Consider the following 56670-nt stretch of genomic DNA (forward strand, 5'->3'; position numbering starts at 1 on the left):
CCAGAGAATGCGACCAGTTAGAGGAAGAAAAACAATTCTTCAACCGTAAATTAGAAAGTGGGGAAGAAGCTTTAGAACAGCTTATCCGTAAAAAAACTGCTCAACGAAATCAATTAGAAGAAGATTTTTTAAGAGTAAGAAAGGCGGAAAATGAATGCCAAGAATCGACTACCAAGAATTAAAAGGGCTATCCGATGAACTAACCAGTCTTAGACAATCGATTGTCTCTTATTTAAAAGAATACAATCGTGCCAATGACCATTTTGTAGAAGAAAATGAACTTCAAGGGCAAGCGTGGTCTTCTGCTAAAAGCTATCATCGAAATTATAAAACCATTTCAGATAGTATTTTTAACGCTCTATATGACTTAGACGACACACTTAAAGCGTATCTTGCCACCTTTAAAAGCCTTGTGGGAGAAGCTGAAAATAGGCTAGATACCGATGAGTTACAGGATTTACAAAATCAATTAAGACAGCTTCAAACACAAAAATTAGACTTTATGGAAGAAATGGCGAAAGTCTTTAAAGATGTACCTGTTTTGAAAGATTTTTTCGGACAACAGAGCATGTACGGAAAAATGAAAGAGATTGAATTGTTAAAACGATACGAACAATTTGAACGGCAAACCCAAGGGAATTTTGATAACGTTCATGAAACTATCGGGGCAATTCTACAAGGGTTAGCGTACATAGGAGATAGCAAGAATTTCGAAAGTGGGGCGAATGGGTATCATGCCTTGAATCTGAATTCGCTAGATTGGTACCAAAAACTGAACACTTACAATCAAGCTAATAAAAAAGACCGTTACGAACTGAAAGAAGTTAAAAATCAATATGGCACGTTTTACCAAGTCTTGAAAAATGGTAAAGTAGATAAAGAGGCGACCGAAGCCTATAATGAAATGGTGCTCGAAGAGCAATGGAACGAGTTTAAAGATAAACTAGATACGACTCTTGATGTCATTGATGCGTGGTCCTATTTAATTGGAAATACAGTAAAAGTTGTCGGAGGTGGAGCGACGACGATTGTTGGAGTAGTTGGAATTACAGGTTGTTTTGCGGTTGTCGAATTGGCAAGCGGTGGAACGGCAACGGTTTTCTTACCGGGAGTTGCGACAGCAGGTGTGGCCGTAGCAGGAACAGGAACGGCGATAATGGTGGATGGGCTAAATAGTTTTCAAAATGGTTATGAAGGCAACGTGATGTTTTCAAATAATGGGAAGATTACGAGTAAGACGATTAGACCGGGTAAGCCAATTGAAGCTACTATAAAAGGAAGAAAGTTGAAAATACGAGTTGATGCAGAGCCAGATGGTAATAAAATTCAAATTCAAGCGGGTAGTGGGGAACTATCAAGCTTAGATGAGAGAATTTTAGTTAACAAAATCACTGATAAGGCGAGTATTAAAAGTCAGATACCTAAAAAAATAATAAGGGCTTTGAGTAAAGGACAACTTGAGGAATTGATAAATAGAATTTGGAAAGCATTTATCTGGCTAACAACTAAATAAGGAGATAAAAAATGAGAATTTATGTGCAAATTAACTTAGTGGAAATAGCTTTAAATTATCGGGAATTAGCAGAAAAAATGTGGTTCAGTTGTTATAATCATAAAAAATTAGAACTCTCTCATATGGGAAATACTGAAACTTTACAAGAAGATTTTTCACTTTCTCTGAAATGGGATAAATGGTTGAATGATGATAGATGGACTAGTAGACTTACAGCTTCAAACCATGAACATATCTCTGTTGATCCGATTAGAAATAATACTATGTTATATTTTGAAACAGATCATGTCAATATTCTAACCGTAGATAAACGAGCCTTATACATTATGGTATGCGAGCTTGCAAAAGAGGTTCAAGGAACGATTAGTGATGATAATGAAGAAAATTGGTTAACACTTGAAGAATTTAAAGAAAAGCATCAAGAAATTCTAAACTTAACATTCGAAGAAGCGAATGAAATTAGCTTAAAAGAAGTGGAGACCATGACCCCAATAGATGAGCCTGAAGAAAATGAAGTTGATTATTCATGAATGGCAAACAAAAAAATTCTAAACTTAACATTTGAAGAAGCGAATGAACTAAGTTTGAAAGAAGCAGATATTATCGAATTGATGGAAGAACCTGAAAATAGTGAAGTTGATTACTAAAAAAATAGCTTGATGATTTTCAGTTCTTCTGAATTTCATCAAGCTATTTTTATTTTTTTAGTAGAGTGTAAACTTATAGATGTCGCGCTAGAAGACTTTTAGTAATCTCGCTAATTTGTTCTTTTTCAGGAATATCAGGAAGATTATCAATACCCTTTAAAGCTTTACGTGTATATTTTTCAGCTAATTCCTGTGCTTGAGAGACACCACCAAGGGATAAAACAAGCTGATGAACGGCTTGGATATCTTCATGAGTCATCTCCGCTTTTTTTGAAAGGTAAGGAGCAAAAGCTTTAGGATTTTTACGAATGGCGAAAATCAATGGAGCGCTGTAAACACCTTGACGCACGTCTTCTAAAACAGGTTTGCCAAATACTTCTGCTGATTGAGAATAATCAAGAATATCATCCATAATTTGAAAGGCCATGCCAATATGGCTGCCTATATAATAGCAAGAACGAGCAAACTTTTCAGTAGAGCCACCTTCTAATGCGCCCGAAAAACAACTTAATGCAAAAAGTTGAGCTGTTTTACCAGATATTTGCGTTAAATACTGTCTCATCGTAATTTTTTGATTGTATCGTAAGTGCATTTGATCCAACTCGCCCATTAAAATACGTTCCATGCCTCTAGTATCGATTTGAATGCTTTCAATTGAACTTGAATATTTTGATAATAATTTAAAACAAACGGTAAATAAATAGTCACCTGCATAAACGGCAACGTCTTTGCGGTATTTAGCTTGAATGGTTGGTGCACCACGTCTAAGTGGGGAATCGTCAACAACATCATCGTGAATCAATGTCGCCATGTGTAAGATTTCTAGAGCAGCTGCTACAGCTTGAATTTTTTTAGGATCTTGCGTAGTTCCAAATTTTGAAAATAAAATCGTGTAAGCAGGTCGCAAAAGTTTACCACCTGAATGAATCAACTCAATAATTGTTTTTTCAATATCTTTATTTCGGATTGTGATGCTGTTTTCCATTAAGTTTACGGTCGCTTCTAATTCTGTTTTAAGTTCAGGGTAAGCTTCCCATAGTGGATGAATCTTCATTGGGATTCTCCTTTCATACGATGATCAGAAAGTGGGTGATACATTGCTTTGAAATCGCGTAATGTTTGGACATGTTCTAATAAATAATTGGCGGCAATGCCAATAGCAATACCAGATAAAATACCTAAAAAGGCCAACACAGGCAAATAGAGCATGACCGTCCAAGTTTGAGCAATCCAACTGGCGATCATCAGTTGACCCACGTTATGTAAAATGCCACCAGTCGCACTGATTCCAATAATACTGACGCGTTTTGGTCCCAATTGTTTTACTGCTAGCATGCCAACGTAACTCAATAAAGCACCTGCGCAACTATACATGAATGTTGATAAGGTTCCACCTAATAATGTGGTCAGTAAAAGTCGCATCCAGACAACCGTAAAGCTGTCTTTAACTGGCAATGTAAAAATAGAAATAATTGTAATTAAGTTTGCTAAGCCAAGCTTTGCTCCAGGAGCAAAAGCAAATGGGAAGGGAATGCTGCGTTCAATAAGCCCGATTACAACTCCTTGTGCGGCTAGTAAAGCAATATAAACAATCTTTTGATTTCGAGTCATCTCGCTTTTCCTCCTTTAATGAACAATCATCTTTTAGTTTATCAAATCGCTCGTGTGGTTTCCATCTGCAAAGTGCCAATAGATGGCATTCCTTTTCATGGGTTAATGAGTGGAAATAGAAAGGTCTTAGTTCCATAGTGGTGGTTTGTTTCAACGAAAAAAGAACAAGAGGCAAAAAAGAATATGATGGGAGGCTCTTTTTATAGTGTGAAAAAAAGTCTATTTCTTCTCTCTCTCCTATTTTTTTGAATTGATTTTGTAAAAAAAAGAATGGCTAAGGCAGCATTTTTCATCTGCCTTAAACCATTAATTAAATGACTTATTTTCCGTCGTAAAGAGATTTAGGTGTTCCATACCACCATTTTCCAGCGACTTTTTGAACCCAAGGGATGACATAGTAGTCTAAACCAAAGGCACGACCAGAACCATTCATTAATGCAATAGCGGCGAAAATAAACCAAATATTTACCCAGTAGAACATACCTGATAATGCGAAGCTGATTACTAAAGCAATTGTAGCAGCATTGCTTAACCAAGTGAATAGACCTGCAATAATAGCAAGTGCAATTAATAATTCAATGATTGTCATTGTTTTTTGGAAGAATAAAGCAACTTCAGGAGTTGGGATCATTTTTTCCATCATCCATTCAAACCATTTAGGAGCTTTGTCAAAGACCATCATAGGTTCTTCGCCATATGCATAACTAAAACCGAATACAGGTTTTGCAGTTTCAACAACAGCATCAGCAGCGCCAGCAGCGGCTTCAGATGCACCACTTGTTGCTTCTTGTAACCAAGCAAATGGAAGTTTTACAGAATCGCCAAACCATGATTCTCCACCAAACCAACCAAAGGTTTTCTTACCGGCTTCAAGGAGCCACATACTACCGTAGAACACTCGAAGTGGAACACTCCATAGCACATTCCCATAACGAGATAAGTGACCACGGAAGATATTGCGTTTGTCTTTAATGTGGAAGAACTCATGCATAATGTATTGGAATGCATAGTATCCTGAACGAATATCAAAGAAGTATTTCAAATTAACAATGTGTTTCATTAAAATAGCTAAGAAACCACTTAAGTGAATTTTTTCAAATAAACAAGCAACGCCATAACGGCTACCGATTGATACCATGAATCCTTGATAATTTCCTTTGTATTCATGTTTTTCAGTACCGTCAATTTCAGCAATGATGTTAGCAGCTGCAGTATGAGCTGTACATTCAGCGGCTTGAACGATTTGTGGTGTTGGAGTATTTTCAAACTCTTCAAAGTACACTAAATCGCCAATAACGTAAACGTCTTTTAAATCTTTTGCTTCCATATATTGATTGGCAACTAAACGTCCAGCGCGAGCTGCTTCCATACCAAATTCAGCAGTATCAGAGTTCGCTCTAACACCAGCAGTCCAAATCAATGTGTGAGTTGGGATGCTTTCGCCTGATTTTAATAAGATATGATCTTCTTTCACTTCAACGATTGGTGAATCAGTTAAAATTTTAATGCCTTTTTTAGTCATGTAACGTTCTGCTTTACCAGCGTCATTACGATCTAACATATTTAAAATGGTTGGTGCAGCTTCAACTACATATAATGTAATTTCTTCAGCAGAAATTTTATTGTCTTTTGCAAGGCGTTCTTTCCATTCTAACAATTCTCCGACCATTTCAATCCCAGTAAATCCAGAACCACAGACAGTGAAAGTTAACATCGCTTTACGTGTTGCTTCATCGCGGATTTTAGCAGCTTTGGCTACTGTTTCTTCGATATGAGTACGTAATTTCATTGCGTCTTCCCATGACCATAAAGTGAAACCGAAATCTTTAACACCAGGGGTACCAAAGTCATTAGGTTCGCCACCCATACCTAAAACTAGGTAGTCATAGCTGTATGAACCTTGTTCAGTAGTAACCACTTTTGTATCGTGATTAATGTCAGTAACATTATCTGTTACTAATTTAACATTTTTCAAACGACAAAATAGGCGTTGTAAGTCATATTGAACAGCATTAGGCTCAACACGAGCGCCTGCTATTTCATGTAATTCAGTCATCATAGTGTGGTATGAGTGACGGTCGATCAAGGTAATCGTAACATCTTTGTTCTTCTTGTACTTTTTCGCTAACTTTTTAGTAGCAGCTACTCCAGCATAACCTGCGCCGATAACAACAATATTCTTTTCGGGCATTTTTTCCACTCCTTTGAGATAGTTATTTTTAAGAAATAATAATAGCAACTATAAATTATAGTTAAATGGTTCACAACCTTACTAATTATACAAGATTTAGTAAATTAAGTCTATGATTATCTTGTTATAAAAAATAAAACTTTTGTTATTCAAAAAAGTTTGTGAACAATTGTTCAAATTTGAACGAAAAAAGAAGATTCTAATAAAACTCTAATTGAAAACGTGATGAAATAAATAGACAAAAAATAAAAAAGTGAGTATGATGTTAATAGGTACTTACGGATATTGTGAACAACATAACATATAGCGTTTACAATTAGCCTTAAGTAAACTAAAAAGGATAAGGTGGGAATTTTATTATGGAATTCAAAAAAGTAATGACAATTGGGTCATTGGTTTTAGCTTCAACTTTTGTTTTAGCAGCTTGTGGTGGCGGAAACGACACTAAAAAAGACAGCTCAGACGACAAAACAAGTGAAGTAGCTAAAGATTCTTCTAAAGAAGAGTCAAAAGAAATGGTTAAAACTGCTGGTGGCGAATTAAAAGACGGCACTTATACTCTTGAAGAAAAAAACTTTGACGACAAAGGTTGGAAAGTAAACTTCAGCATGACTGTTAAAGATGGTAAAATTACTAAATCTGATTACGATTATTTAGATAAAGATGGCAAGAAAAAATCTGAAGACAAAGCTTACCAAAAAGCAATGTCTGAAAAAACAAAAGAAAAAATTGGACCTGCTGACTACATCCCAGCATTAAACGAAGAATTAGTTAAAGCGCAAGATGCAGCATCAGTTGACGTTGTAAGTGGCGCAACTCACTCATCAGAAGCGTTCAGAAACTACGCACAACAATTAGTTCAAGCAGCTCAAGCTGGAAAAACTGATAAAATTGAAATCGACAACAATGCGGATCTTAAAGATGGCACGTATTCATTAGAAACTAAAAATGCTTCAAACGGCTGGACAGAAACATTTGAAATGGTCGTTGCTGATGGCAAAATCACTGAATCTAAATACGATGGTACAAACGATAAAGGTGAATTAAAATCAGAAAACAAAGAATATCAAGAAAATATGTCTAAAATTGCTAAAGTTGGACCAGCAGATTACTTCCCAGCTTTAAACAAAGGATTAGTTGAAAAACAAAATCCAGGTGAAGTGGAAGTCGTAAGTGGCGCAACTCATTCATCAGAAAGCTTCAAACTATGGGCAGCACAATTAATCAACGCTGCTGAAAAAGGAAGCCAAGACAAAATCGTTGTTGATAACATCGTAATGTCTGAAAAAAAATAAGTCTAACGACTAATTGAATGAAAGTTTAAGGTCTTAGAGGTTTAATCACTCTAAGGCCTTTTCTTATGAAAATAGCTAGGAGATAAACTTGTAAAATAAAAGCGCCACTACTATAATGAAAAAGACAAATAGAGACGGATAGATGAGGGGCAATTATGAAGATGAAAAACAAACACTTACTTTTAATGAGCTTTTTCTTCGTTTTAGTAATCGGATTAGCCGGTTGTGGAGACGCAAAAGAAGAAAAGAAAGCAGCTATTCTTAAAGATCCTTATTCAGATACACAATTTTTAATGGGAACAGTTGTTAACGTGAAAATATACAATGAAGGCAAGGAAGACGTGTTAGAAAAAGCGTTTAACCGTGTAAAAGAACTAGCCGCTAAAATCACAGTGAATGAAAAAGGCTCTGAAATTGATGAAATCAACAACCAAGCAGGAGTTGCTCCTGTAAAGGTAACAGATGACATCTACTACTTATTAAAAGAAGCTTATCATTATAGCAAGACATCCGAGGGTGGATTTGATATGACGATTGGTTCGTTAACGGATCTTTGGCGAATTGGGTTTCCAGATGCTAGAAAACCAGCCCAAAATGAAATTGATGCTGTCTTACCATTAATTGACTATAAAAAAGTTGATTTTAACGATAAAGACAAAACCGTGTATTTACCTGAAAAAGGCATGCAATTAGATTTAGGTGCGATTGCAAAAGGGTATATTACAGATGAAGTTGTAAAAGTTTTAAAGGCAAACGATGTTGACACTGCGATTGTCGATTTAGGCGGGAATATTTTTGTTCTAGGACACAGCCCAAGAAAAGCAGACGCAGACTGGAACGTTGGAATTCAAGATCCAAATGAAACGCGAGGCACGACAATCGGGACCATTCCAGAAAGCAATCGTTCAATTGTAACGTCAGGTATCTATGAACGTTTTTATGAAGATCCAACAGACGGTAAAAAATACGATCATTTAATGGATGGAACAACAGGTTATCCATTCGATAACGATATTGCAGGCGTTTCAATTGTTTCGAAAAAATCCATCGATGGTGACGGGCTATCGACAGCTGTCTTTTCAAAAGGCGTTAAAGGCGGTTTAGCATTTGTTGATAACTTAGATGGCGTTGAAGCTATTTTTGTGACAAAAGAAAATAAGATTTATCTTTCAAAAGGCTTAGATGGTGTATTTAAACTAACAAGTGATACGTACACTGTAGAAAAACGTAGCTCATTGAAATAAGAAACTAAAGGAACGGGAGAAAATCGATGTCCTTCAAAACATTTTTAAAATTAGTAGAAATTCAAACGAAATTAGCAAGTTTATTTCCATTTTTATTAGGAACGTTATTTGCTAGTGTGTATTTTAAGCAATTCAATCTAATTAATACATTGTTATTTTTTGCAGGAATGTTGATATTTGATATGACGACAACCGCAATTAATAATTTTATGGATTATCAAAAAGCAAAAAATGCAGGTTATAAAGACAACGTCAATGTCATTGGGCAAGAAAAGATACCAGAAAATCTAGTGCGCACGTTGATTTGGATAATGTTGCTGATTGCAGCAGGCTTAGGGATTATTTTGACATGGCGAACGGATATTTTAGTCCTATTGATGGGCGGAATATGTTTCTTTATCGGTGTGTTCTACACATTTGGCCCTGTTCCGTTATCAAGAATGCCTTTAGGAGAGCTGTTTTCAGGTGTGACAATGGGATTTGGCATCTTTTTCATTTCTGTCTACGTCAATCTAACAGAAGGCACGCTGTTGGCATTTAAGTTTTTACCGCACCACCAATTTATCTTAACTGGTAATTATTTGGAAATAGCAACAGTATTGCTAGTATCGTTGCCATCCGTATTTACCATCGCGAATATTATGCTAGCCAACAATATCTGCGACTTAGAAGAAGACATCTCAAACCATCGTTACACGTTGCCTTTTTATTTAGGAAGAAAGCTAGCAATTCAACTTTTTAATTTTTTAATTTATTTTTCTTACGTAGCGATTATGGTAGCAGTTGTTTTAGGTGTCTATCATCCTATTATGTTAGGCGCTTTAATCAGCTTTATTCCAGTTAAAAAGAATCTAGCTATTTTTAACAAAAAACAAGTGAAATCAGAAACCTTCGTCATTTCGATCAAGAATTTGATTCTAGTAAACGGATCGCAAGTGTTATTTTTAGCCGTTAGTTTGTTATTTTAAATAAAAATAATAAAAGTTGATTTGACACATTTTACAAGGAATGTTAAATTATAAGATGATAGGTATCGGTCATAAAGAAAGTATGGTGGAAAAAATGACTAGTAAGAAAACAGCATTAGCATGTTCAGTATGCGGTTCAAGAAATTACGCTAAAAAGGTAAATGAAGGCAATCGCACAGAACGTCTAGAAATCAAAAAGTTCTGTAAATATTGTAATCAACACACATTACATCGTGAAACAAAATAAACTATTTTTTAAATGAATCTAAAATGTTCGGAGGTATAAAGATGGGTAAATTATTCGGCTATTTCGGTAGCGTTAAGCGTGAAATGCATGAAGTAACTTGGCCAACAAAAAAAGAATTAAGAAAAGCAATGATGACCGTTATCGGCACTGTATTTTTCTTTGTAATCTTCTTTATGGTTGTTGACTATGGCATTACATCAATTTTAGATTTATTTCTAAAAAAATAATTAAATTACTAGCGAGTATGCTGTAGTAATGGTATACTGACTGTATAAACAAGCGATAAGAAACCTTCTTTAGAATATTGAAGGTTTTTTTGTATGAATTTAAAATGATCGGTATAACGCCATGTAGTTTAAAATAAAAAAATAGGAGTGTTCATCGTGGAAACAGTAGAATTAGAAAAAAATTGGTACGTCTTACACACGTATTCTGGTTACGAAAATAAAGTGAAAACAAACATCGAATCTCGTGCAACAAGCATGGGAATGAACGATTACATTTTCCGCGTAGTCGTCCCTGAAGAAGAAGAAACCGAAACAAAAAATGGGAAAGAAAAAATCAACATGAAAAAAACATTCCCTGGATATGTTCTTGTAGAGATGATTATGTCTGATGATTCATGGTATGTTGTTCGTAATACACCTGGAGTAACAGGGTTTGTTGGTTCCCACGGTGCCGGTAGTAAACCAGCTCCACTATTAAAAGAAGAAATTGAAGTTATTTTACGTCGTCTAGGCATCAGCACGCGTCATCAAGAAATCGACTTTGAAGTGGGCGATACAGTCACAATCATTGAAGGTGCATTTAGTGGATTGATGGGTAAAATTACTGAAATCGACATGGAACGCGCTAAATTAAAAGTAAACGTAGATATGTTTGGTCGTGAAACAAGTACCGAACTTGATTTTGAACAAATCGACAAATTATAAACGAATAAAGAAAGTTCCTTTTAAAAAGGGACTTTTTTTCTATCTACCTGTAATAAGGAGGGGTTTTATGAAAAAAATCAGCTTCATTCTGTTTGTATTTGTGATTTTAATCGGAAGCACTATTTTCTATTTAAAGTGGAGTGACACAACAGGACAACCTAGATTGCCCAAAAAGAATGAACTATCAAAAGTTGCAAAAAAAGAAACGGTATCCGAATCCATTCCCACCATCTTTGTTCATGGGTACAGTGGTACCAAAAATTCATTCGGTGGAATGATTAAGCGACTGACTAAAGAAAAAGTAGCAACGCCTTCCTTAATAGCAACAATCACAAGCGATGGGAACATCACTTATGAAGGGGAATTCAATAAAAAAGCAAAAAATCCAATGATTCAAGTTTTATTTGCGGACAATAAAAGTACAGAAGAAAATCAAAGTTGGTGGCTACAAGAATTAATGCAGTCCTTAAAAACAAAATATGGAATTGAAAAAGTGAACGCCGTGGGACATTCAATGGGTGGTGTGGCCTTAACTAATTATGTGACGGCAGTTGGGATAAACGACGCCTATCCTGAGGTAAAAAAACTCATTCTAATCGCAGCACCAATCAACGGTCTTGAAATTGGAGAAGATGGCATAACTAATTATGATCTGACAGAGAGCGGACCAAAAATGCAAACAGAACGCTTTGCCAATTTCGCTACATTAAAAGAAAGAATTCCATCGGAACTAGCCGTTTTAACGATAGCTGGCGATAAAGAAAATGGAACGAAAAGTGATGGTTCTGTTTCAGTTGCTAGCGCATTGTCAGCAAAATTCATTTATCAATCCCAAGTGACGGATTACCGAGAAATGGTATTTACAGGTATAAAAGCGAGTCACAGTCTGCTTCATGAAAATACAGGCGTTGACAAGGCAGTTGCCGAATTTTTGTGGTCAGAATAAACACTGCAAAAAAAATAATTTAAAGGTTGAAAAACACAAATGAATTTGATATAGTATGTAGGTACGTTTTGCGTATGTAAGAAAGTGGGAGGGGAAATATTAACCCCATTAACCACATCACGGACTCAATCAAGGAGGTATGTCTCGTGGCTAAAAAAGTTGTTAAATTAGTTAAATTGCAAATACCTGCAGGAAAAGCAAATCCAGCTCCACCGGTAGGACCTGCATTAGGTCAAGCACAAGTAAACATCATGGGATTCTGTAAAGAGTTCAATGCACGTACTGCTGATCAAGCTGGACTAATCATTCCAGTAGTAATTTCTGTATATGAAGATCGTTCATTTACATTTATTACAAAAACACCACCTGCTGCTGTTTTACTTAAAAAAGCTGCTGGTATTGAATCTGGTTCAGGCGAACCAAACACTAAAAAAGTTGCGACAGTTAAACGCGATAAAGTTAGAGAAATCGCTGAAACAAAAATGCCTGACTTAAACGCTGCAAATGTTGAATCTGCAATGCGTATGGTCGAAGGTACTGCAAGAAGCATGGGGATTACAATCGAAGATTAATCTTCATCAACCGCTTCTTACGTATCGACTCAATAGCTAATTCATTAGCTTTGAGGATTAAGTGGGAGGTAAAACCGTTATAACCACAATCAAGGAGGAAAAAGAACATGGCTAAAAAAAGCAAACAATATCAAACTGCCCTTAAGCAAGTTGATGTTTTAAAAGCTTATTCAGTAGAAGAAGCAGTTGCATTAGTAAAAGAAATCGATTTTGCTAAATTTGATGCAACAGTAGAAGTCGCTTATAGACTTGGTGTTGACCCTAAGAAAGCTGACCAACAAATTCGTGGGGCAGTTGTTCTTCCAAATGGAACAGGTAAAACACAACGCGTTTTAGTATTTGCTAAAGGCGAAAAAGCTAAAGAAGCAGAAGCAGCAGGCGCAGATTACGTAGGTGAATCTGATCTTGTTCAAAAAATCAGTGGCGGTTGGTTCGATTTCGACGTAATCGTTGCTACTCCAGATATGATGGGTGAAGTTGGTCGTCTAGGACGTGTTCTAGGACCTAAAGGATTAATGCCTAACCCTAAAACTGGTACTGTTACAATGGACGTTACAAAAGCAGTTAACGAAATCAAAGCTGGTAAAGTAACTTACCGCGTTGATAAAGCTGGTAATGTACAAGCTCCAATTGGTAAAGTATCGTTTAGTACTGACAAATTAATTGAGAACTTTAAAACAATCAACGATACAATGTTGAAAGTTAAACCTTCTTCAGCTAAAGGTCAATACATCAAAAACATTACTGTAACAACAACTTTTGGCCCTGGCGTAAAAGTTGACCAAAGCTCTTTATAATCAATAACTAAAATTTTACTTGACCTAGATGATTGTACTTGTTACAATCATCTAGGTTAATAAATATTTACCGAAGACAGTAGGTGACGCAAGTCTTAATTTCCTACCGAGGATCATACTATGTGCAAACATATAATAATCCCTCTATGTCTAAGGTGACATGGGGCTTTTTGCTTTTCATGACTACAAGAGCTTGTTCTGCAAGTCGGAGTAGACAAAGGAACGCAAAATGAGTCTTATAGAAGTGGTCTTATGACAGTTTTTATGATTCTTATTTTAAATCCCCAGACAATCTATCAGGAGGTGAAACTTACACATGAGTCAAGCAGCAATCGCTACAAAACAAGTAATCGTTGAAGACGTAACAAAGAAATTTGAAGCAGCAGCTTCAATCGTCATTGTTGACTATCGCGGATTAACTGTTGAAGAAGTTACAGAATTACGTAAACAATTACGTGACGCTGGTGTTGAGATGAAAGTTATTAAAAACTCTATTCTTAGCCGTTCAGCTGAAGCAGCTGGTTTATCTGGTTTAGGAGATATCTTTAAAGGTCCTACTGCTATCGCATTCAGTAATGAAGATGTTATTGCACCTGCAAAAATCATCAATGAATTTGCTGAAAAAGCTGAAGCATTAGAGATTAAAGCTGGCGTTATTGAAGGTAAAGTTTCTTCAAAAGAAGAAATCGAAGCTCTTGCAAAACTTCCAAATCGCGAAGGTTTGTTATCTATGTTACTTTCAGTACTACAAGCACCAGTCAGAAATACTGCACTTGCTTTCAAAGCAGTGGCAGATTCAAAAGAAGAAGTGGCTTAATTACGAGTTGCAATTTTTTTGAAACAAAACAAGCAATCTAAAAAATATACCCAATAATGGAGGAAATTAACAATGGCATTAAACATTGAACAAATCATTGCTGATGTGAAAGAAGCAACAGTATTAGAATTAAACGACTTAGTAAAAGCAATCGAAGAAGAATTTGGCGTTACTGCAGCTGCTCCTGTAGCAGCTGCTGGTGTTGCAGGTCCTGCAGCAGCAGAACAAACTGAATTTACAGTAGAATTAACTTCTGCTGGAGATCAAAAAATTAAAGTAATCAAAGTAGTTCGCGAAGCTACTGGCTTAGGTCTTAAAGAAGCTAAAGCATTAGTTGACGGAGCTCCTACAGCAATCAAAGAAGGCGTATCTAAAGATGACGCTGAAGCTATGAAATCTCAACTTGAAGAAGTTGGAGCTTCTGTAGAAGTTAAATAATCATTTTTAATGATGGGAGAAGACGCACAGTTTACTGTGTGTCTTTTTTTTGTGAATAAATAATAAATAGGAAGTTATCCAGTTGTGGAAAACTTTTTCCAACCTCGAACATGCCATTCATCCACAGTAAAGAAAAAAGAATGTTTTTTGTGGATAAGTCTGTCTTTTTTCGAATGTATGTTCTATAATGTGGGGAGTTACATAAAGAAAGTTGGGTGTGTATGAATCAAAAGAATCGTTTATCTGTAAGGAAATTGGTTGAGTTTGTATTAAAAAAAGGCAGTATTGACGAACGTTATACAGGTTCTTCGCATACTGCAATCGAAGGCACAAAGATTCATCAAAAAATTCAAAAAGAAGCTGGGGATAACTATCAAAAAGAAGTGTTCCTAAAAAAAGAGCTGTTAATAAATAAACGAGATTACTCCATCGAAGGACGAGCAGATGGCGTTGTAGAAGAAAAAACAGGAGAATATTGGATTGATGAAATCAAAACCTCTGAAATAGCCTTTGATTTGATTCCTGATAATACTCTAGATCTATTTTGGGGACAACTAATGTGTTACGGGTATTTATTAGCTGTGGAAAAAGAATTAACTGAAATTGAATTGCAGTTAACCTACTACGAAACATTGGAGGAAAAAATAACTCGATCTAGAAAAAAAGTAACCTTTACTGAATTAGCCTCTTTTTTTAATCACTTAATTGAACAATATGAAAAATGGGTGATTTTTAATGACAATTGGCGTATTCTACGCAATCAATCCATTAAACAACTTCCTTTCCCCTATGGCGATTATCGTTCAGGTCAAAGAGAATTGGCTGTTGCAGTATATAAAACGATTGTAACGGAACAAAATTTATACTGTGAAGCGCCAACTGGAATTGGCAAAACAATGTCTACTTTATTTCCAGCGGTGAAATCGATTGGGGAAGAGAAAGCTGAAAAATTATTTTATTTAACAGCTAAAACCATTACACGTCAAGTAGCAGAAGATGCAGTCGAACAAATGGAACGAAATGGAGCAAAACTAAAGAGTGTTACGTTAACGGCTAAAGATAAAATTTGTTTTTTAAATGAACGTAAATGTGATCCGGAACATTGTGTATTTGCACGAGGCTACTATGATCGATTGAATGAAGCACTATTTGAATTGCTTCAGCAAGAAAATCATTTTACAAGAGACATTGTGGAAAATTATGCTAGAAAATACACGCTATGTCCGTTTGAATTGTCTTTAGATATTAGTCTATGGTGTGATATTATTATTTGCGATTATAATTATTTGTTTGATCCGATTGTTTATTTGAAGCGTTTTTTTAACGAGGAAAAAAACGACTATGTTTTTTTGATTGATGAAGTCCATAATTTAGTTGATCGGTCACGGGAAATGTTCTCGGCAAGTTTATCAGAACAAAAAATAGCACTAGTATACAAGGAGTTGTTGAAAGAAGATCAGAAACAACGACGTGTGATGAACCGCCTGATAAAAGATTTTAAAAGTTTTAGAACAAACTGTGGAGAACGAGATTTTATGACTCAAAGCGAACCTGCGGATTTATTTTTAAAACATGTAACTAAATTTACTGAGGGCACTAAGGAATGGTTGTTGGCGAATCAACAATCTAGCAGTCATTCGAAAATGGTAGAGCTTTATTTTGAGGCGCTAACGTATTTAAAAATTTCAGAGCTTTATGACGAACGATACGTAACTTATGTTCATTTAGTAGGAGAGGATGTACTTATTAAACAATTTTGTTTAAATCCTTCTTTTCTAATCAATCAAACGTTGAAGCGTGGAAAAGCCTCTGTTTTATTTTCAGCAACCTTGTCTCCGATTAATTATTTTGCGCAATTGCTAGGAGGAGAGGAAAAGCCTTTGATGTATCAATTGCCTTCGCCTTTTAAGCAAGAACATCAATTTTTAGCAATTGCGAATTACATTGATACTCGTTACCAAGTGCGGCAGGATAGCTATCAACCAATTGCAAGTGCTTTAAATATAATGGTTAGTCAAAAAAAGGGGAATTACTTATTCTTTTTTCCGTCCTATCACTATTTAGAAGCGGTTTATCAAGTATTTATTGAAAACAATCCGACAATAGAGACTGTAGTTCAAGAAAGAGTCATGGATGAAGGGCAACGTGAATCGTTTTTAAAGAAGTTTAAAAATGCTCCGGAATCAAGTTTAGCTGGTTTTTGTGTACTGGGAGGGATTTTTTCAGAAGGGATTGACTTAAAAGGTGAACGCCTTATTGGTGTGGCTATAGTTGGCGTGGGGCTGGCACAGTTGAATGTAGAAGCTGACTTGGTACGAAAACATTATCAACTCGAAAACCAGGAGGGGTATCAATTTGCCTATCAAATCCCTGGTATGAATAAGGTTCTACAGGCTGCAGGTCGTGTAATTAGAAGTGAAATGGATCGTGGTGTTGTCTTATTATTGGACCAACGTTTTAATGCTAAGAGATACAGGGAGTTATTCCCAGAGCATTGGCAAAGAATGGAAATTAGTCGTAATGAAAGTCAGTTGAAGCAACAGGTAGGTGCATTTTGGGAACAAAAATAAAGATTGCTATGAAAGGATTTCTTTCATAGCAATCTTTTTTATTTACAAATTATACCTAGTGGGGTATAATTTGTTTTGGATACGGTAGGAGGTATTTTTAGTGTTCTCCTAAATGAATCGTAAAGACTGAAAGGATTGTGTATAACATGTTTTTCTTTAAAAAAATTCCCAGTATCACAACAAAAGAGTTAGAAGAAATGTTACCTAAGAAACCGATGATTGTTGATGTTCGTGAGCCACAAGAGTTTAGTGGTGGCCATATTTCTATTGCTAAAAATATTCCGTTAAAAAAGGTGCGTAACTATCAAACTAAAGCACCTGTTTACATTATTTGTCAGTCTGGTATGCGAAGCAAACAAGCGGTGAAGCTATTACGAGCGAAAGGGATAGATGCAGTCAACGTTAAGGGCGGAATGATGAGTTGGTCTGGCAAAGTTAGAGGAGGAAAATTATAATGAAATTTGTTATTATAGGTGGAGTAGCTGGTGGGATGTCAGCGGCTACTCGTTTAAGAAGATTGAACGAAGATGCGGAGATTATTGTGTTAGAAAAAGGACCCTATGTATCTTTTGCAAATTGTGGCTTGCCTTATTATGTTTCAGGAGAAATTCAGCAACGCCAAGAATTGCTAGTACAAACACCAGAACAATTAAAGGCACGTTTTCAACTAGATGTTCGACCATTTAGTGAAGCCATTTCAATTGATGCTGAAAATAAAGTGGTACAGGTTCGAAATGATGAAGGAGAGTATTCTTTGTCTTATGACAAGTTAATTTTATCGCCAGGAGCCAAACCGTTTATTCCGCCTATTAAAGGGTTGGATCAAGCAAGCAATGTCTTTACCCTTAGAAATGTACCGGATGTTGACCAAATTATGAAATTTACCATTAGTCAAAATCCGAAAAAAGCGATGGTTATCGGTGCTGGGTTTATCGGTTTGGAAATGGCCGAAAGTTTAGCAAAAAGAGGGATAGACGTAACCATTGTCGAAAAAGCGCCTCATGTACTGCCTCCTATTGATGAAGAAATGGCCGCTTTTGTTACCAAAGAATTAAAAGCCAATCAAGTAACGGTTTTGACAGGAACGTCAGCAACCGCCTTTACGAACAACGGTCGAAGTGTTTTGTTGGAAAATGGCGAAGAAATTGCAACAGATTTAATTATTTTATCAGTTGGCGTTCAACCTGAAAATACATTGGCTCTACAAGCTGGTATTGAAACAGGAATGCGTGGAGGAATTCTAGTAGATGAACACTATCAAACGAGTCAAAAGGATATTTATGCTGTTGGCGACGCTATTTTGGTGAAACAATTTACGAGCCAAGAAGATGCGTTGATTTCTCTAGCATCTCCTGCTAACCGACAAGGTCGACAAGTCGCAGATGTTTTATCAGGTATCCCCCGCAAAAATTTAGGAAGCTTAGGTACAGCAATTGTTCGCGTCTTTAGCCAAGCAGTTGCTTCAACCGGCTTAACAGAACGCCAATTAATGGCCCTTGGTCTAGAGTATAAGAGTGTCCACGTTCAAGGGAAAAGCCATGCTGGGTATTTTCCTCATGCAGAAGGAATTTTGCTGAAACTGTTATTTAATCCTACAACAGGGGAATTGTACGGCGCTCAGGCAATTGGGAAAGATGGCGTGGATAAACGCATTGATATTATTGCAACGGCGATTAAAGGTCGTTTGACTGTTGAGGATTTACCAGAATTGGAATTTAGCTATGCACCTCCATTTGGCTCTGCAAAAGATCCAGTGAATATGGCGGGTTATGCTGCATTAAACATTATGGAAGGTATTTCTGAGTCGATTCAGTGGTATGAATTAACAGAAAAACAAGCAGAAGGAGCCTTTTTATTAGATGTTCGAACAACCAATGAGGTAGCTCAAGGTAGTTTAAAAGGTGCGTATCACATTCCGTTAGATGATTTGAGATGCCGTCTTCATGAATTGCCAAAAGACAAAGAGATTATTGTAAGTTGTCAAAGTGGATTACGTAGCTATCTTGCAGAACGTATTTTAAAACAATCAGGTTATCAAGCGAAAAATTTAGACGGCGCATTTAACCTGTATTCAACTATAAAACCAGAGGAGATCGTAAAATAATGTATCAATCAATTACAATGCCAGAATTTGAACAATTAGTGAAACAAGGGGGAGTATCCATCCTAGACGTTCGTGAACCGAATGAATTTAGTGGAGGTCATATTAAAGAGGCTGTTTTAATGCCTTTAAATTCTATTCCAGAACAATTAGATCAATTAAATAAAGAAGAGACTTATTATGTTATTTGTCATTCTGGCATGCGTTCAGCATCAGCAAGTGCTTTTTTAGCAGGAGAGGGTTATAACGTTATCAATGTCATGGGTGGCATGTCTGCTTGGAAAGGAGAGACTCTTAGTGGAATGTGATAAAAAAATATTAAATCGTCTGAAACGTTCAGAAGGTCAAATTAGAGGCGTTTTGAAAATGATAGAAGAAGAGCGAGAATGCCAAGATGTTATCACGCAACTTTCAGCAGTCCGTTCAAGTATTGATAAAGTAATGGGGATTATGGTAGCTGAAAATCTTGTTCAGTGCATTGAAGAAAGTGACAATAGCAAAGAAGTCTATGAACAGCGCGTTAAGGAAGCAATTGATTTAATTGTAAAAGTAAAATAAAGAAAAAACGCTGTATCCATTGGATACAGCGTTTTTTTTTGATTAACTGAGATAGTAGGGTATCTTTTAGTATAGTTTTATTTTTTGAGGTTTTAAATAAGAATTAGTAATTTAAATTTATCGATTACTTAAAAAGAAGAGGGGTTACTTTTTAAGTTTGATTTTAACTTTAGTATTGTCTGTAAATTGTGCTTGTAATTGGAATTGTTTGTAATCTGAACCCGCATTTAATTTTTTAACAACGTGTTTTTCAATGTCTGATTGACTAGCAGAATTCAAATCGATACCAGTTAAAACAGCTTTTACTTTTTCTTCAGCTTTAGCGCCTTGGAAGTTTTCGTTTGTTAAGCCATTTTTGTATTGAGCTTTAATAGTTCCGTTAGAATTTACTTGATATTGTAATTGGATATCGCCTTTTTTATAATCAAGTTCGATTTGCAATTGACGGATATCTGAAGTTTGTTCAGCACTTTCTTCTTCACCAGCGTTTGATGAATCACCGGGTTTTTCAGTTTCTGGAGCTTCAACTTCTGGAACGGATTCATGAGATTGAACGCCTAATTCAGCTTTAGGGAAATTGTTTTTGATAACAATTACTTTAAAGTCTAAGTTCGCAACATTTGCAACTTTTTGTAAAAGAGCAAGTGATTGGCTAGCGTTTAATTTAACACGGTTTGCAATTAAAGTAGCTTCAGAAGCTTCATAACCAGCTTTTTCCCAAACTTTAGCATCTGTCAACGCTTTTTGGATAGCAGCAGCATTTTTAGTTGTTAGTTCAAGTCCAGTTAATTCTTTAATTTCAGCTTTCGTGAATAAAGTGATTGATTTGTACGCATTCGATTCAATTACAGTGCCTAATGGAGTTGATGTTTCTGGAACTTCAACTTCAGGTGTTTCTGTTCCTGGGTTACTTACTTCAGGTTTTTCAGTTTCTGGAGCAGATACGTAATTTTGAACGCCGATTTCAGCTTTTGGATAGTAGTTATTTTTTACAAGAGTCACTTTAAATTGTAAATTAGAAGTGTTTGCCATTTTCTTTAAAAGGTTTAAAGATTGGTTGTAGCTTAATTTAACACGGTTTGCAATCAAAGTAGCTTCAGAAGTTTCGTAACCCGCTTCTTCCCAAACAGCTACTTCAGATAAAGCTTTTTGGATAGCAGGTGCATTTTTAACAGTTACATTAAGACCTGTTAATGATTTGATTTCAGCTTTGCTAAATAATGTCACCGATTTGTATTGATTTGACTCAAGAACTGTTTCTGCGTGAGCTTTTGGGCTAACGGCTAACGTTGACATTGCGCCAACTGATAAAACTAGACCTGCAATTAATGTTGATTTTGTTAATTTGTTCATAATGTAGAACCTCCTAAGTTTTTTTCTACTATTTTTTGATTACTAGTTAATGAATAGTAGCTGACGTCAGTATACGAAGAAAAATTTAAAAATACAACCGTTTTGTTTTTTTAAAATTTCTCGAATTTGAGTAATAAATTGTAAAAAATTGATTTAACTGCTTTTGCGGAACTATTTATAGGTCAAAAAGTTTATAATATAGTTGGATTATTCATTTTTTTGGAAGGATTTAGTTGAAAAGTAGGAAGTTTTGCAAAAAAAGTGTAGAATATAGAAGAGATGAATGAACAACTGGTTCAGAGAGGAATTTAAAATGGCAGATCATTATTATACAAACAAACCCAAAACCGAATCGAAAGAGAGTGCTTGGACTTATCAATTAAAAGGCTTTGATTTTAAATTTGTTACCGATTTAGGAGTGTTTTCAAAAAAAACAGTGGATTTCGGCTCGCGCTTATTAATAGAAACAATTGATTTAAAGGATGTAGTCAGTGGTGATGTGTTAGATGTGGGTTGTGGATACGGTCCGATGGGCTTATCTTTTGCTAAAGCAGATCCAGATCGTCACGTTGAAATGGTTGACGTAAACGAGCGAGCGCTAGGACTAGCAAAACAAAATGCTTCGAATAATCGTATTTCAAATGTTTTAATTCACCCGTCAGATGTCTATGAACAAGTTGAGGGAAAAGAATTTGCACTGATTGTAAGCAATCCCCCGATTCGTGCAGGTAAAACAGTCGTTCATACCATTTTGACTGAGGCGTATTCATACTTGAAAAAAGATGGAAAGCTAGTTATTGTAATTCAAAAGAAACAAGGGGCACCAAGTGGAATGAAAAAAATGGAAGAAACCTTTGGAAATGCTGAAGTTATCGCTAAAGATAAAGGTTATTGGATTATCCAAAGCATTAAGAAAGACTAAATAAAAACGTCAAAAGAAAAGTGTTTGTTTTTCTTTTGATGTTTTTTTATTTTCTAGAAAAATGTTATTAAATCATTTCCATTCATTTTTACATAGTGTATACTAAAAAAATATACTGAATTAAGAAGGGGATTAGATAAGATGGAAGTAATTAAGTTAATAGGTATTTTGATTATTCTAGTTGGCTTTATTTTTAAGTTTGACACAATTGCTGTGGTATTGGTAGCAGCATTAGCAACAGCATTAGTTTCAGGGATTTCAATTCCAGATTTTTTAACGATGTTAGGAGAAGCGTTTGTTTCCAATCGTTTAGTTACGTTATTTTTACTAACATTACCTATGATCGGTTTATCTGAACGTTTTGGTTTACGTCAGCAAGCGGTTGTATTAATTGAAAAAATGAATGGGTTAACGCCAGGGCGTTTTTTAACAATCTATATGATTATTCGTGAATTAGCAGGTTTCTTTTCAATTCGTGTACAAGGCCATACACAATTCATTCGTCCAATCGTCAATCCGATGGCACAAGCTGCAGCATTGACTAAATATGGTGAAATTACGCCAGAAGATGAAGACAAAATCAAAGCAAAAGCAGCCGCGACCGAAAACTTTGGGAATTTCTTTGCTCAAAATACGTTTATTGCAGCTGCGGGAGTATTATTGATTGAAGCCACAATGAATTCCTTAGGTTATAAAGCAACAGCGGTAGCGATTGCACAAGCATCCATTCCAATCGCGTTGATTATGTTGTTATTAGTTGCAACTTCAAATGTTTTATTTGATAAAAAAATGGCTAAAAAATATGGCATGGAAAAAGTTGAAGAAATTAAAAGCAAAGGAGGACGTTCTTAATGGAAAGTTTAATCAATAATTTATTGGAGTTCTTCTATATTTTAATCGGTTTGTTGTTAATGACAACAGCTGCACGTGTATTTATGGATCAAACACATCCAACGAGAATAGGAACGTCTTTATTTTGGATGTTACTAGGAATTGTTTTTGCTTTTGGAAACTTTATTCCGTTTATGATTGATGGCATCATTATTTTAGTGATGGGTATTTTGACGTTGTTTAAACAAGTTCAAATCGGCAAATTAGCTGAATTAAATGAAGCAGAATCAGAAGCTGCTTCTAAAAGAATTGGTGCATGGATTTTTCTACCATGTATCTTACTAGCCGCTTTGGCAGTTGGAATTGCTCAACTAACACCATTAGGTGGTCAAGTTGGGATTGGGTTAGCTTCAATTGGTTCGTTACTTGTTGTTATTTTCATTACGAAAGCAAAACCTAAAACTGTCTTAGACGATTCAGATCGTATGATTCAACAAGTTGGAACAACCGGGATTTTACCTCAATTACTAGCTGCTTTAGGTGTGATTTTCACACAAGCTGGTGTTGGGACAGTGATTTCGAATGGTATCTCAACAGTAGTTCCAGAAGGGAACCGCTTAGCAGGTGTTATTGCCTATTGTCTAGGAATGGTTATTTTCACAATGATTATGGGAAATGGATTTGCAGCCTTTACAGTTATTACTGCTGGAATCGGTGTTCCTTTTGTGATGATGCAAGGAGCTGACCCAGTTGTGGCTGGAGCGCTTGCAATGACGGCAGGTTTTTGTGGAACGCTACTAACACCAATGGCAGCGAACTTCAATGCGTTGCCAGCAGCCTTATTAGAAATGAAAGATACAAACGGTGTTATCCGAGCGCAAGCGCCGTTAGCGATTTTAATGATTTTAATTCACATCGTCTTAATGTATTTCTGGGCGTTTTAAAAAATAAATTTTAAGGATAGAAAGGAAGTAAAGTATATGAAAATTTTAGTTACAGGATTCGATCCATTTGGTGGAGAACCAATTAACCCTGCTTTAGAAGCTGTTAAAGGATTAGCGGATACAATCAGTGGTGCAGAAATCATCAAGTTAGAAATTCCAACAGTATTTGGCAAATCGGCTGAAGTTGTAAAAGCCGCAATGGAAAAACATCATCCAGATGTTGTGTTAAACATCGGTCAAGCAGGCGGTCGTTTTGCAATTTCGCCAGAACGAGTAGCGATTAATATTGACGATGCGAGAATTCCAGATAACGAAGGCAATCAACCTGTTGATATCGCAATTCAAGAAGACGGAGCACCTGCCTACTTTACACAACTACCTATCAAAGCGATGGTGACTCAAATGAAAGCAGCAGGAATTCCTGCTAACGTGTCAAATACAGCAGGTACATTCGTCTGCAATCACATTATGTATCAAGTTCACTATTTGATTGAAAAGGAATATCCAGCAGTTAAAGGCGGATTTATTCATGTTCCTTATATTCCAGAGCAAGTCATTGAAAAAGCAGGTCAACCATTTATGAGTCTAACAGATATGACTAAAGGACTGACAGCAGCAATCGAAGCCATTGTTTTATATGATGGCAAAGAAGATTTAAAAGCTGTTGGAGGTGCCATTCATTAATGAAAGAAGCAGTACCCCGCCCCTTATTCACCTATGGTAGTTTGATGGAAAATCTTTTTAACTACGACTTGTATTTAGCTGGGAAAGTAACTGGCCCCCCTAAAAAAGCACGTATAAAAGGAGAACTCTATCATTTAGATTCTAAAGGCTATCCAGCATTGTTGCCAGGTGACGACTGGGTATATGGTGAAATTTTTGAGCTGAAAGAATTCTCAAAAGAAATCCTTCCGTTAGATAAAATGGAAAACTACTATGGAAAAGGCGCAAACAACAACGAATACGAACGTCAACTCGTTGAAGTAGAAGTTTTTAATGAAGCTACAGAAAAGTATGACCTTAAAGAAACGGTTTATTGTTATCTATATGTACCGGATCATGATAAAACCTTTGCGACTCAAAGCACCTACTTACCAAATGGGAATTGGCGTGTCTATTATCATCAAATTGCAGGTTAATCAAACACAGAGGGGCTCTTTCCCTCTGTGTTTTTATATATATCAGATGAGGTTTTAAAAATCTTGACAAGTGAGTCAATCAGTTATATAATGACTAAATGCGAATACTGTAGTCAGTAGCATAGAATTCACCCTGAAATATTGTCCAGAGTGAGTTTTTAAAGGGAAAACAAAAGAAATTGTGAATTTTATTAAAGAAAATGTCACGAATCTTTTGGTTTTTTTTTGCCAAAAAATGAAAAAAAAGCTAGTTTGTTACTTATATTTAACAAAAGTAACGAAAATGTAATATTCATTTTAAAGCTTGCTACGGTTGCATTAAATATGTTTTGAGGGGTGAATAGGTTGGCAGGCCACTTAGTAAATTACGGAAAACACCGTACACGAAGAAGTTTTGCACGAATCAGCGAGGTTTTAGAGTTACCAAACTTAATTGAAATCCAAACTGATTCATACCAATGGTTCCTAGATGAAGGATTGCGTGAAATGTTTAAAGATATCTCACCAATTGAAGACTTTGCAGGAAACCTATCATTAGAATTTATTGATTATCAATTACACAACCCAAAATACACAGTTGAAGAAGCGAGAAGCCATGATGCCAATTACTCAGCTCCGCTTCACGTGAAATTACGTTTAATCAACAAAGAAACTGGTGAAGTAAAAGACCAAGAAGTATTCTTTGGCGATTTCCCATTAATGACTGAAATGGGTACCTTTATTATCAACGGAGCAGAGCGTGTTATTGTATCACAATTAGTTCGTTCACCAGGGGTTTACTTCCATGGTAAAGTTGATAAAAATGGCAAACAAGGTTTTGGTTCTACCGTTATCCCTAACCGTGGAGCATGGTTAGAATATGAAACAGATGCAAAAGATCTTTCTTATGTAAGAATCGACCGCACACGTAAAATTCCACTTTCAGTATTAGTTCGTGCTTTAGGATTTGGATCAGATGATCAAATCTTAGAAATTTTTGGCGATAATGAAAGTCTACGTTTAACGTTAGAAAAAGATTTACACAAAAATTCTAGCGATTCTCGTACAGAGGAAGCCTTGAAAGATGTTTACGAACGTCTACGTCCAGGTGAGCCTAAAACTGCTGACAGCTCAAGAAGCTTGCTAAATGCTCGTTTCTTCGACCCAAAACGTTACGATTTAGCGAACGTTGGTCGTTACAAAGTCAACAAAAAGCTAAACCTTAAAACCCGTCTATTTAACCAAACTCTTGCTGAAACATTAGTTGATCCTGAAACTGGTGAAATTTTAGCAGAAAAAGGAACGTTCTTAGATCGTCCAATGATTGATAAACTGACACCATTCTTAGACGCAGGTCTAAACAGTGTGACTTTATATCCAACAGATGATGGTGTTGTACCAGAACCTGTAACGATTCAAGTAGTTCAAGTAATTTCACCAAAAGATGGCGAACGTGTTGTTAATGTGATTGGAAACGGCAACGTTTCAACTGACATCAAAAACATTACGCCAGCTGATATCTTAGCTTCAATGAGCTATTTCTTCAACTTACAAGAAAATATCGGCAACGTAGACGACATTGACCATTTAGGGAACCGTCGTATCCGTTCTGTTGGAGAATTATTACAAAATCAATTCCGTATTGGTTTGTCACGTATGGAACGTGTTGTTCGTGAACGTATGTCGATTCAAGATGTTGCAACCGTAACACCGCAACAATTAATCAACATTCGCCCTGTTGTAGCAGCAATCAAAGAATTCTTTGGTTCTTCTCAATTGTCACAGTTTATGGATCAAACAAATCCACTAGGTGAGTTGACTCACAAACGTCGTCTATCTGCCTTAGGGCCTGGTGGTTTGACAAGAGACCGTGCCGGATATGAAGTTCGAGATGTACATTATTCCCATTATGGTCGTATGTGTCCTATCGAAACACCTGAGGGTCCAAATATCGGGTTGATTAATAGTCTATCAAGTTATGCAAAAATTAATAAATTTGGTTTCATCGAAACACCATACCGTCGTGTGGATCGTGAAACTGGTAAAGTAACAAAACACATTGATTATTTAACAGCAGACGAGGAAGATCACTACGTTGTTGCCCAAGCAAACTCAGTATTGCTTGAAGATGGTAGCTTTGAAAGTGACATCGTGATGGCTCGTTTCATCAGTGAAAACTTAGAAGTTCCAATTAGCCGTGTCGATTACATGGACGTTTCACCAAAACAAGTAGTTGCTGTTGCGACAGCATGTATTCCGTTTTTGGAAAACGATGATAGTAACCGTGCGTTAATGGGAGCCAACATGCAACGTCAAGCTGTGCCGTTGATTCATCCACAAGCTCCACTAGTTGGAACGGGGATGGAATACAAATCAGCACACGATTCAGGAGCTGCATTAATTTGTAAAAATCCTGGTGTCGTTGAATATGTAGATGCTAAAGAAGTTCGTGTTCGTCAAGATAACGGCGCTTTAGACAAATACTCAATCACAAAATTCCGTCGTTCAAACTCTGGTACATGTTACAACCAACGTCCAATCGTTTCTAAAGGCGACCGTGTGGATGCTAGTGAAATCCTAGCTGATGGTTCTTCAATGGAAAACGGTGAGATGGCATTAGGACAAAACGTTTTAGTGGCCTTCATGACTTGGGAAGGGTACAACTATGAGGATGCGATTATCATGAGTGAACGTCTAGTGAAAGATGATGTTTACACTTCTGTCCATATTGAAGAATATGAATCAGAAGCTCGTGATACAAAACTTGGACCTGAAGAAATCACTCGTGAAATTCCAAATGTCGGAGAAGACGCATTAAAAGACTTAGACGAATTCGGAATTATCCGTATTGGGGCTGAAGTTCATGATGGCGATTTATTAGTTGGTAAAGTAACTCCTAAAGGGGTAACCGAATTATCTGCTGAAGAACGTCTATTACATGCGATTTTTGGTGAAAAAGCTCGTGAAGTTCGCGATACATCATTGAAAGTTCCACATGGTGGTGGCGGAATCGTTCACGACGTTAAAATCTTTACACGTGAAGCAGGAGACGAATTATCACCTGGTGTGAATATGTTAGTACGCGTTTATATCGTACAAAAACGTAAAATCAACGAAGGCGATAAAATGGCTGGACGTCACGGAAATAAAGGGGTCGTTTCTCGCATTATGCCAGAAGAAGACATGCCTTTCTTACCAGACGGCACCCCTGTTGATATCATGTTGAACCCTCTTGGGGTACCATCACGTATGAATATCGGACAAGTTCTTGAATTACACATCGGAATGGCCGCTCGTCAACTAGGAATCCATATTGCGACTCCTGTATTTGATGGAGCAAGCGAGGAAGATGTTTGGGAAACTGTACAAGAAGCAGGAATGGCAAATGATGCTAAAACTGTTTTATATGATGGACGTAGTGGTGAACCATTTGATAACCGCGTTTCAGTTGGTGTGATGTATATGATTAAATTAGCCCACATGGTTGATGATAAATTACACGCTCGTTCAACTGGACCTTACTCATTAGTGACACAACAACCACTTGGAGGTAAAGCTCAATTTGGTGGACAACGTTTTGGAGAGATGGAAGTTTGGGCACTTGAAGCGTATGGGGCAGCTTATACACTACAAGAAATCTTAACGTACAAATCAGATGACGTTGTTGGACGTGTGAAAACGTATGAAGCAATCGTTAAAGGTGAAAAAATTCCAAGACCAGGTGTTCCAGAATCATTCCGCGTATTAGTAAAAGAGTTACAAGCTTTAGGATTAGATATGAAAGTTCTAGATGCAAATGACGATGAAATCGAATTACGTGATTTAGATGATGATGACGATATCGTAAACATTGATGCACTTAGTAAATATGCAGAAGAACAAGAAAAAATTCGTGCAGATGCTCGTGAAAAAGAACGTTTAGAGCAAGAAGGCGCAGAATAATAGAAGTATCCTATTGAGACATCTAAAGTCGAATGCAGATTTGACTTTAGATGATCCCTCAATAGCAAATCGAGCAGGTAGGGCAGCTCAACCAATAATTAAAGGGAGGTAGGCCCCTTGATAGACGTTAATAATTTTGAAAACATGCAAATCGGTTTAGCATCTCCAGACAAGATTCGTAGTTGGTCTTATGGAGAAGTGAAAAAACCTGAAACCATTAACTACCGTACACTAAAACCAGAACGCGATGGCTTGTTCTGTGAACGCATTTTTGGCCCATCAAAAGACTGGGAATGTGCTTGTGGTAAGTACAAACGTATTCGCTATAAAGGAATTGTTTGTGATCGTTGTGGAGTTGAAGTAACAAGATCAAAAGTTCGTCGTGAACGTATGGGTCACATCGAATTAGCAGCACCTGTTTCACACATTTGGTATTTCAAAGGAATTCCAAGTAGAATGGGTCTTGTCTTAGATATGAGCCCACGTGCTCTTGAAGAAATCATTTATTTTGCTTCGTATGTTGTTACCGATGCAGGGGACACCTCTTTAGAACGCAAACAATTGTTAACTGAAAGAGAATATCGTGATAAACGTGAACAATACGGTCAAAACTTCCAAGCAGCAATGGGAGCAGAAGCAATTAAACAATTGCTAGACGATGTTCAATTAGAAAAAGAAGTGGCTGAATTAAAAGAAGAGTTGAAATCTGCTCAAGGGCAAAAAAGAACTCGTGCCATTCGCCGTTTAGATATTTTAGAAGCATTCCGTCATTCAGGAAATGAACCTAGTTGGATGGTTATGGACGTTGTTCCAATCATTCCTCCAGATTTACGCCCAATGGTTCAATTAGAAGGTGGACGTTTTGCAACGAGTGATTTAAATGACTTATACCGTCGTGTAATCAACCGTAACAACCGTCTAAAACGCTTGTTGGACTTAAATGCACCGAATATTATCGTGCAAAATGAAAAACGTATGCTTCAAGAAGCTGTTGATGCATTGATTGATAATGGTCGTCGTGGCCGTCCAGTTACTGGACCAGGTAACCGTCCATTGAAATCACTGTCACATATGCTTAAAGGGAAACAAGGTCGTTTCCGTCAAAACTTACTAGGAAAACGTGTCGATTATTCTGGTCGTTCCGTTATCGTAGTAGGTCCAAACTTGAAAATGTACCAATGTGGACTTCCAAAAGAAATGGCTATTGAACTATTCAAACCATTTGTAATGAAAGAACTAGTTGCACGTGATCTTGCAAGCAACATCAAAAATGCGAAACGTAAAATTGATCGTCAAGATGAAGGTATCTGGGATGTACTAGAAGACGTTATTCGTGAACATCCAGTATTGCTAAACCGAGCACCTACTCTTCATAGATTAGGAATCCAAGCCTTTGAACCAACTCTAGTTGAAGGGCGCGCAATTCGTCTTCACCCATTAGTATGTGAAGCCTACAATGCCGATTTCGATGGAGACCAAATGGCGGTTCACGTTCCACTTAGTGATGAAGCGCAAGCTGAAGCTCGTATGTTGATGCTAGCTGCCCAAAATATCTTAAATCCAAAAGATGGTAAACCAGTTGTAACTCCTTCACAAGATATGGTATTAGGTAACTACTACCTAACAATGGAAGAAGAACAACGCGAAGGCGAAGGGATGGTCTTTAAAGACTTAACCGAAGCGTTGATTGCCTATCAAAACGGATACGTTCATTTACATTCAAGAATTGGTGTTCAAACAACGTCCTTAAAAGACAAACCATTTACTGAATGGCAAAAAGAACGTACATTGATTACGACAGTAGGGAAATTACTTTTCAATGAAATCATGCCTGTAGAATTCCCTTACTTGAATGAACCAACTACTGAAAACTTAGAAGTTGCTATTTCAGATCGTTTCTTTGTAGAGCCAGGAACAGATATCCCAGCTCATATTAAAAAACAAGAAATCAATTTACCATTTAAAAAGAAAAATCTTGGAAATATCATTGCCGAAGTCTTCAAAAGATTCCATATCACTGAAACTTCTAAAATGTTAGATAGAATGAAAGACTTAGGTTACAAACATTCTACACGTGCTGGTATTACAGTAGGTATCGCTGATATCGTAGTACTACATGAAAAACAAGAAATTTTAGATGAAGCTCATAAACAAGTTGATAACGTAACAAAACAATTCCGTCGTGGTTTAATCACTGACGAGGAACGTTACGAACGCGTTATTGGCATTTGGAATTCAGCTAAAGACCGTATCCAAATTAAGTTAATGGAAAGTTTAGATGCGAAAAACCCAATCTTCATGATGAGTGACTCTGGAGCCCGTGGGAATATTTCCAACTTTACTCAGCTTGCTGGTATGCGTGGACTTATGGCCGCTCCTAATGGACAAATCATGGAATTGCCAATCACATCAAACTTCCGTGAAGGGTTAACCGTCTTAGAAATGTTTATCTCAACCCATGGAGCTCGTAAAGGTATGACCGATACAGCCCTTAAGACTGCCGATTCAGGTTACTTGACTCGTCGTCTAGTTGACGTAGCACAAGATGTTATCATTCGTGAAACAGACTGTGGTACTGATCGTGGCTTAGATATTTCAGCAATCAAAGAAGGAAACGAAGTCATTGAACCTCTTGAAGAGCGTTTACTTGGTCGTTACACTCGTAAAACTATTTTCCATCCAGAAAATGGTTCAGTTATCATGAAAGAAAACGAGATCATCACTGAAGATCTTGCAAAAGAAATCATGGACGCTGGAATCGAAGAAGTATCAATCCGTTCAGTATTTACATGTAACACGAAACATGGTGTATGTAAACATTGTTACGGTCGTAACCTTGCAACAGGTTCAGAAGTTGAAGTTGGGGAAGCAGTTGGTACAATTGCCGCTCAATCAATCGGAGAACCAGGTACCCAATTAACAATGCGTACTTTCCATACAGGTGGGGTTGCCGGAGACGATATTACTCAAGGTTTACCTCGTATCCAAGAGATTTTTGAAGCTCGTAATCCTAAAGGGCAAGCGGTTATCACTGAAGTTACTGGTGAAATCATTGCCATTTCAGAAAATGCTGCTGAACGCACTAAAGAAGTGACAATTAAAGGAACAACGGATACTCGTAGCTATCCAGTACCTTATACCGCTCGCTTGAAAGTTGCAGAAGGCGACACGATTCATCGTGGAGAAGCACTTACTGAAGGATCAATTGATCCAAAACAACTATTACGTGTTCGTGATGTATTATCTGTTGAAAATTACCTATTACGTGAAGTTCAAAAAACTTACCGTATGCAAGGGGTAGAAATCGGCGATAAACATATCGAAGTAATGGTTCGTCAAATGTTACGTAAAGTCCGCGTTATGGACCCAGGTTCAACAGAGATTTTACCAGGAACATTGATGGACATCAGCGAATTTACAGACAAAAACTACGAAACAATTATGGCAGGAAATGTACCAGCAACTGGTCGTCCTGTACTACTTGGAATCACAAAAGCTTCTCTTGAAACGAACAGTTTCTTATCAGCTGCATCCTTCCAAGAAACAACTCGTGTGTTAACAGATGCTGCAATTCGTGGAAAACGTGATCCGTTACTTGGTCTTAAAGAAAATGTTATCATTGGTAAGATCATTCCTGCAGGTACCGGTATGGCTAAATACCGTAACATGGAACCAAAAGGAATTGGTGTTGTGAGTGAAAATGTTTACAGTATCAACGATACAATTGAACCGAAAACAGATTTCTAAATCCATTCAAACTCCCAACTATTTAAGCAATTAAATAGTTGGGAGTTTTTTTGAAATAATTTTACATTAATAAAGGGTTATAATTGGAAAACTAAAAAAAGGAGGACTACAATAGACATGAGGAGTCAAAATGGTTTAAAAGATTGTTTGGTCTTAAATTAGTTATCAAACAAGGGAGCGGTAGACATGTTAGAAAAGCAATTTTTCAAAAAAGTATTACGACATTCTTTTTCTATTCCTGTTAAAGTGAATTTTTGGGACGGAACAACAGAAGTGTACGGGGTGGGGGAACCGAAAACAACTATTACATTTCACGAAAGTATTCCCGCAAAAGATATTCTTAGCAATGCTTCCATTGCATTAGGGGAAGCATACATGGATCAGAAAATTGAAGTAGAAGGTTCATTAGAAGCGTTAATCGCATCAGCTTATGAAAACGCAGAAAGTTTTATGAGGAAAAAAGATTTTCGCCAATACCTGCCTAAAATGTCTCATACAGAACAAAAAAGCAAACAAGATGTTCAAATGCATTACGATTTAGGAAACAATTTTTACAAGTTATGGTTAGATGAAACCATGACCTATTCATGTGCTTATTTCAAGAATTCTCAAGACACATTAGCAATTGCGCAACAAAATAAAGTAGAGCATATTTTAAATAAACTCGATTTAAAAAAACATGACACCTTATTGGACATCGGCTGTGGCTGGGGAACGCTAATTCTAACAGCTGCTCAAAAGTACAATGTCAAAGCAACAGGAATCACATTAAGCAAAGAACAGTACGACTATATCAATAATAAAATTAAAGAACAGCATTTAGAAAATCTTGTAACGGTAAAATTAGAAGATTACCGTGAATTGAAACATGAAAAATTTGATCATATTACAAGTGTGGGCATGGTCGAACATGTTGGACCGGAGAATTTAAGTATTTATTTTAAAGACATAGAAGCGTTACTGGTACCAAAAGGAACAGCTCTGATTCATGGGATTTCAAGGCAACAAGGAGGTGCGACAAACGGTTGGTTGAACAAATACATTTTTCCTGGTGGCTACGTTCCGGGGGTTGCTGAAATGGTCCGTCACATTACCGAAAATAAGCTACAAATTATTGACTTGGAAAGTCTGCGGCGCCATTATCAAAAAACAACAGAAATATGGGACGAAAACTTTAACAATCAATTGACAGAAATTCGCAAACTAAAAGATGAACGATTCATCCGTATGTGGGACCTCTATTTGCAAGCCTGTGCAGCTTCCTTTAAATCAGGGAATATTGATTTAATTCAATACCTCGTAACAAAAGGAAGCACGAATGATTTGCCAATGACTCGAGCATATATGTATGAATAATGAATGGCGAAAAGAAGCAACCGTATCATGGTTGCTTCTTTTTTATATACAAAAGACTAGCAAAGCGCCAATACTAATGAATGGAGCAAAAGGCAGTTTCCTGTTTAGTGAGTACGGATTTCTTTTGTTAATAATAAAAAATGCCATGATTGCTAATAAACAACTAATGATTATGGCTGTTAAAATACCTTGAAACCCCAAAATCCAAGTCAAAACAAAATAGAATTTAATATCTCCACCACCTATGCCTTCTTGAGTGATTAAAGCAATGCTAAGTAGCACGACAGCAATCAAAAGAGCGCTGAAAGCACTCGTTAAAAAATGAAAATTCATGCGATACCAACATTCTAAAAAGACAATAATAAAAAAAAGGAACATAAAAGAATTAGGCAATATCAAGTAGAAAAAATCTGTTAAACTAAAAAATACACTAAAAATAATTAATGTCCAAGCCAACAAAAGCTCCGAAGGTTGGTGTTTAAATAAAAGAAACGCTCCACCTACGAGACAGCCAGTTACAATCTCAACAACCAGATAATAAATGGGTATTTTTGTTTTGCAATAGCAACAGCGCCCTTGCTGAATAGCATAAGAGAAAATAGGAATCAGCGAATAGATAGGTAAAATCGTTTTGCATCGGAAGCAATGGGAACGAGGACTAACGATTGATTCTCCTGTAGGTATTCTTAAGCTAGCAACTAAAATAAATGAGCCAAAGCAACATCCAATTATAAAAAGAAACGCTAAAATCAACATAACAAGCACTCCAATCCTCTTAAATAGTCTAAAAATACTATCCGTAAAAAATACGGATTACCATTAAAAAAAGGTACATCAAGCCGATTTCAAAAAAAGTTTATATTTTTAATGAAATTGATTGACAAAAAAGCCTGAAACATGGTATGCTTTCTAAGGTGCTTTTGTAGACAGATTCCTGTGAATCAGTCGTTCTGACTGTTACAAGGGCCATCATTAAAACACTGATGGGAAAAGGTTGCAATTATAGCAATTATTTTTTTGCAAAAAAAGGAACCACCTGGATGTGTGGACTTAGAATGATAACATAGGGAAGGAGGAAACTAAAAATGCCTACTATTAATCAATTAGTACGTAAACCTCGTAAAGCAAAAATGGAAAAATCAGATTCTCCAGCTTTGAATAAAGGTTACAACAGCTTCAAAAAATCACAAACAAACACTAGCTCACCTCAAAAACGTGGTGTGTGTACTCGTGTAGGAACTATGACTCCTAAAAAACCTAACTCAGCGTTACGTAAATACGCGCGTGTACGTTTGTCAAACTTGCTTGAAGTAACAGCTTATATTCCAGGTATCGGACATAACTTACAAGAACACAGTGTGGTTCTTATTCGTGGTGGACGTGTAAAAGATTTACCAGGAGTTCGTTATCACGTTGTACGTGGTGCTTTAGATACTGCCGGTGTTACAGACCGTAAACAAAGCCGTTCTAAATATGGAGCTAAAAAACCAAAAGCTTAAACTAAAATTTATGAACTATAAAATGACTATTATCGAAAGGAGGAATTTGGATGCCTCGTAAAGGTCCTATTACTAAACGTGATGTGTTACCTGATCCAATGTATAATTCAAAATTAGTAACTCGTTTAATTAACCGTTTAATGGTTGATGGTAAACGTGGAAAAGCTGCTACTATTCTTTATAGCTCTTTTGATGTTATTAAAGAACAAACTGGCAATGATCCTATGGAAGTTTTCGAACAAGCAATGAAAAACATCATGCCTGTTCTTGAAGTTAAAGCTCGTCGTGTTGGGGGTTCTAACTATCAAGTCCCTGTCGAAGTTCGTAGCGATCGTCGTACTACTTTAGGTTTACGTTGGTTAGTAAACTACTCTCGCTTACGCGGAGAAGATACTATGGAACAACGTCTTGCTAAAGAAATCATGGATGCAGCTAACAATACTGGTGCTGCAGTTAAAAAACGTGAAGATACTCATAAAATGGCAGAAGCGAACAAAGCGTTTGCTCACTACCGTTGGTAAAATTTTCTCTTTAAAAGGTCTCTACTATTATAGTAGACGACCTTTGATTGGGAATTTTATAACATTATAGAGTCTTCCTTCTTATCAAGTTACTAAGATATAGAGAGGAGTTAAAAATAATTATGGCAAATAGAGAATTTTCTCTAGAAAAAACCCGTAATATCGGTATCATGGCTCACGTTGATGCAGGTAAAACTACAACGACAGAGCGTATTTTATACTATACTGGTAAAATCCATAAAATTGGTGAAACGCATGAAGGTGCATCACAAATGGACTGGATGGAACAAGAGCAAGAACGTGGTATTACAATTACATCTGCTGCAACAACAGCAGAATGGAAAAATTACCGTGTAAACATTATCGATACTCCTGGACACGTGGATTTCACAATTGAAGTTCAACGTTCTCTACGCGTATTAGATGGTGCTGTAACCGTTCTTGATTCACAATCAGGAGTTGAGCCTCAAACTGAAACAGTTTGGCGTCAAGCGACTGACTATAGAGTTCCACGTATTGTTTTCTGTAACAAGATGGATAAAATTGGTGCAGATTTCTTATATTCAGTAAATTCATTACACGAACGTTTACAAGCCAATGCACATCCAATTCAATTGCCAATCGGCGCTGAAGACGATTTCACTGGTATTATTGACTTAGTCAAAATGAAAGCTGAAATTTATACAAATGATTTAGGGACAGATATCCAAGAAACAGAAATCCCTGAAGAATATGTAGAAGCAGCTAACGAATGGCGTAAAAAACTAATCGAAGCAGTTGTTGAAACTGATGAAGACTTAATGATGAAATATCTTGACGGTGAAGAAATCACTGAAGAAGAATTAAAAGCGGGTATCCGCCAAGCAACGATTAACGTTGAATTCTTCCCAGTAATGGCTGGTTCTGCCTTTAAAAATAAAGGGGTTCAATTAATGCTTGATGCAGTTCTTGATTACCTACCATCACCACTTGATGTTGAAGCTATTAAAGGAACTGACGTTAAAACAGAAGAGGAAACAACTCGTCCTGCTGACGATTCAGCTCCATTTGCTTCATTAGCATTTAAAGTAATGACAGACCCATTTGTTGGTCGTCTAACTTTCTTCCGCGTGTACTCTGGTGTTCTTGAAAGTGGTTCATATGTTTTGAACGCTTCTAAAAACAAAAAAGAACGTGTTGGTCGTATTCTACAAATGCATGCAAATACACGTAAAGAAATCGATAAAGTTTATTCAGGAGATATCGCTGCTGCTGTTGGTCTTAAAGACACAACAACTGGTGATACATTATGTGCGTTAGAAGCGCCAGTTATTCTTGAATCTATCGAATTCCCAGAACCAGTTATCCAAGTCGCTGTTGAGCCTAAATCAAAAGCTGACCAAGATAAAATGGGTATTGCATTACAAAAACTTGCAGAAGAAGATCCTTCATTCCGCGTTGAAACAAACGCTGAAACAGGTGAAACTGTTATCTCGGGTATGGGTGAATTACATTTAGATGTATTAGTAGACCGTATGCGTCGTGAGTTTAATGTGGATGCTAGCGTAGGTGCTCCTCAAGTATCTTATCGTGAAACATTCCGTGGTTCTACAAAAGCAGAAGGTAAGTTCGTTCGTCAATCGGGTGGTAAAGGTCAATACGGTCACGTATGGATTGAATTTACACCGAATGAAGAAGGAGCAGGCTTTGAATTTGAAAACGCAATTGTCGGAGGGGTTGTTCCTCGTGAATACATTCCTGCTGTTAAAGCTGGTTTGGAAGGTTCATTAGACAATGGGGTTCTTGCTGGATATCCATTAGTAGATATTAAAGCGAAACTTTATGATGGTTCTTACCATGATGTCGATTCAAATGAAACTGCCTTTAAAGTTGCCGCATCAATGGCCTTAAAAGCAGCTGCTAAAAAAGCAAATCCTGTAATTCTTGAACCAATGATGAAAGTAATTGTTACAGTACCAGAAGATTACCTAGGTGATATTATGGGACACATTACTGCTCGTCGTGGACGTGTTGAAGGTATGGAAGCTCATGGTAACTCACAAATCGTTAATGCGATTGTTCCTTTAGCTAACATGTTTGGATATGCGACAACATTGCGTTCATCAACACAAGGACGTGGAACATTCATGATGGTATTTGATCATTATGAAGATCTACCAAAATCAATTCAAGAAGAAATCATCAGCAAAAACGGTGGCAACTAAGCTCAGCTTAGTCTTTCGTTTCTAACGGTTGATTTTCTTTGAAACAACCTATATAATTTCTTATAAACAGTGAAAAGAGTTTGCTCTATTTGTTGTTTATAACAAAAATAAAAATCTATAACTCAATATGAGGAGGAAATATTAAAATGGCAAAAGAAACCTTTGATCGCTCAAAAGCCCATGTTAACATCGGTACTATCGGACACGTTGACCATGGTAAAACAACTTTAACAGCTGCAATTGCAACTGTATTATCAAAACACGGTGGCGGTGCAGCACAAAACTATGCTGATATCGATAACGCTCCTGAAGAAAAAGAACGTGGTATTACAATTAATACTTCACACATCGAGTATGAAACTGAAACTCGTCACTACGCACACGTAGATTGCCCAGGACACGCGGATTATGTTAAAAACATGATCACTGGTGCTGCACAAATGGATGGAGCTATCTTAGTAGTATCTGCTGCTGATGGTCCAATGCCACAAACTCGTGAGCACATCTTACTTTCTCGTCAAGTTGGTGTTCCATACATCGTTGTTTTCTTAAACAAAGTTGACATGGTTGATGACGAAGAATTATTAGAATTAGTAGAAATGGAAGTTCGTGACTTATTAACAGAATACGATTTCCCAGGTGACGACACTCCAGTTATCGCTGGTTCTGCTCTTAAAGCTCTAGAAGGCGACGCTTCATACGAAGAAAAAGTTCTAGAATTAATGGCTGCTGTTGATGAGTATATCCCTACTCCACAACGTGATACTGAAAAACCATTCATGATGCCAGTTGAGGATGTATTCTCAATCACTGGACGTGGTACTGTTGCTACAGGCCGTGTTGAACGTGGTGAAGTACGTGTTGGTGAAGAAGTTGAAATCGTTGGTATCACTGAAGCACCTACTAAAACAACTGTTACAGGTGTTGAAATGTTCCGTAAATTATTAGATTACGCACAAGCTGGAGATAACATTGGCGCATTACTACGTGGTGTTGCTCGTGAAGATATCGAACGTGGTCAAGTATTATCTAAACCAGGTACAATCACTCCACATACTAAATTTAAAGCTGAAATTTATGTATTATCAAAAGAAGAGGGTGGACGTCACACTCCATTCTTCACTAACTACCGTCCACAGTTCTACTTCCGTACAACTGACGTTACTGGTGTTTGTGAATTACCTGAAGGCGTTGAAATGGTAATGCCTGGAGATAACGTTACTATCGACGTTACTCTTATCAACCCAATCGCTATCGAAGCAGGAACTAACTTCTCTATCCGTGAAGGCGGACGTACAGTTGGAGCCGGCGTTGTAGCTGAAATCGAAGCATAGTCAAAACTTAAGCAATTAAGTTTTCAAAATAAGATGAACCAAACATCTCAAAAAATACTCTAGTCATTGCCTTTGTGCAATGCGTGCCCATCCGAGAAAAAGACCTGCTATTTATACAATAGCAGGTCTTTTTATTTTTAAATTAAAACGTTTCACATTTAAATTTCATTTTTTTGCCATAAATGTGATAAACTGATACATAGAACAAATAACTAGGGGGATAAGATATGAGTGAAACAAAAATTGATTGGGATAATTTAGGATTTAACTATATCAAAACAGATGAGCGCTACTTGTCTTATTGGAAAGATGGTCAGTGGGATAATGGCAGGCTAGTGACCGACAACCAAGTCCATATTAGTGAAGGTTCAACAGCGTTACACTATGGTCAAACTTGTTTTGAAGGGTTGAAGGCATATCGATGCAAAGATGGATCAATCAATTTATTTCGACCAGAGGAAAATGCGAAACGAATGCAAGCGAGTTGTAGAAGATTGTTGATGCCAGAAATTCCTGTGGAAACATTTATAAATGCATGTAAGCAAGTTGTTAAAGCGAATGAACAGTTTATACCTCCGTATGGAAGTGGGGGTACGTTATATTTAAGGCCGTATATGATAGGGATAGGAGATAATATTGGAGTACATGCAGCACCTGAATATTTATTTTCAATATTTTGTATGCCAGTAGGGGCTTATTTTAAAGGCGGTCTTGTTCCAACTAATTTTATTGTTTCAACCTATGACCGAGCAGCTGGAAATGGGACGGGAGCCGCTAAGGTTGGTGGGAATTATGGTGGAAGTTTATTACCAGGTAAAGAAGCTCATGATCGGAAATTTAGTGATTGTATCTATTTAGACCCTCAAACACATACAAAGATAGAAGAAGTAGGATCGGCTAATTTTTTTGGGATTACAAAAGAAAATCAATTTATCACACCTATTTCTCCATCAATTTTGCCAAGCATTACAAAATATTCATTGCTTTATTTAGCGGAGAATAGGCTAGGTTTAGAAGCGATAGAAGGAGACGTTTATTTAGATCAGCTAAATCGATTTAAAGAAGCGGGAGCTTGTGGGACAGCGGCGGTAATCTCTCCTATTGCGGGTATTCAAGTAGGAGATGATTTTCATGTTTTTTATAGCGAAACAGAAGTAGGTCCTGTAACGCAACGATTATACGAAGAGTTATCTGGAATTCAATTTGGGGATATCGAAAGTCCGGCAGGTTGGATCGTTAAAGTCTAATAGAATTGGAGCTAGCAAAGAGAACTTTTTTGCTAGTTCTTTTATTTAACAAAAGGTTTGCAGAAGCTTAAGTAAATTTAAAGAGTTTTAATTGTATAATACATAAGTTGAACAAACTGGGAGGGATTTATGATGGCATCAAAAAAATGGGTTTATCGAATAATGGTCATTTTATTCTTTTGTCTTGTGTACTTTACAGAAAACCGATATCAATTTTTAATTTTAAATGTGGGTCTTGCCTATATTCCACTAGAAATTTCGTGGCTATACGCTAAAAGCAAACAAAAAATCCTTTCAATTGCTTTATTTGTGGGGTGGCTTTTATTCTACCCAAATGCATTTTACATGTTGACTGATTTTTTTCATTTGTCCGCAGTGGGGATGACGATTAGCAGTCCAGATGTTTATTTTCATTTTTCGTTATTAACAGCAGGAATTATGCTAGGTGTTTTTATGGGATTCGAAAGTTTAACGGCTATTACTACTAAACTAAAACAGACAATAATTGGAAATAAAATTGTGTTACTAAGTGGTTTTTATGTTGTTCTTTCTATATTAAGTGCGTATGCGATTTATTTAGGGCGTTTTTTACGAATTCATACAGTGTATTTAATTACAGATTTTACAGGGACGATGAATACCGTACTTGATACAATTGATTTAGAAATGGTCCATTTTGTTGGAGTATTCACATTGTTGCATTTAGTTATCCTGTTTTTGTATCAAATGGCAAAAAAGAACGTCTGAGTTGAAACCCTTTTCAAAACAAGTATTGAAGAAATTAGAAAAAACCTAGATAAATCAACAGAAAAAGCTTGTAATTTATGTGTGTTCTTTGTATAATGATAAAGGTGCTGAATTTGTAGAGCAAATCGCACTGAGGTAATTCGAAAGAATACCTGCGGCTATGAAACGAGAGGTTGTGACACACCCGGCCGCTTTGTCACGGAAGGGCGTGCCAGAAATTTTCGTGGAGCAATGTCTAATTTCTTAAGAATAGGCGAAGGAGGGAAAACAAAAATGGCAAAACAAAAGATTCGTATCCGTTTGAAAGCGTATGAACACCGTATTTTAGATCAATCAGCGGATAAAATTGTAGAAACAGCAAAAAGAACTGGTGCTAGCGTGTCTGGTCCAATTCCATTGCCAACTGAAAGAACACTCTACACTGTTATTCGTGCGACTCATAAATACAAAGATTCTCGCGAACAATTCGAAATGCGTACTCACAAACGTTTAATCGATATCGTTAATCCAACACCAAAAACTGTTGATGCATTAATGAAACTTGATTTACCAAGTGGCGTAGACATCGAAATTAAACTGTAATACCCCGCAAGACAAAAAAACTAAACTAATTATAATGGAGGTGTACTCATGACCAAAGGAATCTTAGGAAGAAAAGTAGGAATGACGCAAGTCTTCACTGAAAATGGTGAATTAATCCCAGTAACAGTAATCGAATCTACTCCAAACGTTGTTTTACAATTAAAAACAATGGAAAACGATGGATACGAAGCAGTTCAAGTGGGTTACCAAGATAAACGTGAAGTATTGTCAAACAAACCTGCTAAAGGTCATGTAGCAAAAGCAAATGCTACTCCTAAGCGCTTCATTCGTGAATTTAACGATGTAGAGCTTGGAGAATACGAAGTAGGACAAGAAATTAAAGTTGATGTATTTGAAGCAGGAGACATCGTTGATGTCACAGGGACTTCTAAAGGTAAAGGTTTCCAAGGCGTTATCAAACGTCACGGACAAAGCCGCGGCCCAATGGCCCACGGTTCTCGTTACCACCGTCGTCCTGGTTCAATGGGTCCAGTTGCTCCTAATAGAGTATTTAAACGTAAATTATTACCAGGTCGTATGGGTGGAAATCGTATTACGATTCAAAACCTTGAAATCGTCCGTGTTGACGTAGAAAAAAATGTTATCTTAATTAAAGGTAATGTTCCTGGAGCTAAAAAATCGTTAATCCAAATCAAAACTGCTCTTAAATCAGCAGCTAAATAATAGAGAAGAGAGGAGGAACTAAGGAATGGCTAATGTAGCATTATTTAAGCAAGACGGTACACAAAACGGCGAAGTTACTTTAAACGACGCAATTTTCGGTATCGAACCAAACGAAAACGTTGTTTTTGATGCAATCATCATGCAACGCGCTTCATTAAGACAAGGAAATCACTCGGTTAAAAACCGTAGTGCTGTCCGCGGTGGTGGACGTAAACCATGGCGTCAAAAAGGAACTGGTCGTGCTCGTCAAGGGTCAATCAGATCTCCACAATGGCGTGGCGGTGGCGTTGTCTTCGGACCAACACCTCGTTCATACAGCTATAAACTTCCTAAAAAAGTTCGTCGCTTAGCGATTAAATCTGTTCTTTCTACTAAAGTAGCGGAACAAGACCTAATCGTTGTTGACGCATTGAACTTTGATGCACCAAAAACAAAAGAATTTGCACAAGTGTTAAAAAATCTTAACGTTGATTCAAAAGTATTAGTTGTTGTTGAAGACACTAACGACTTTGCAACATTATCAGCACGTAACATTCCAGGAGTTACAGTAGTAGCTCATGACAACGTTACTGTACTAGATGTTGTTTCAAACAAAAAAATGATTTTAACACAGACTGCTCTTACTAAGGTAGAGGAGGCTCTTCAATAATGAATGTACGTGACATAATTTTACGCCCAATCATCACTGAGAAATCAATGCTTGTTACAGATGACAAGAAATACACTTTCGAAGTAGATGTTCGCGCTAATAAAACGTTAGTAAAACAAGCAGTTGAAGAAATTTTCGATGTTAAAGTTGAAAACGTAAATATCATGAATGTACGTGGGAAATTAAAACGTATGGGTAAATACGCTGGATACACTAAAAAACGTCGTAAAGCTATCGTAACTTTAACAGCTGAATCTAAAGAAATTCAATTTTTTGAAGCTTAATTAAAAGCTTAAAAATAAATATCGGGAGGGAAAACACTTGGGAATTAGAAAGTATAAACCTACCACAAACGGTCGTCGTAATATGACTGGTTCAGATTTCGCTGAAATCACTTCAACAACGCCTGAAAAGACTTTGTTAGAATCAACTAAAAAAACTGCTGGCCGTAACAATAATGGTAGAATTACTGTTCGTCATCATGGTGGTGGTCACAAACGCCAATACCGTGTGATTGACTTCAAACGTAACAAAGACGATATCGCTGGTATCGTAAAAACAGTTGAATATGATCCAAACCGTTCAGCTAACATTGCCCTAATTCACTATACTGATGGTATTAAAACGTATATCATTGCACCAAAAGGAATTGAAGTAGGACAACGTGTCTTCTCTGGTAAAGACGCAGATATCAAAATCGGAAACGCATTACCATTGGAAAACATTCCAGTAGGTACTGTTATCCACAATATTGAAATGAAACCTGGTAAAGGTGGACAATTAGTTCGTTCAGCTGGAACAAGTGCTCAAGTACTTGGTAAAGAAGGCAAATACGTATTAGTTCGCTTAAACTCTGGTGAAGTTCGCATGATCTTAGCAACATGCCGTGCAACAATCGGTTCTGTTGGTAACGAACAACACGAATTAATCAATATTGGTAAAGCAGGTCGTTCACGTTGGATGGGCAAACGTCCTACAGTTCGTGGATCTGTAATGAACCCTAACGATCACCCACACGGTGGTGGTGAAGGTAAAGCTCCAATCGGACGTAAAGCTCCAGTTTCTCCTTGGGGTCAACCAGCTCTTGGTTACAAAACTCGTAACAAAAAAGCTAAATCAGATAAATTTATCGTTCGTCGTCGTAAAACTAAATAAAAATAATGTTAACTGGCGACAAGCCAGTTAGCAACCGAATAGAAGGAGGTTCAACCATGGGACGTAGTTTAAAAAAAGGACCTTTTATTGATGAGCACCTAATGAAAAAAATGGATGCTCTCGTTGAAAGTGAAAAAAAACACGTTGTTAAAACTTGGTCACGCCGTTCAACAATTTTTCCAAGCTTTGTTGGATACACTATTGCAGTATATGATGGACGTAAACATGTGCCAGTATATATTCAAGAAGATATGGTAGGCCACAAACTAGGTGAATTTGCACCAACAAGAACATACCGCGGACATGCTGCGGATGACAAAAAAACTAGACGTTAATATCGAGGGGAGGATTACTCATGTCAGAACAAATTACAGCAGCTAAAGCAACTGCAAATACTGTTCGCATTTCAGCTCGAAAAGTTCGTTTAGTTATCGATCTTATCAGAGGAAAAAGCATAGGAGAAGCAATTTCAATCTTGAAATTCACTCCAAATGGTGCTTCAGTACCTGTTGAGAAAGTACTAATGTCAGCAGTAGCTAATGCAGAACACAACTACGATTTAGACGTAGAAAACTTAGTGATTAGCGAAGCTTATGCAAACGAAGGACCAACAATGAAACGCTTCCGTCCACGTGCAAAAGGTTCAGCTTCACCAATTATGAAACGTACAAGCCACATTACAATCGTGGTATCAGAAAAAAAGGAGGGGTAATCAGTGGGTCAAAAAATTAATCCAATAGGTTTACGTGTTGGCGTTATCCGTGATTGGGATGCTAAATGGTATGCAGAGAAAGAATATGCTAACTATTTACACGAAGATTTACGTATCCGTAAATACATTGCTAAAAACTTAAGCGATGCAGCTGTTTCAACCGTTGAGATTGAACGTGCCGCTAACCGCGTAAACGTATCAGTTCACACTGCTAAACCAGGAATGGTTATCGGTAAAGGTGGTTCTGAAGTTGAATCGTTACGTAAAAACTTAAACCAATTAACAGGTAAACGAGTTCACATCAACATCGTTGAAATCAAAAAACCTGATTTAGATGCTAAATTAGTAGGCGAAGGAATTGCACGTCAATTAGAAAACCGTGTAGCATTTCGTCGTGCTCAAAAACAAGCAATTCAACGCACAATGCGTTCTGGCGCTAAAGGGATCAAAACGCAAGTTTCTGGTCGTTTAAACGGAGCAGACATCGCACGTGCGGAAAGCTATTCTGAAGGAACTGTACCTCTTCATACATTGCGTGCCGATATCGACTACGCATGGGAAGAAGCAGACACTACTTACGGTAAACTAGGCGTTAAAGTTTGGATTCACCGTGGAGAAGTACTTCCTACAAAAAAGAACGCTGAGAAAGGAGGGAAATAATCATGTTAGTACCTAAACGTGTTAAACACCGTCGTGAGTTTAGAGGTAAAATGCGTGGTGAAGCAAAAGGTGGAAAAGAAGTAACTTTTGGTCAATGGGGTTTACAAGCAGTAGATTCACACTGGATTACTAACCGCCAAATCGAAGCAGCCCGTATTGCTATGACTCGTTATATGAAACGTGGTGGGAAAGTATGGATTAAAATCTTCCCTCATAAATCATATACTGCAAAAGCAATCGGAGTTCGTATGGGTTCTGGTAAAGGGGCACCTGAAGGTTGGGTAGCACCAGTAAAACGCGGCAAGATCATGTTTGAAATTGACGGCGTATCAGAAGAAGTGGCTCGCGAAGCATTACGCTTAGCATCTCACAAATTACCAGTTAAAACTAAGATTGTAAAACGTAAAGAAATTGGTGGTGAATCGAATGAAGGCTAATGAACTTAAAGAGTTATCCACTGCTGAAATGGTTGAAAAAGAGAAAGAATATAAAGAAGAATTATTCAATCTACGATTCCAATTAGCGACTGGTCAATTAGAAAATACTGCTCGCTTAAGTGAAGTTCGCAAATCGATTGCACGCATTAAAACTGCGTTACGTCAAAGTGAATTACAAAAATAGTTGAGACTAGTAAGCAAAGGAGGCCACATCTAAATGAGTGAAGAACGTAATCAACGTAAAGTTTACCAAGGACGTGTTGTTTCTGACAAAATGGATAAAACCATCGTTGTTGAAATTGCAACTTATAAAAAACACGGCATCTATGGTAAACGTGTAAAATACTCTAAGAAATTTAAAGCGCATGATGAAAATAACGCTGCAAAAACTGGAGATATCGTAAAAATTATGGAAACTCGTCCATTATCAGCTACAAAACGTTTCCGTTTAGTAGAAATTGTTGAAGAAGCAGTAGTTATCTAAAACAAGTTTTGATGAGACAAAGAGATTTCTAATTCCGAAAGGAGGATACTGAAGTGATCCAACAAGAAAGTCGTTTAAAAGTTGCTGATAACTCAGGCGCTCGTGAAGTCTTAACTATTAAAGTTTTAGGCGGATCTGGCCGTAAGACTGCGAACATTGGTGATGTAATCGTGTGTACTGTTAAACACGCTACACCAGGTGGCGTTGTCAAAAAAGGTGAAGTTGTACGTGCAGTAATCGTTCGTACTAAAACAGGAGCTCGTCGTGCAGACGGTTCTTACATTAAATTTGATGAAAATGCTTGTGTTATCATCCGTGATGACAAGAGCCCACGTGGAACACGTATCTTTGGACCTGTTGCTCGCGAATTACGTGACAACAACTTCATGAAGATCGTTTCACTAGCTCCAGAAGTTCTTTAATATACAACCATCCATGAAGGAGGTGCGAGAAAAACATGATCGTAAAAACTGGTGACAAAGTTAAAGTTATTACTGGTAAAGACAAAGGTAAAGAAGGCGTAATTTTAAAAGCTTTCCCTAAAAAAGATCGCGTGATCGTTGAAGGAATCAACATGATGAAAAAACATCAAAAACCGAATTCAGCAAATCCACAAGGTGGAATTCTTGAAACGGAAGCTCCTATCCACGTATCAAACGTAATGCTTATTGACCCTAAAACAAATGAACCAACTCGTGTTGGCTTTAAAGTTGAAGACGGCAAAAAAGTACGTGTTTCTAAAAAAACCGGTGAAGTTCTAGATAAATAATACTATTAGGAAGGAGGTACTAACTTCATGAACCGCCTTAAAGAAAAATATATCAAAGAAATTACTCCATCAATGATGGAAAAATTTAGTTATAAATCAGTAATGCAAGCTCCTAAAGTTGATAAAATCGTTATTAACATGGGTGTGGGTGATGCTGTTTCAAACGCTAAAAACTTAGACAAAGCTGTTGACGAATTAACTGTAATCTCTGGTCAAAAACCATTGATCACTAAAGCTAAAAAATCAATCGCTGGATTCCGTTTACGTGAAGGAATGCCAATCGGCACTAAAGTAACTTTACGTGGCGAAAGAATGTATGAATTCTTAGACAAATTAGTTTCAGTTTCATTACCTCGTGTACGTGACTTCCACGGAGTTTCTAAAAAAGCTTTCGATGGACGTGGTAACTACACGCTAGGAATCAAAGAACAATTAATCTTCCCAGAAGTTGACTACGATATGGTAGACAAAGTCCGCGGAATGGATATTGTTATTGTAACAACTGCAAACACAGACGAAGAATCACGCGAACTTTTAACACAACTTGGAATGCCATTCCAAAAATAAAAAAAGGAGGCGAACTACGTGGCTAAAAAATCAATGATTGCTAAGAATAAACGCCCTGCAAAATTCTCAACACAAGCATACACTCGTTGCGAACGTTGCGGTCGTCCACATTCAGTTTATCGTAAATTTAAACTTTGCCGTATTTGCTTCCGCGAACTTGCCTATAAAGGACAAATTCCCGGCGTGAAGAAAGCAAGCTGGTAAAACGATACTTGCAAAAAGGAGGTAATAAGTACAATGGTCATGACAGATCCGATTGCAGATTTTCTAACGCGCATTCGTAACGCCAACATGGTGCGTCACGAATCACTAGAATTGCCTGCTTCAAGAATAAAAAAAGATATCGCTGAAATTTTAAAACGTGAAGGTTTTATTAAAGATGTTGAGTATATTGAAGATGACAAACAAGGTGTTATCCGTGTTTTCTTAAAATATGGAAAAAACAACGAACGTGTTATCACTGGATTGAAACGTATTTCTAAACCAGGTTTACGTGTTTACGCTAAAACTGGTGAAGTTCCTAAAGTTCTTAACGGACTAGGAATTGCGATCGTTTCAACTTCTGAAGGTGTTATCACTGATAAAGAAGCAAGAGCTAAAAACATTGGTGGCGAAATCGTCGCTTACGTTTGGTAATATTTAAGATTAAACAAGGAGGTGCATTGCTGTGAGCCGTATTGGTAAAAAACCAATCACAATTCCTGCAGGAGTAACTGTTACTGAAAATGGTAACGATATTACTGTTAAAGGACCTAAAGGTGAATTAACTCGCTCTTTCAGCCCTAACATTACAATGCATGTGGAAGGTAACGAAATTACTTTTACTCGTCCAAACGAGGATAAAGAAAACCGTGCTTTACACGGAACAATGCGCGCTAACCTAAATAATATGGTTATCGGAGTAACAGAAGGATTTGAAAAAGCTTTAGAATTAATCGGGGTTGGGTACCGTGCACAATTACAAGGTAAAAAACTTGTATTGAACGTTGGTTACTCACATCCAGTTGAATTTACACCAGAAGAAGGTATTACTGTTGAAGTTCCTTCAAACACTAGTGTAATTGTCAAAGGAGCTAACAAAGAACGCGTTGGCGAATTAGCTGCTAATATCCGCGGAGTACGTCCTCCAGAGCCTTATAAAGGCAAAGGAATTCGTTACGTTGGAGAACACGTTCGTCGTAAAGAAGGTAAAACAGGTAAATAATCGCCTGCGAATAGCCTAAATAAACTATTAAAGAGGTGACAATTGTGATTACGAAACTAGATAAAAACAAAATGCGTCAAAAGAGACACGCACGAGTTCGCTCTAAGATTTCAGGTACTGCAGAGTGCCCACGCTTGAACATTTTCCGTTCAAACAAAAACATCTACGCTCAATTAATTGATGACGTAGCGGGTGTAACGCTAGCAAGTGCATCTACATTAGATAAAGAAGTATCAGGCGAAACTAAAGTTGAACTAGCATCTGCTGTGGGAACTTTAGTAGCTAAACGCGCTGTTGAAAAAGGCGTTAAAGAAGTAGTCTTTGACCGTGGTGGTTACCTTTACCATGGCCGTGTACAAGCTTTAGCTGAAGCTGCTCGCGAAAATGGACTAGAATTTTAATAAAAGGAGGAATACCATTCATGGTTTATATCGATCCAACACATTTGGAATTAGAAGACCGTGTCGTTTCTATCAACCGTGTTACTAAAGTTGTTAAAGGTGGACGTCGTTTACGTTTTGCTGCTTTAGTAGTTGTCGGAGATAGAAATGGTCACGTAGGTTTCGGTACTGGGAAAGCCCAAGAAGTACCAGAAGCTATCCGTAAAGCAATTGAAGATGCTAAGAAGAATCTTGTTGAAGTACCAATGGTAGATTCAACAATTCCTCATGAAGTTATCGGACGCTTTGGCGGCGGAAACATCTTAATGAAACCAGCCGTAGCCGGTTCTGGAGTCAGTGCTGGAGGTCCCGTTCGTTCGGTCCTTGAGTTAGCAGGTGTTGCTGATATTACAAGTAAATCATTAGGCTCAAGCACTCCAATTAACGTGGTTCGTGCAACAGTTGACGGTTTGAAACAATTGAAACGTGTTGAAGAAGTTGCAAAACTTCGCGGCAAATCAGTTGAAGAAATTACAGGTTAAGGAGGACAATAAGAAATGGCTAATTTAGAAATTACTTTAAAACGTAGCGTTATCGGACGTCCTCAAAATCAAAAAGATACTGCGAAAGCTCTAGGTTTAAACAAACTGAACAGCACTGTTGTAAAACCTGCTAATGAAGCAATCAAAGGCATGGTTAACACAATTTCGCATTTAGTGGACGTAAAAGAAGTTTAAAAACAGAATGAGACTTATTATTGAAGGAGGTGCCCAATCTATATGAAACTTCATGAATTAAAACCTGCTGAAGGTTCTCGTAAAGTGCGTAACCGCGTTGGACGTGGAACTTCATCTGGTAATGGTAAAACTTCAGGTCGCGGTCAAAAAGGACAAAACTCACGTTCAGGCGGTGGAGTACGTTTAGGCTTTGAAGGTGGACAAACACCTTTATTCCGTCGTTTACCAAAACGTGGTTTTACTAACATTAACCGCAAAGAATTTGCAATCGTTAATTTAGAAACATTAAATCGCTTCGAAGACGGAACAGTAGTTACACCAGCATTGTTGGTGGAATCTGGTATCGTTAAAAATGAAAAATCTGGGATTAAAGTTTTGGGTAATGGTCAAGTTGAACGTAAACTGACTGTTAAAGCAAGCAAGTTCTCCGAAGCAGCAGAAAAAGCAATCGTTGCTGCTGGTGGTTCAATCGAGGTGATCTAATGATCAAATTACTGAATAGTGCATTAAAAGTAAAAGACATTAGAAACAAAATATTATTCACTTTAGGTGTTTTGATCGTTTTTCGCTTAGGAACGCATTTAACGGTTCCGGGCATTAACGCTAAAGCCGTATCACAAATTTCAGATTCTGGAATTTTCGGCTTGCTTAATACCTTTGGTGGTGGCGCGTTAAGTCAATACTCTATCTTTGCGATGGGTGTATCGCCTTATATCACGTCTTCAATCGTTGTTCAATTACTTCAAATGGACATTGTTCCAAAGTTTGTTGAATGGTCGAAGCAAGGGGAAGTTGGTCGTAAAAAATTAAATCAAGTAACGAGATATTTAACGATTATCATGGCATTTGTCCAATCAATCGGTATCTCTTACGGATTTAACGCTTTATCTGGGTTTGGGTTAATTAAAAATCCAGGGACAATGACTTACCTAAGTATTGCTTTGATGTTAACAGCAGGTACGATGTTAGTGATGTGGATGGGTGAACAAATCACTGTTAAGGGATTTGGGAACGGCGTCTCTATGATTATCTTTTCCGGTATTGTGGCTCGTGTTCCAGATGGGATTGCATCCTATTATAGTTCACAAATCAAAAATGCTGGACCAGACCTTTGGAAAGCAATCTTGTTCACTATTGCTTTAGTTGTTGCAATTCTTGCAGTAGTGTTACTTGTTGTATTCTTTGAAACAGCAAAACGAAAAATTAAAATTCAATATTCTAAACGTGCGACTGGTTCCGACCAAAGTTCGTTCTTACCATTAAAAGTTAACTCTGCTGGTGTTATCCCAGTTATCTTTGCAAGTTCATTTATTGTAACTCCGCAAACGATTATGGGATTCTTCGCTAAGACACATGCTGACGATCAATGGTATATCATTATGAATAATATTTTTAATTATCAAAAACCAGCAGGTGCGGTTTTATACACATTGTTGATTGTTGTTTTCACATTCTTCTATGCATTCATTCAAGTGAATCCAGAAAAAGTTTCAGAAAACTTACAAAAGCAAGGTGGATATATTCCAAGTGTGCGTCCTGGTAAAGGGACAGAAGATTATATCTCAGGCGTATTAATGCGTTTAAGTACAGTCGGTGCAGTTTACTTAGGTTTAATTGCAATCTTACCTATTATCGCGCAAAACTTATGGAACCTACCTCAGTCTATTGGTCTTGGTGGAACAAGCTTACTTATCGTAGTAGGTGTTGCATTAGAATCGACTAGACAATTAGAAGGCCAAATGATTAAGCGTAACTATCTAGGCTTTATACAATAAGAACAGTAGTGTTGAGGGATTTCCTTCAGCACTCATTCTTACATTTAAGGAGGAAAAACATGAATCTCATTTTAATGGGTCTTCCTGGTGCAGGGAAAGGCACACAAGCTGAACAAATTGTGGATACTTATAAAATTCCACATATTTCAACTGGTGATATGTTCCGAGCTGCTATCAAAAATGAAACAGCCTTAGGTTTAAAAGCTAAATCCTTTATGGATAAAGGCGAACTCGTACCAGACGAAGTAACAAACGGGATTGTAAAAGAACGTTTAGCTGAAGCTGATACAAAAGAAGGATTTTTATTAGATGGTTTCCCAAGAACGCTTAACCAAGCGGAAGCTTTGGAATCAATCCTTAAAGATCTGGGTAAAAAAATTGATGCCGTTATCAACATTCATGTGGATAAAGACATTTTAATGGAACGTTTGACTGGGAGAATCATTTGCCGCACTTGTGGGGCTACTTATCATAAAGTATTTAATCCTCCAACAGTTGAAGGAACTTGTGATCGCTGTGGCGGACATGATTTCTATCAAAGAGATGATGATAAACCTGAAACAGTTGAAAACAGAATTAATATTAATCTAGAGTTAACAGAACCTTTGTTAGACTTTTATGAAACGCGCCATGTTTTGAACACTGTTAAAGGTGACCAAGACATTCACGATGTTTTCAAAGAAGTAAAAGCAATTATTGAAAAATAAAAGCTTAATTCTTTAATGACGAAAATGAAGCCTCGTTTTATCCAAATTGTTGAACGAGGAAAGCGGTAGTCTCATGAGGGGCTTGTCACTATTTTAATTCTATGGTACAATATTCGGGGTCTTGGCTTTTCAATGCGTCTATATTGTGATAGAATTAATAGGTTAAGATGAAACAGAATGGTGGGGGCCAAGGTTCTCGCTAAGTTTATCGCATTGATTTGCGAAACAATTTTAAGGAGGTACTAGGCGTGGCTAAAGACGATGTCATTGAAATTGAAGGAACAGTCGTTGAAACTTTGCCGAATGCAATGTTTAAAGTGGAACTTGAGAATGGGCATGTTGTATTGGCTCATGTTTCAGGAAAAATCCGTATGCACTACATTCGTATTTTACCTGGAGACAAAGTAACAGTAGAATTGTCACCGTATGATTTAACTCGCGGTCGCATTACCTATCGCTTTAAATAATTGTACTCCGTCAATAAAATGGGAGGTATAGTTCATGAAAGTAAGACCATCAGTAAAACCAATTTGTGAAAAATGCAAAGTTATCCGTCGTAACGGACGTGTTATGGTAATTTGTGAAAATCCAAAACACAAACAGCGTCAAGGATAATAACTAAAAATATACAGGAGGTGTAATTGTAATGGCTCGTATTGCAGGTGTAGATATTCCACGTGATAAACGTGTAGTAATCTCTTTAACTTATATTTATGGAATCGGTAAAAACACAGCTATCGAAGTTTTGAAAGCTGCAGACGTATCAGAAGAAATTCGTGTACGTGAATTAACAAATGATCAATTAGATCGCATCCGTGCTGAAATTGACTCGTTGAAAGTTGAGGGTGACTTACGTCGTGAAGTTAACCTAAACATCAAACGTTTAATGGAAATCGGATCATACCGAGGCATGCGTCACCGCCGTGGTTTACCAACTCGTGGACAAAACACGAAAAACAACGCGCGTACTCGTAAAGGCCCAGCTAGAACAGTTGCAGGCAAGAAAAAATAATTAATTAAGTTAGGAGGTAACTCTTCATGGCAGGAAAAAAAGTCGTTCGTAAACGTCGTGTGAAAAAGAATATTGAATCTGGTGTAGCACATATCCGTTCAACATTCAACAATACTATTGTAATGATTACTGATACTCATGGGAATGCAATTTCATGGTCATCAGCTGGATCATTAGGCTACCGTGGATCTAAAAAATCAACTCCATTCGCAGCTCAAATGGCAGCAGAAGTTGCAGCTAAAGCGTGTATGGAACATGGTATGAAAACTGTAGAAGTTGCTGTAAAAGGTCCTGGTTCAGGACGTGAAGCTGCAATTCGTTCATTACAAGCTACTGGTTTAGAAGTTACAGGTATTCGTGATGTAACTCCAGTTCCTCATAATGGATGCCGCCCTCCAAAACGCCGTCGTGTTTAATTGAGAGCTGCTACATTGAACTTGTTTGCACTCAGTAACATGAACTTAACGTTTTGAAAGGGGTATGTATAGAATGATCGAAATTGAAAAACCAAGAATTGAAACGATTGAGATCAGCGATGATGCCAAGTTTGGTAAATTCGTTGTAGAACCACTTGAACGTGGTTATGGTACAACGCTAGGGAATTCTCTACGTCGTATATTGTTGTCATCTCTTCCAGGTGCAGCAGTAACTACTATCCAAATTGATGGTGTTTTACATGAATTTTCAACCGTTGATGGCGTTGTTGAGGATGTAACTTCAATCATTTTGAATATTAAAAAACTTGCACTCAAGTTATATTCTGGTGAAGATAAAACGATTGAAATCGATGTAAAAGGTCCAGCAGTTGTAACAGCAGCCGATATCACTTATGATAGCGATGTTGAAATCTTAAATCCTGACTTGTACATTTGTACAGTAGCTGAAGGCGCACGTTTCCACGTTCGTTTAACTGCAAAATCAGGAAGAGGTTATGCAAGAGCTGAACATAATAAACACGATGATATGCCTATTGGTGTATTACCAGTCGACTCGATTTACACCCCAGTTAGTCGTGTGAACTATCAAGTAGAAAATACTCGAGTGGGTCAAAAAGATAACTTTGACAAATTAACACTTGATGTATGGGCAGATGGTTCTATTAGCCCAGAAGAGGCTGTGAGTCTAGCAGCTAAAATTCTTACAGAGCATTTAAATATCTTCGTAAATCTAACTGATGAAGCCCGTAAAGCTGAAATCATGGTAGAAAAAGAAGAAACGCATAAAGAAAAAATGCTTGAGATGACAATTGAAGAACTAGATTTATCTGTACGCTCATACAACTGTTTGAAACGTGCTGGTATTAATTCTGTTCAAGAATTGACAGACAAATCTGAAGCAGAAATGATTAAGGTGCGTAATCTTGGTCGTAAATCACTTGAAGAAGTGAAATTTAAACTAGCAGAATTAAGTTTAGGTCTACGTCAAGACGACTAGTACCGTATCAAGGGAGGAAAATCACAATGGGTTACCGTAAATTAGGACGTACAAGTTCACAACGTAAAGCAATGTTGCGCGATTTAACGACTGATTTAATCATTAACGAACGTATTGTAACAACTGAGGCTCGTGCTAAAGAAGTTCGCTCTACAACTGAAAAAATGATTACTTTAGGTAAACGTGGCGATTTGCACGCTCGTCGTCAGGCAGCTGCATTTGTTCGTAACGAAGTTGCTTCTGTTAAAGAAGATGGCGAAAAAATTGTTACTGAATCAGCTTTACAAAAATTATTTGGCGATGTAGCACCTCGTTACGCTGAGCGTCAAGGTGGATACACTCGTATCATGAAAACTGAACCTCGCCGCGGAGACGCTGCACCAATGGTTATCATTGAATTGGTTTAATTTCAATTTAAACATTACAAATGCTTCACTTTATCGATGTTTGTAAAGAGTGTTACGATGATGGAAGTTTACTTCCAAGTCTAGCTCGAAACTTCCCCTGATTGTTTTCAGGGGAGGTAAATTCATCAAAGGTGATTATTTTTTTTGTTTTCTAGCAGTTTTTACGAAACTCTTTTAAAAGAGCTCGTAAAAACTGTTTTTTTTTGATTAAAATCGTAAACTAACACTTGTTTTAAAATAAGCTTGCAATTCAAAAGGTTCTTTTGTATACTGTTACAAATCAGAATATTCTGACAATAATACGAAATGGGGAATGTTTATGTCGCAAATGTTAGCTTTTACTTTATTGATGGGAATTTTATACATAGGAGATATTATATCTGCTAAAACGAAAGCTTGGGTATCCTCTGTCTTTGTTTGTGCAGTCTTGTTTATTATTGGGTATTGGACTATTTTTCCAGCAAATATTGTTGAAGTCGCAGGTATTCCAAGTGTCGTAGCTACGTTACTGATGTACTTGCTAATTACCAATATGGGAACGTTGCTTTCAGTGAAAGAGCTAATCAATCAGTGGAAAACGATTGTCATCACACTGTCAGGAATTGCTGGAATTGTTGTCTTACTTTTAACAGTTGGGATGTTGTTTTTTGATTTACAAACGATTTTAATAGCGGTCCCTCCATTGGTAGGTGGGGTTGTTTCTTCTTTGATTATGTCAGAAGCAGCACAACAGGCTGGTTTGATGTCATTGTCCGTGCTGGCAATTTTGATTTATGTGATGCAAGGTTTTGCGGGGTATCCTTTGACATCGATTATGTTAAAAAAGGAAGGCAAACGAATGTTAGCCAAATACCGAAGTGGCGAATGGGTTCCTACAAATGAACAAGAACAGGAAAAAGCAATAAAAGAAGAGGATGAAGAAATCCCTAAATTATTTGCCAAAGTTCCAAAGCGTTATCATACAAACTTTTCTAGATTTTTTAGATTGTCCATTGTTGGAATGTTCGCTTATTATGTTTCTGTTTGGTTGGCTCCATTTGTTTCAGTTAGCCCGTTTGTTTTGTGTTTATTATTTGGCGTTATAGCTTCAAGTAGTGGATTTT

Annotated in this window: 68 protein-coding genes and 1 other annotated feature (1 of these 69 only partly in view); of the genes, 63 read left to right on the plus strand and 5 right to left on the minus strand. The window is 37.1% G+C overall.

Annotated features, from left to right (window positions below; genetic code table 11):
* The 3 genes from CDIMF43_RS02870 to CDIMF43_RS02880 form a co-directional block, all read left to right on the plus strand.
* On the plus strand, positions 1–182 hold a 182-nt coding region (locus tag CDIMF43_RS02870; RefSeq protein ID WP_162532904.1), incomplete at its 5' end, for a hypothetical protein.
* On the plus strand, positions 155–1513 hold the full coding sequence (locus CDIMF43_RS02875; protein ID WP_109841146.1) for a T7SS effector LXG polymorphic toxin: 1359 nt from the start codon (positions 155–157) through the stop codon (positions 1511–1513). The genes CDIMF43_RS02870 and CDIMF43_RS02875, both read left to right, overlap by 28 nt.
* An 11-nt stretch (positions 1514–1524) precedes the next feature.
* Positions 1525–2043 carry a hypothetical protein gene (locus tag CDIMF43_RS02880; RefSeq protein WP_109841147.1) on the plus strand — a complete coding sequence of 173 codons (519 nt, stop codon included), beginning with the start codon at positions 1525–1527 and terminating at the stop codon, positions 2041–2043.
* 190 nt (positions 2044–2233) lie between these two features.
* Here the strand turns inward: CDIMF43_RS02880 and CDIMF43_RS02885 are convergent, their stop codons facing one another.
* From CDIMF43_RS02885 to CDIMF43_RS02895, 3 genes are all read right to left on the minus strand, one after another.
* Positions 2234–3214 carry a polyprenyl synthetase family protein gene (locus CDIMF43_RS02885; RefSeq protein ID WP_109841148.1) on the minus strand — a complete coding sequence of 327 codons (981 nt, stop codon included), beginning with the start codon at positions 3212–3214 and terminating at the stop codon, positions 2234–2236.
* The gene (locus CDIMF43_RS02890; RefSeq protein WP_074402145.1) at positions 3211–3771 is read right to left on the minus strand and encodes a Gx transporter family protein; all 561 of its coding nucleotides are present in this window, start codon (positions 3769–3771) and stop codon (positions 3211–3213) included. Before CDIMF43_RS02890 ends, CDIMF43_RS02885 begins: the two co-directional genes overlap by 4 nt.
* 319 nt (positions 3772–4090) lie before the next feature.
* The gene (locus CDIMF43_RS02895; protein WP_109841149.1) at positions 4091–5962 is read right to left on the minus strand and encodes an FAD-dependent oxidoreductase; all 1872 of its coding nucleotides are present in this window, start codon (positions 5960–5962) and stop codon (positions 4091–4093) included.
* 359 nt (positions 5963–6321) lie between these two features.
* On the opposite strand from CDIMF43_RS02895, the gene pplA reads away from it, so the two are divergent.
* From pplA to CDIMF43_RS02975, 16 genes are all read left to right on the plus strand, one after another.
* Complete coding sequence (pplA, locus tag CDIMF43_RS02900) at positions 6322–7257, plus strand: extracellular electron transfer flavoprotein PplA (RefSeq protein ID WP_074402147.1); 936 nt, start codon at positions 6322–6324, stop codon at positions 7255–7257.
* A gap of 161 nt (positions 7258–7418) precedes the next feature.
* A complete protein-coding gene (locus CDIMF43_RS02905; RefSeq protein ID WP_074402358.1) occupies positions 7419–8501 on the plus strand; it encodes an FAD:protein FMN transferase in 1083 nt (360 codons plus the stop codon).
* Positions 8502–8527: 26 nt separating this feature from the next.
* The gene (gene menA, locus CDIMF43_RS02910; RefSeq protein WP_109841150.1) at positions 8528–9469 is read left to right on the plus strand and encodes a 1,4-dihydroxy-2-naphthoate polyprenyltransferase; all 942 of its coding nucleotides are present in this window, start codon (positions 8528–8530) and stop codon (positions 9467–9469) included.
* 94 nt (positions 9470–9563) lie between these two features.
* Complete coding sequence (rpmG, locus tag CDIMF43_RS02915) at positions 9564–9716, plus strand: 50S ribosomal protein L33 (protein ID WP_074402359.1); 153 nt, start codon at positions 9564–9566, stop codon at positions 9714–9716.
* Positions 9717–9757: 41 nt separating this feature from the next.
* Positions 9758–9943 carry a preprotein translocase subunit SecE gene (gene secE / locus CDIMF43_RS02920; protein ID WP_074402149.1) on the plus strand — a complete coding sequence of 62 codons (186 nt, stop codon included), beginning with the start codon at positions 9758–9760 and terminating at the stop codon, positions 9941–9943.
* Positions 9944–10099: 156 nt separating this feature from the next.
* Entirely contained in the window at positions 10100–10648 is a 549-nt protein-coding gene (nusG, locus tag CDIMF43_RS02925; RefSeq protein WP_034572203.1) for a transcription termination/antitermination protein NusG, read from the plus strand.
* Between the two features lie 67 nt (positions 10649–10715).
* The gene (locus tag CDIMF43_RS02930; protein WP_109841151.1) at positions 10716–11594 is read left to right on the plus strand and encodes an alpha/beta fold hydrolase; all 879 of its coding nucleotides are present in this window, start codon (positions 10716–10718) and stop codon (positions 11592–11594) included.
* Between the two features lie 146 nt (positions 11595–11740).
* Positions 11741–12166 carry a 50S ribosomal protein L11 gene (gene rplK, locus CDIMF43_RS02935; RefSeq protein ID WP_034572199.1) on the plus strand — a complete coding sequence of 142 codons (426 nt, stop codon included), beginning with the start codon at positions 11741–11743 and terminating at the stop codon, positions 12164–12166.
* A gap of 107 nt (positions 12167–12273) precedes the next feature.
* A complete protein-coding gene (gene rplA, locus CDIMF43_RS02940) occupies positions 12274–12963 on the plus strand; it encodes a 50S ribosomal protein L1 (protein WP_074402152.1) in 690 nt (229 codons plus the stop codon).
* 52 nt (positions 12964–13015) lie between these two features.
* Positions 13016–13145, plus strand: a sequence feature (ribosomal protein L10 leader region).
* 134 nt (positions 13146–13279) lie between these two features.
* Positions 13280–13780 carry a 50S ribosomal protein L10 gene (rplJ, locus tag CDIMF43_RS02945; RefSeq protein WP_034572195.1) on the plus strand — a complete coding sequence of 167 codons (501 nt, stop codon included), beginning with the start codon at positions 13280–13282 and terminating at the stop codon, positions 13778–13780.
* A gap of 72 nt (positions 13781–13852) precedes the next feature.
* Positions 13853–14218 (plus strand): 50S ribosomal protein L7/L12, encoded by a 366-nt coding sequence (rplL, locus tag CDIMF43_RS02950; RefSeq protein WP_074402153.1) that lies wholly within the window; start codon positions 13853–13855, stop codon positions 14216–14218.
* 221 nt (positions 14219–14439) lie between these two features.
* The gene (locus CDIMF43_RS02955) at positions 14440–16788 is read left to right on the plus strand and encodes an ATP-dependent DNA helicase (protein ID WP_109841152.1); all 2349 of its coding nucleotides are present in this window, start codon (positions 14440–14442) and stop codon (positions 16786–16788) included.
* 146 nt (positions 16789–16934) lie between these two features.
* Positions 16935–17243: a rhodanese-like domain-containing protein gene (locus CDIMF43_RS02960; RefSeq protein ID WP_074402155.1), complete on the plus strand. Its 309-nt coding sequence runs from the start codon at positions 16935–16937 to the stop codon at positions 17241–17243.
* Positions 17243–18892 carry an FAD-dependent oxidoreductase gene (locus CDIMF43_RS02965; RefSeq protein ID WP_109841153.1) on the plus strand — a complete coding sequence of 550 codons (1650 nt, stop codon included), beginning with the start codon at positions 17243–17245 and terminating at the stop codon, positions 18890–18892. The genes CDIMF43_RS02960 and CDIMF43_RS02965 overlap by 1 nt, the downstream gene beginning before the upstream one ends.
* Entirely contained in the window at positions 18892–19197 is a 306-nt protein-coding gene (locus tag CDIMF43_RS02970; protein ID WP_109841154.1) for a rhodanese-like domain-containing protein, read from the plus strand. The genes CDIMF43_RS02965 and CDIMF43_RS02970 overlap by 1 nt, the downstream gene beginning before the upstream one ends.
* Positions 19145–19447 (plus strand): metal-sensitive transcriptional regulator, encoded by a 303-nt coding sequence (locus CDIMF43_RS02975; protein WP_109841155.1) that lies wholly within the window; start codon positions 19145–19147, stop codon positions 19445–19447. The genes CDIMF43_RS02970 and CDIMF43_RS02975 overlap by 53 nt, the downstream gene beginning before the upstream one ends.
* A gap of 144 nt (positions 19448–19591) precedes the next feature.
* On the opposite strand, the gene CDIMF43_RS02980 is transcribed toward CDIMF43_RS02975, so the two are convergent.
* Complete coding sequence (locus tag CDIMF43_RS02980; protein ID WP_109841156.1) at positions 19592–20800, minus strand: YusW family protein; 1209 nt, start codon at positions 20798–20800, stop codon at positions 19592–19594.
* Positions 20801–21113: 313 nt separating this feature from the next.
* On the opposite strand from CDIMF43_RS02980, the gene CDIMF43_RS02985 reads away from it, so the two are divergent.
* The 8 genes from CDIMF43_RS02985 to CDIMF43_RS03020 all read left to right on the plus strand — a co-directional run bounded on the left by CDIMF43_RS02985 (position 21114) and on the right by CDIMF43_RS03020 (position 33660).
* On the plus strand, positions 21114–21722 hold the full coding sequence (locus tag CDIMF43_RS02985; RefSeq protein WP_074402160.1) for a class I SAM-dependent methyltransferase: 609 nt from the start codon (positions 21114–21116) through the stop codon (positions 21720–21722).
* Between the two features lie 141 nt (positions 21723–21863).
* Positions 21864–22574 (plus strand): DUF969 domain-containing protein, encoded by a 711-nt coding sequence (locus CDIMF43_RS02990; RefSeq protein ID WP_074402161.1) that lies wholly within the window; start codon positions 21864–21866, stop codon positions 22572–22574.
* Positions 22574–23497 (plus strand): DUF979 domain-containing protein, encoded by a 924-nt coding sequence (locus CDIMF43_RS02995; RefSeq protein ID WP_074402162.1) that lies wholly within the window; start codon positions 22574–22576, stop codon positions 23495–23497. Before CDIMF43_RS02990 ends, CDIMF43_RS02995 begins: the two co-directional genes overlap by 1 nt.
* Before the next feature lie 36 nt (positions 23498–23533).
* The gene (gene pcp, locus CDIMF43_RS03000) at positions 23534–24181 is read left to right on the plus strand and encodes a pyroglutamyl-peptidase I (RefSeq protein ID WP_109841157.1); all 648 of its coding nucleotides are present in this window, start codon (positions 23534–23536) and stop codon (positions 24179–24181) included.
* Complete coding sequence (locus CDIMF43_RS03005; protein WP_074402164.1) at positions 24181–24636, plus strand: gamma-glutamylcyclotransferase family protein; 456 nt, start codon at positions 24181–24183, stop codon at positions 24634–24636. Before pcp ends, CDIMF43_RS03005 begins: the two co-directional genes overlap by 1 nt.
* A gap of 336 nt (positions 24637–24972) precedes the next feature.
* Positions 24973–28557 carry a DNA-directed RNA polymerase subunit beta gene (gene rpoB, locus CDIMF43_RS03010; RefSeq protein WP_109841158.1) on the plus strand — a complete coding sequence of 1195 codons (3585 nt, stop codon included), beginning with the start codon at positions 24973–24975 and terminating at the stop codon, positions 28555–28557.
* A gap of 144 nt (positions 28558–28701) precedes the next feature.
* Positions 28702–32304 carry a DNA-directed RNA polymerase subunit beta' gene (gene rpoC, locus CDIMF43_RS03015; RefSeq protein WP_174222335.1) on the plus strand — a complete coding sequence of 1201 codons (3603 nt, stop codon included), beginning with the start codon at positions 28702–28704 and terminating at the stop codon, positions 32302–32304.
* Between the two features lie 186 nt (positions 32305–32490).
* Positions 32491–33660, plus strand: a complete 1170-nt coding sequence (locus tag CDIMF43_RS03020; RefSeq protein WP_074402166.1) for an SAM-dependent methyltransferase — start codon at positions 32491–32493, stop codon at positions 33658–33660.
* Between the two features lie 42 nt (positions 33661–33702).
* Here CDIMF43_RS03020 and CDIMF43_RS03025 read toward each other — a convergent pair whose 3' ends face one another.
* Entirely contained in the window at positions 33703–34416 is a 714-nt protein-coding gene (locus CDIMF43_RS03025) for a prepilin peptidase (RefSeq protein ID WP_109841159.1), read from the minus strand.
* A gap of 329 nt (positions 34417–34745) precedes the next feature.
* Between CDIMF43_RS03025 and rpsL the strand changes: the two genes are divergently transcribed.
* From rpsL to CDIMF43_RS03205, 36 genes are all read left to right on the plus strand, one after another.
* Positions 34746–35159 (plus strand): 30S ribosomal protein S12, encoded by a 414-nt coding sequence (gene rpsL, locus CDIMF43_RS03030; RefSeq protein ID WP_034572150.1) that lies wholly within the window; start codon positions 34746–34748, stop codon positions 35157–35159.
* Positions 35160–35209: 50 nt separating this feature from the next.
* Positions 35210–35680 (plus strand): 30S ribosomal protein S7, encoded by a 471-nt coding sequence (rpsG, locus tag CDIMF43_RS03035; protein WP_034572147.1) that lies wholly within the window; start codon positions 35210–35212, stop codon positions 35678–35680.
* Positions 35681–35802: 122 nt separating this feature from the next.
* Positions 35803–37884: an elongation factor G gene (fusA, locus tag CDIMF43_RS03040; protein WP_074402168.1), complete on the plus strand. Its 2082-nt coding sequence runs from the start codon at positions 35803–35805 to the stop codon at positions 37882–37884.
* Between the two features lie 146 nt (positions 37885–38030).
* The gene (gene tuf, locus CDIMF43_RS03045; RefSeq protein ID WP_074402169.1) at positions 38031–39218 is read left to right on the plus strand and encodes an elongation factor Tu; all 1188 of its coding nucleotides are present in this window, start codon (positions 38031–38033) and stop codon (positions 39216–39218) included.
* Positions 39219–39445: 227 nt separating this feature from the next.
* Positions 39446–40465: a branched-chain amino acid aminotransferase gene (locus CDIMF43_RS03050; protein WP_074402170.1), complete on the plus strand. Its 1020-nt coding sequence runs from the start codon at positions 39446–39448 to the stop codon at positions 40463–40465.
* A 132-nt stretch (positions 40466–40597) separates the two neighbouring features.
* Positions 40598–41212, plus strand: coding sequence for a DUF1361 domain-containing protein (locus CDIMF43_RS03055; protein ID WP_074402171.1), 615 nt, complete (start codon positions 40598–40600; stop codon positions 41210–41212).
* A gap of 273 nt (positions 41213–41485) precedes the next feature.
* Complete coding sequence (gene rpsJ, locus CDIMF43_RS03060; protein WP_010052046.1) at positions 41486–41794, plus strand: 30S ribosomal protein S10; 309 nt, start codon at positions 41486–41488, stop codon at positions 41792–41794.
* Positions 41795–41842: 48 nt separating this feature from the next.
* Positions 41843–42478, plus strand: a complete 636-nt coding sequence (rplC, locus tag CDIMF43_RS03065; protein ID WP_074402172.1) for a 50S ribosomal protein L3 — start codon at positions 41843–41845, stop codon at positions 42476–42478.
* A gap of 25 nt (positions 42479–42503) precedes the next feature.
* On the plus strand, positions 42504–43127 hold the full coding sequence (gene rplD / locus CDIMF43_RS03070) for a 50S ribosomal protein L4 (RefSeq protein ID WP_034572132.1): 624 nt from the start codon (positions 42504–42506) through the stop codon (positions 43125–43127).
* Positions 43127–43411 carry a 50S ribosomal protein L23 gene (gene rplW, locus CDIMF43_RS03075; protein WP_034572128.1) on the plus strand — a complete coding sequence of 95 codons (285 nt, stop codon included), beginning with the start codon at positions 43127–43129 and terminating at the stop codon, positions 43409–43411. Before rplD ends, rplW begins: the two co-directional genes overlap by 1 nt.
* A gap of 37 nt (positions 43412–43448) precedes the next feature.
* Positions 43449–44282: a 50S ribosomal protein L2 gene (gene rplB, locus CDIMF43_RS03080; protein ID WP_034572125.1), complete on the plus strand. Its 834-nt coding sequence runs from the start codon at positions 43449–43451 to the stop codon at positions 44280–44282.
* A 56-nt stretch (positions 44283–44338) separates the two neighbouring features.
* Positions 44339–44617 (plus strand): 30S ribosomal protein S19, encoded by a 279-nt coding sequence (gene rpsS / locus CDIMF43_RS03085; protein ID WP_074402173.1) that lies wholly within the window; start codon positions 44339–44341, stop codon positions 44615–44617.
* A 20-nt stretch (positions 44618–44637) separates the two neighbouring features.
* Positions 44638–44994 (plus strand): 50S ribosomal protein L22, encoded by a 357-nt coding sequence (rplV, locus tag CDIMF43_RS03090; protein ID WP_034572121.1) that lies wholly within the window; start codon positions 44638–44640, stop codon positions 44992–44994.
* Between the two features lie 3 nt (positions 44995–44997).
* Positions 44998–45654, plus strand: coding sequence for a 30S ribosomal protein S3 (gene rpsC, locus CDIMF43_RS03095; RefSeq protein WP_034572119.1), 657 nt, complete (start codon positions 44998–45000; stop codon positions 45652–45654).
* Positions 45655–45656: 2 nt separating this feature from the next.
* Positions 45657–46091 carry a 50S ribosomal protein L16 gene (gene rplP / locus CDIMF43_RS03100; RefSeq protein WP_074402174.1) on the plus strand — a complete coding sequence of 145 codons (435 nt, stop codon included), beginning with the start codon at positions 45657–45659 and terminating at the stop codon, positions 46089–46091.
* Complete coding sequence (gene rpmC / locus CDIMF43_RS03105) at positions 46081–46275, plus strand: 50S ribosomal protein L29 (protein ID WP_034572113.1); 195 nt, start codon at positions 46081–46083, stop codon at positions 46273–46275. The genes rplP and rpmC overlap by 11 nt, the downstream gene beginning before the upstream one ends.
* A 33-nt stretch (positions 46276–46308) precedes the next feature.
* A complete protein-coding gene (gene rpsQ / locus CDIMF43_RS03110; RefSeq protein WP_034572110.1) occupies positions 46309–46575 on the plus strand; it encodes a 30S ribosomal protein S17 in 267 nt (88 codons plus the stop codon).
* 53 nt (positions 46576–46628) lie between these two features.
* Positions 46629–46997 carry a 50S ribosomal protein L14 gene (rplN, locus tag CDIMF43_RS03115; protein WP_034562452.1) on the plus strand — a complete coding sequence of 123 codons (369 nt, stop codon included), beginning with the start codon at positions 46629–46631 and terminating at the stop codon, positions 46995–46997.
* Between the two features lie 35 nt (positions 46998–47032).
* Positions 47033–47344 (plus strand): 50S ribosomal protein L24, encoded by a 312-nt coding sequence (rplX, locus tag CDIMF43_RS03120; RefSeq protein ID WP_034572108.1) that lies wholly within the window; start codon positions 47033–47035, stop codon positions 47342–47344.
* Between the two features lie 27 nt (positions 47345–47371).
* Complete coding sequence (gene rplE, locus CDIMF43_RS03125) at positions 47372–47911, plus strand: 50S ribosomal protein L5 (protein ID WP_034572106.1); 540 nt, start codon at positions 47372–47374, stop codon at positions 47909–47911.
* A gap of 18 nt (positions 47912–47929) precedes the next feature.
* Positions 47930–48115: a type Z 30S ribosomal protein S14 gene (locus CDIMF43_RS03130; protein WP_010052071.1), complete on the plus strand. Its 186-nt coding sequence runs from the start codon at positions 47930–47932 to the stop codon at positions 48113–48115.
* 33 nt (positions 48116–48148) lie between these two features.
* Positions 48149–48547 (plus strand): 30S ribosomal protein S8, encoded by a 399-nt coding sequence (gene rpsH / locus CDIMF43_RS03135; protein ID WP_034572100.1) that lies wholly within the window; start codon positions 48149–48151, stop codon positions 48545–48547.
* Between the two features lie 31 nt (positions 48548–48578).
* Positions 48579–49115, plus strand: coding sequence for a 50S ribosomal protein L6 (gene rplF, locus CDIMF43_RS03140; protein WP_074402175.1), 537 nt, complete (start codon positions 48579–48581; stop codon positions 49113–49115).
* A 44-nt stretch (positions 49116–49159) separates the two neighbouring features.
* Positions 49160–49516 (plus strand): 50S ribosomal protein L18, encoded by a 357-nt coding sequence (rplR, locus tag CDIMF43_RS03145; protein ID WP_074402176.1) that lies wholly within the window; start codon positions 49160–49162, stop codon positions 49514–49516.
* A gap of 20 nt (positions 49517–49536) precedes the next feature.
* Positions 49537–50037, plus strand: coding sequence for a 30S ribosomal protein S5 (gene rpsE, locus CDIMF43_RS03150; RefSeq protein WP_074402177.1), 501 nt, complete (start codon positions 49537–49539; stop codon positions 50035–50037).
* Between the two features lie 15 nt (positions 50038–50052).
* The gene (gene rpmD / locus CDIMF43_RS03155; RefSeq protein WP_034572091.1) at positions 50053–50232 is read left to right on the plus strand and encodes a 50S ribosomal protein L30; all 180 of its coding nucleotides are present in this window, start codon (positions 50053–50055) and stop codon (positions 50230–50232) included.
* A 42-nt stretch (positions 50233–50274) separates the two neighbouring features.
* The gene (gene rplO / locus CDIMF43_RS03160) at positions 50275–50715 is read left to right on the plus strand and encodes a 50S ribosomal protein L15 (protein WP_034572090.1); all 441 of its coding nucleotides are present in this window, start codon (positions 50275–50277) and stop codon (positions 50713–50715) included.
* Positions 50715–52007 carry a preprotein translocase subunit SecY gene (secY, locus tag CDIMF43_RS03165; protein ID WP_074402178.1) on the plus strand — a complete coding sequence of 431 codons (1293 nt, stop codon included), beginning with the start codon at positions 50715–50717 and terminating at the stop codon, positions 52005–52007. The genes rplO and secY overlap by 1 nt, the downstream gene beginning before the upstream one ends.
* A 59-nt stretch (positions 52008–52066) precedes the next feature.
* Positions 52067–52714 (plus strand): adenylate kinase, encoded by a 648-nt coding sequence (locus tag CDIMF43_RS03170; RefSeq protein ID WP_074402179.1) that lies wholly within the window; start codon positions 52067–52069, stop codon positions 52712–52714.
* A 248-nt stretch (positions 52715–52962) separates the two neighbouring features.
* Entirely contained in the window at positions 52963–53181 is a 219-nt protein-coding gene (infA, locus tag CDIMF43_RS03175; RefSeq protein ID WP_010052088.1) for a translation initiation factor IF-1, read from the plus strand.
* Positions 53182–53215: 34 nt separating this feature from the next.
* Positions 53216–53329, plus strand: coding sequence for a 50S ribosomal protein L36 (rpmJ, locus tag CDIMF43_RS03180; RefSeq protein WP_010052089.1), 114 nt, complete (start codon positions 53216–53218; stop codon positions 53327–53329).
* Positions 53330–53360: 31 nt separating this feature from the next.
* The gene (rpsM, locus tag CDIMF43_RS03185; protein WP_034572084.1) at positions 53361–53726 is read left to right on the plus strand and encodes a 30S ribosomal protein S13; all 366 of its coding nucleotides are present in this window, start codon (positions 53361–53363) and stop codon (positions 53724–53726) included.
* Positions 53727–53752: 26 nt separating this feature from the next.
* Positions 53753–54142, plus strand: a complete 390-nt coding sequence (gene rpsK, locus CDIMF43_RS03190; protein WP_034572082.1) for a 30S ribosomal protein S11 — start codon at positions 53753–53755, stop codon at positions 54140–54142.
* Between the two features lie 73 nt (positions 54143–54215).
* Positions 54216–55160: a DNA-directed RNA polymerase subunit alpha gene (locus CDIMF43_RS03195; protein WP_034572079.1), complete on the plus strand. Its 945-nt coding sequence runs from the start codon at positions 54216–54218 to the stop codon at positions 55158–55160.
* Between the two features lie 26 nt (positions 55161–55186).
* Positions 55187–55567, plus strand: coding sequence for a 50S ribosomal protein L17 (gene rplQ / locus CDIMF43_RS03200; protein WP_034572077.1), 381 nt, complete (start codon positions 55187–55189; stop codon positions 55565–55567).
* 319 nt (positions 55568–55886) lie between these two features.
* On the plus strand, positions 55887–56670 hold the 5' portion of the coding sequence (locus CDIMF43_RS03205) for a DUF819 family protein (protein ID WP_109841161.1). It continues 422 nt past the right edge of the window; 784 of the gene's 1206 nt are visible here — the first part of the coding sequence; the start codon lies at positions 55887–55889; its stop codon lies beyond the right edge, outside the window.

The organism is Carnobacterium divergens (genome assembly GCF_900258435.1).
Classification (GTDB): Bacteria; Bacillota; Bacilli; order Lactobacillales; family Carnobacteriaceae; genus Carnobacterium; species Carnobacterium divergens_A.

What these genes read in the sequence shown, in the direction of transcription:
- CDIMF43_RS02875 (WP_109841146.1), top strand. Translation starts at nt 155, where the DNA reads ATGCCAAGAATCGACTACCAAGAATTAAAAGGGCTATCCGATGAACTA.
- CDIMF43_RS02880 (WP_109841147.1), top strand. Translation starts at nt 1,525, where the DNA reads ATGAGAATTTATGTGCAAATTAACTTAGTGGAAATAGCTTTAAATTAT.
- CDIMF43_RS02885 (WP_109841148.1), bottom strand. Translation starts at nt 3,214, where the DNA reads ATGAAGATTCATCCACTATGGGAAGCTTACCCTGAACTTAAAACAGAA.
- CDIMF43_RS02890 (WP_074402145.1), bottom strand. Translation starts at nt 3,771, where the DNA reads ATGACTCGAAATCAAAAGATTGTTTATATTGCTTTACTAGCCGCACAA.
- CDIMF43_RS02895 (WP_109841149.1), bottom strand. Translation starts at nt 5,962, where the DNA reads ATGCCCGAAAAGAATATTGTTGTTATCGGCGCAGGTTATGCTGGAGTA.
- pplA (WP_074402147.1), top strand. Translation starts at nt 6,322, where the DNA reads ATGGAATTCAAAAAAGTAATGACAATTGGGTCATTGGTTTTAGCTTCA.
- CDIMF43_RS02905 (WP_074402358.1), top strand. Translation starts at nt 7,419, where the DNA reads ATGAAAAACAAACACTTACTTTTAATGAGCTTTTTCTTCGTTTTAGTA.
- menA (WP_109841150.1), top strand. Translation starts at nt 8,528, where the DNA reads ATGTCCTTCAAAACATTTTTAAAATTAGTAGAAATTCAAACGAAATTA.
- rpmG (WP_074402359.1), top strand. Translation starts at nt 9,564, where the DNA reads ATGACTAGTAAGAAAACAGCATTAGCATGTTCAGTATGCGGTTCAAGA.
- secE (WP_074402149.1), top strand. Translation starts at nt 9,758, where the DNA reads ATGGGTAAATTATTCGGCTATTTCGGTAGCGTTAAGCGTGAAATGCAT.
- CDIMF43_RS02930 (WP_109841151.1), top strand. Translation starts at nt 10,716, where the DNA reads ATGAAAAAAATCAGCTTCATTCTGTTTGTATTTGTGATTTTAATCGGA.
- rplA (WP_074402152.1), top strand. Translation starts at nt 12,274, where the DNA reads ATGGCTAAAAAAAGCAAACAATATCAAACTGCCCTTAAGCAAGTTGAT.
- rplJ (WP_034572195.1), top strand. Translation starts at nt 13,280, where the DNA reads ATGAGTCAAGCAGCAATCGCTACAAAACAAGTAATCGTTGAAGACGTA.
- rplL (WP_074402153.1), top strand. Translation starts at nt 13,853, where the DNA reads ATGGCATTAAACATTGAACAAATCATTGCTGATGTGAAAGAAGCAACA.
- CDIMF43_RS02955 (WP_109841152.1), top strand. Translation starts at nt 14,440, where the DNA reads ATGAATCAAAAGAATCGTTTATCTGTAAGGAAATTGGTTGAGTTTGTA.
- CDIMF43_RS02960 (WP_074402155.1), top strand. Translation starts at nt 16,935, where the DNA reads ATGTTTTTCTTTAAAAAAATTCCCAGTATCACAACAAAAGAGTTAGAA.
- CDIMF43_RS02965 (WP_109841153.1), top strand. Translation starts at nt 17,243, where the DNA reads ATGAAATTTGTTATTATAGGTGGAGTAGCTGGTGGGATGTCAGCGGCT.
- CDIMF43_RS02970 (WP_109841154.1), top strand. Translation starts at nt 18,892, where the DNA reads ATGTATCAATCAATTACAATGCCAGAATTTGAACAATTAGTGAAACAA.
- CDIMF43_RS02975 (WP_109841155.1), top strand. Translation starts at nt 19,145, where the DNA reads ATGTCATGGGTGGCATGTCTGCTTGGAAAGGAGAGACTCTTAGTGGAA.
- CDIMF43_RS02980 (WP_109841156.1), bottom strand. Translation starts at nt 20,800, where the DNA reads ATGAACAAATTAACAAAATCAACATTAATTGCAGGTCTAGTTTTATCA.
- CDIMF43_RS02985 (WP_074402160.1), top strand. Translation starts at nt 21,114, where the DNA reads ATGGCAGATCATTATTATACAAACAAACCCAAAACCGAATCGAAAGAG.
- CDIMF43_RS02990 (WP_074402161.1), top strand. Translation starts at nt 21,864, where the DNA reads ATGGAAGTAATTAAGTTAATAGGTATTTTGATTATTCTAGTTGGCTTT.
- CDIMF43_RS02995 (WP_074402162.1), top strand. Translation starts at nt 22,574, where the DNA reads ATGGAAAGTTTAATCAATAATTTATTGGAGTTCTTCTATATTTTAATC.
- pcp (WP_109841157.1), top strand. Translation starts at nt 23,534, where the DNA reads ATGAAAATTTTAGTTACAGGATTCGATCCATTTGGTGGAGAACCAATT.
- CDIMF43_RS03005 (WP_074402164.1), top strand. Translation starts at nt 24,181, where the DNA reads ATGAAAGAAGCAGTACCCCGCCCCTTATTCACCTATGGTAGTTTGATG.
- rpoC (WP_174222335.1), top strand. Translation starts at nt 28,702, where the DNA reads ATGCAAATCGGTTTAGCATCTCCAGACAAGATTCGTAGTTGGTCTTAT.
- CDIMF43_RS03020 (WP_074402166.1), top strand. Translation starts at nt 32,491, where the DNA reads ATGTTAGAAAAGCAATTTTTCAAAAAAGTATTACGACATTCTTTTTCT.
- CDIMF43_RS03025 (WP_109841159.1), bottom strand. Translation starts at nt 34,416, where the DNA reads ATGTTGATTTTAGCGTTTCTTTTTATAATTGGATGTTGCTTTGGCTCA.
- rpsL (WP_034572150.1), top strand. Translation starts at nt 34,746, where the DNA reads ATGCCTACTATTAATCAATTAGTACGTAAACCTCGTAAAGCAAAAATG.
- rpsG (WP_034572147.1), top strand. Translation starts at nt 35,210, where the DNA reads ATGCCTCGTAAAGGTCCTATTACTAAACGTGATGTGTTACCTGATCCA.
- fusA (WP_074402168.1), top strand. Translation starts at nt 35,803, where the DNA reads ATGGCAAATAGAGAATTTTCTCTAGAAAAAACCCGTAATATCGGTATC.
- tuf (WP_074402169.1), top strand. Translation starts at nt 38,031, where the DNA reads ATGGCAAAAGAAACCTTTGATCGCTCAAAAGCCCATGTTAACATCGGT.
- CDIMF43_RS03050 (WP_074402170.1), top strand. Translation starts at nt 39,446, where the DNA reads ATGAGTGAAACAAAAATTGATTGGGATAATTTAGGATTTAACTATATC.
- CDIMF43_RS03055 (WP_074402171.1), top strand. Translation starts at nt 40,598, where the DNA reads ATGGCATCAAAAAAATGGGTTTATCGAATAATGGTCATTTTATTCTTT.
- rpsJ (WP_010052046.1), top strand. Translation starts at nt 41,486, where the DNA reads ATGGCAAAACAAAAGATTCGTATCCGTTTGAAAGCGTATGAACACCGT.
- rplC (WP_074402172.1), top strand. Translation starts at nt 41,843, where the DNA reads ATGACCAAAGGAATCTTAGGAAGAAAAGTAGGAATGACGCAAGTCTTC.
- rplD (WP_034572132.1), top strand. Translation starts at nt 42,504, where the DNA reads ATGGCTAATGTAGCATTATTTAAGCAAGACGGTACACAAAACGGCGAA.
- rplW (WP_034572128.1), top strand. Translation starts at nt 43,127, where the DNA reads ATGAATGTACGTGACATAATTTTACGCCCAATCATCACTGAGAAATCA.
- rpsS (WP_074402173.1), top strand. Translation starts at nt 44,339, where the DNA reads ATGGGACGTAGTTTAAAAAAAGGACCTTTTATTGATGAGCACCTAATG.
- rplV (WP_034572121.1), top strand. Translation starts at nt 44,638, where the DNA reads ATGTCAGAACAAATTACAGCAGCTAAAGCAACTGCAAATACTGTTCGC.
- rplP (WP_074402174.1), top strand. Translation starts at nt 45,657, where the DNA reads ATGTTAGTACCTAAACGTGTTAAACACCGTCGTGAGTTTAGAGGTAAA.
- rpmC (WP_034572113.1), top strand. Translation starts at nt 46,081, where the DNA reads ATGAAGGCTAATGAACTTAAAGAGTTATCCACTGCTGAAATGGTTGAA.
- rpsQ (WP_034572110.1), top strand. Translation starts at nt 46,309, where the DNA reads ATGAGTGAAGAACGTAATCAACGTAAAGTTTACCAAGGACGTGTTGTT.
- rplX (WP_034572108.1), top strand. Translation starts at nt 47,033, where the DNA reads ATGATCGTAAAAACTGGTGACAAAGTTAAAGTTATTACTGGTAAAGAC.
- rplE (WP_034572106.1), top strand. Translation starts at nt 47,372, where the DNA reads ATGAACCGCCTTAAAGAAAAATATATCAAAGAAATTACTCCATCAATG.
- rpsH (WP_034572100.1), top strand. Translation starts at nt 48,149, where the DNA reads ATGGTCATGACAGATCCGATTGCAGATTTTCTAACGCGCATTCGTAAC.
- rpsE (WP_074402177.1), top strand. Translation starts at nt 49,537, where the DNA reads ATGGTTTATATCGATCCAACACATTTGGAATTAGAAGACCGTGTCGTT.
- rpmD (WP_034572091.1), top strand. Translation starts at nt 50,053, where the DNA reads ATGGCTAATTTAGAAATTACTTTAAAACGTAGCGTTATCGGACGTCCT.
- rplO (WP_034572090.1), top strand. Translation starts at nt 50,275, where the DNA reads ATGAAACTTCATGAATTAAAACCTGCTGAAGGTTCTCGTAAAGTGCGT.
- secY (WP_074402178.1), top strand. Translation starts at nt 50,715, where the DNA reads ATGATCAAATTACTGAATAGTGCATTAAAAGTAAAAGACATTAGAAAC.
- CDIMF43_RS03170 (WP_074402179.1), top strand. Translation starts at nt 52,067, where the DNA reads ATGAATCTCATTTTAATGGGTCTTCCTGGTGCAGGGAAAGGCACACAA.
- rpmJ (WP_010052089.1), top strand. Translation starts at nt 53,216, where the DNA reads ATGAAAGTAAGACCATCAGTAAAACCAATTTGTGAAAAATGCAAAGTT.
- rpsM (WP_034572084.1), top strand. Translation starts at nt 53,361, where the DNA reads ATGGCTCGTATTGCAGGTGTAGATATTCCACGTGATAAACGTGTAGTA.
- rpsK (WP_034572082.1), top strand. Translation starts at nt 53,753, where the DNA reads ATGGCAGGAAAAAAAGTCGTTCGTAAACGTCGTGTGAAAAAGAATATT.
- CDIMF43_RS03195 (WP_034572079.1), top strand. Translation starts at nt 54,216, where the DNA reads ATGATCGAAATTGAAAAACCAAGAATTGAAACGATTGAGATCAGCGAT.
- rplQ (WP_034572077.1), top strand. Translation starts at nt 55,187, where the DNA reads ATGGGTTACCGTAAATTAGGACGTACAAGTTCACAACGTAAAGCAATG.